The 51735-nt window shown below is 35.1% G+C and carries 42 protein-coding genes and 1 tRNA gene (1 of these 43 cut by a window edge); 16 read left to right on the top strand and 27 right to left on the bottom strand.

Annotated elements, in window-relative coordinates; translation table 11 throughout:
• Window positions 1–824 precede the first annotated feature (824 nt).
• The 4 genes from J3U57_RS10260 to J3U57_RS10245 all read right to left on the bottom strand — a co-directional run bounded on the left by J3U57_RS10260 (window position 825) and on the right by J3U57_RS10245 (window position 6612).
• Window positions 825–1319, bottom strand: coding sequence for a hypothetical protein (locus J3U57_RS10260; RefSeq protein WP_267344643.1), 495 nt, complete (start codon window positions 1317–1319; stop codon window positions 825–827).
• Between the two features lie 200 nt (window positions 1320–1519).
• Window positions 1520–3103, bottom strand: coding sequence for a glutamine-hydrolyzing GMP synthase (guaA, locus tag J3U57_RS10255; RefSeq protein ID WP_267332900.1), 1584 nt, complete (start codon window positions 3101–3103; stop codon window positions 1520–1522).
• An 89-nt stretch (window positions 3104–3192) separates the two neighbouring features.
• Window positions 3193–5340 (bottom strand): phosphate acetyltransferase, encoded by a 2148-nt coding sequence (gene pta, locus J3U57_RS10250; RefSeq protein WP_267332901.1) that lies wholly within the window; start codon window positions 5338–5340, stop codon window positions 3193–3195.
• 66 nt (window positions 5341–5406) lie between these two features.
• Window positions 5407–6612 carry an acetate kinase gene (locus tag J3U57_RS10245; RefSeq protein WP_267332902.1) on the bottom strand — a complete coding sequence of 402 codons (1206 nt, stop codon included), beginning with the start codon at window positions 6610–6612 and terminating at the stop codon, window positions 5407–5409.
• A gap of 194 nt (window positions 6613–6806) precedes the next feature.
• Between J3U57_RS10245 and yfbV the strand changes: the two genes are divergently transcribed.
• The 4 genes from yfbV (at window position 6807) to cysK (ending at window position 9957) form a co-directional block, all read left to right on the top strand.
• Window positions 6807–7265: a terminus macrodomain insulation protein YfbV gene (yfbV, locus tag J3U57_RS10240; protein ID WP_267344642.1), complete on the top strand. Its 459-nt coding sequence runs from the start codon at window positions 6807–6809 to the stop codon at window positions 7263–7265.
• A gap of 9 nt (window positions 7266–7274) precedes the next feature.
• A complete protein-coding gene (gene priC, locus J3U57_RS10235; RefSeq protein WP_267332904.1) occupies window positions 7275–7775 on the top strand; it encodes a primosomal replication protein PriC in 501 nt (166 codons plus the stop codon).
• 48 nt (window positions 7776–7823) lie between these two features.
• Window positions 7824–8477 (top strand): hypothetical protein, encoded by a 654-nt coding sequence (locus J3U57_RS10230; RefSeq protein WP_267332905.1) that lies wholly within the window; start codon window positions 7824–7826, stop codon window positions 8475–8477.
• 514 nt (window positions 8478–8991) lie between these two features.
• Complete coding sequence (cysK, locus tag J3U57_RS10225; protein ID WP_267332906.1) at window positions 8992–9957, top strand: cysteine synthase A; 966 nt, start codon at window positions 8992–8994, stop codon at window positions 9955–9957.
• Window positions 9958–10056: 99 nt separating this feature from the next.
• On the opposite strand, the gene ruvB is transcribed toward cysK, so the two are convergent.
• Together ruvB and ruvA are read right to left on the bottom strand one after the other, a co-directional pair.
• On the bottom strand, window positions 10057–11061 hold the full coding sequence (gene ruvB, locus J3U57_RS10220) for a Holliday junction branch migration DNA helicase RuvB (protein WP_065799120.1): 1005 nt from the start codon (window positions 11059–11061) through the stop codon (window positions 10057–10059).
• A gap of 14 nt (window positions 11062–11075) precedes the next feature.
• Window positions 11076–11684: a Holliday junction branch migration protein RuvA gene (gene ruvA, locus J3U57_RS10215; protein ID WP_267344640.1), complete on the bottom strand. Its 609-nt coding sequence runs from the start codon at window positions 11682–11684 to the stop codon at window positions 11076–11078.
• A gap of 637 nt (window positions 11685–12321) precedes the next feature.
• On the opposite strand from ruvA, the gene J3U57_RS10210 reads away from it, so the two are divergent.
• On the top strand, window positions 12322–12663 hold the full coding sequence (locus tag J3U57_RS10210) for a hypothetical protein (RefSeq protein WP_267344638.1): 342 nt from the start codon (window positions 12322–12324) through the stop codon (window positions 12661–12663).
• A gap of 284 nt (window positions 12664–12947) precedes the next feature.
• Here the strand turns inward: J3U57_RS10210 and J3U57_RS10205 are convergent, their stop codons facing one another.
• The 6 genes from J3U57_RS10205 to recQ all read right to left on the bottom strand — a co-directional run bounded on the left by J3U57_RS10205 (window position 12948) and on the right by recQ (window position 23404).
• A complete protein-coding gene (locus J3U57_RS10205) occupies window positions 12948–13286 on the bottom strand; it encodes a YbaB/EbfC family nucleoid-associated protein (RefSeq protein WP_065633450.1) in 339 nt (112 codons plus the stop codon).
• A gap of 33 nt (window positions 13287–13319) precedes the next feature.
• Window positions 13320–15446 carry a DNA polymerase III subunit gamma/tau gene (gene dnaX, locus J3U57_RS10200; RefSeq protein ID WP_267344636.1) on the bottom strand — a complete coding sequence of 709 codons (2127 nt, stop codon included), beginning with the start codon at window positions 15444–15446 and terminating at the stop codon, window positions 13320–13322.
• A gap of 935 nt (window positions 15447–16381) precedes the next feature.
• A complete protein-coding gene (locus tag J3U57_RS10195; RefSeq protein ID WP_267344634.1) occupies window positions 16382–17872 on the bottom strand; it encodes a hypothetical protein in 1491 nt (496 codons plus the stop codon).
• Between the two features lie 1063 nt (window positions 17873–18935).
• Entirely contained in the window at window positions 18936–20114 is a 1179-nt protein-coding gene (locus J3U57_RS10190) for a M20 family metallopeptidase (RefSeq protein ID WP_267344632.1), read from the bottom strand.
• A 132-nt stretch (window positions 20115–20246) separates the two neighbouring features.
• The gene (locus tag J3U57_RS10185) at window positions 20247–21479 is read right to left on the bottom strand and encodes a hypothetical protein (protein ID WP_416379677.1); all 1233 of its coding nucleotides are present in this window, start codon (window positions 21477–21479) and stop codon (window positions 20247–20249) included.
• Window positions 21480–21574: 95 nt separating this feature from the next.
• A complete protein-coding gene (gene recQ, locus J3U57_RS10180; RefSeq protein ID WP_267344628.1) occupies window positions 21575–23404 on the bottom strand; it encodes a DNA helicase RecQ in 1830 nt (609 codons plus the stop codon).
• Between the two features lie 296 nt (window positions 23405–23700).
• On the opposite strand from recQ, the gene J3U57_RS10175 reads away from it, so the two are divergent.
• Window positions 23701–23777 (top strand) — tRNA-Val (locus J3U57_RS10175).
• Window positions 23778–24566: 789 nt separating this feature from the next.
• Window positions 24567–25229 (top strand): DUF7424 family protein, encoded by a 663-nt coding sequence (locus J3U57_RS10170; RefSeq protein ID WP_267332914.1) that lies wholly within the window; start codon window positions 24567–24569, stop codon window positions 25227–25229.
• A 126-nt stretch (window positions 25230–25355) separates the two neighbouring features.
• On the opposite strand, the gene J3U57_RS10165 is transcribed toward J3U57_RS10170, so the two are convergent.
• Window positions 25356–27341, bottom strand: coding sequence for a TonB-dependent receptor domain-containing protein (locus J3U57_RS10165; protein WP_267344626.1), 1986 nt, complete (start codon window positions 27339–27341; stop codon window positions 25356–25358).
• A 172-nt stretch (window positions 27342–27513) separates the two neighbouring features.
• Between J3U57_RS10165 and J3U57_RS10160 the strand changes: the two genes are divergently transcribed.
• The 4 genes from J3U57_RS10160 to J3U57_RS10145 all read left to right on the top strand — a co-directional run bounded on the left by J3U57_RS10160 (window position 27514) and on the right by J3U57_RS10145 (window position 32003).
• Window positions 27514–28440, top strand: a complete 927-nt coding sequence (locus J3U57_RS10160; protein WP_267358463.1) for a siderophore ABC transporter substrate-binding protein — start codon at window positions 27514–27516, stop codon at window positions 28438–28440.
• A 400-nt stretch (window positions 28441–28840) separates the two neighbouring features.
• Complete coding sequence (rimO, locus tag J3U57_RS10155) at window positions 28841–30157, top strand: 30S ribosomal protein S12 methylthiotransferase RimO (protein WP_267344624.1); 1317 nt, start codon at window positions 28841–28843, stop codon at window positions 30155–30157.
• 8 nt (window positions 30158–30165) lie between these two features.
• A complete protein-coding gene (locus J3U57_RS10150; RefSeq protein WP_267332918.1) occupies window positions 30166–31554 on the top strand; it encodes an MATE family efflux transporter in 1389 nt (462 codons plus the stop codon).
• Between the two features lie 299 nt (window positions 31555–31853).
• Complete coding sequence (locus tag J3U57_RS10145) at window positions 31854–32003, top strand: hypothetical protein (RefSeq protein ID WP_267344623.1); 150 nt, start codon at window positions 31854–31856, stop codon at window positions 32001–32003.
• A 96-nt stretch (window positions 32004–32099) separates the two neighbouring features.
• Here J3U57_RS10145 and tkt read toward each other — a convergent pair whose 3' ends face one another.
• From tkt to J3U57_RS10115, 6 genes are all read right to left on the bottom strand, one after another.
• On the bottom strand, window positions 32100–34106 hold the full coding sequence (tkt, locus tag J3U57_RS10140; RefSeq protein WP_267344622.1) for a transketolase: 2007 nt from the start codon (window positions 34104–34106) through the stop codon (window positions 32100–32102).
• Window positions 34107–34243: 137 nt separating this feature from the next.
• Window positions 34244–35194, bottom strand: a complete 951-nt coding sequence (gene tal / locus J3U57_RS10135) for a transaldolase (protein WP_267332920.1) — start codon at window positions 35192–35194, stop codon at window positions 34244–34246.
• A 213-nt stretch (window positions 35195–35407) separates the two neighbouring features.
• On the bottom strand, window positions 35408–35863 hold the full coding sequence (gene rpiB, locus J3U57_RS10130; protein ID WP_267332921.1) for a ribose 5-phosphate isomerase B: 456 nt from the start codon (window positions 35861–35863) through the stop codon (window positions 35408–35410).
• Window positions 35864–36190: 327 nt separating this feature from the next.
• On the bottom strand, window positions 36191–36430 hold the full coding sequence (locus tag J3U57_RS10125; RefSeq protein WP_267332922.1) for a FeoC-like transcriptional regulator: 240 nt from the start codon (window positions 36428–36430) through the stop codon (window positions 36191–36193).
• Window positions 36431–36481: 51 nt separating this feature from the next.
• Window positions 36482–38809, bottom strand: a complete 2328-nt coding sequence (gene feoB / locus J3U57_RS10120; RefSeq protein ID WP_267344620.1) for a Fe(2+) transporter permease subunit FeoB — start codon at window positions 38807–38809, stop codon at window positions 36482–36484.
• Entirely contained in the window at window positions 38806–39048 is a 243-nt protein-coding gene (locus J3U57_RS10115; protein WP_267332924.1) for a FeoA family protein, read from the bottom strand. Before J3U57_RS10115 ends, feoB begins: the two co-directional genes overlap by 4 nt.
• A 604-nt stretch (window positions 39049–39652) precedes the next feature.
• On the opposite strand from J3U57_RS10115, the gene J3U57_RS10110 reads away from it, so the two are divergent.
• The 3 genes from J3U57_RS10110 to J3U57_RS10100 all read left to right on the top strand — a co-directional run bounded on the left by J3U57_RS10110 (window position 39653) and on the right by J3U57_RS10100 (window position 41424).
• Window positions 39653–40009, top strand: a complete 357-nt coding sequence (locus J3U57_RS10110) for an ArsC family reductase (protein ID WP_267344618.1) — start codon at window positions 39653–39655, stop codon at window positions 40007–40009.
• A 12-nt stretch (window positions 40010–40021) separates the two neighbouring features.
• On the top strand, window positions 40022–41161 hold the full coding sequence (gene dapE, locus J3U57_RS10105) for a succinyl-diaminopimelate desuccinylase (RefSeq protein ID WP_267332926.1): 1140 nt from the start codon (window positions 40022–40024) through the stop codon (window positions 41159–41161).
• 104 nt (window positions 41162–41265) lie between these two features.
• On the top strand, window positions 41266–41424 hold the full coding sequence (locus J3U57_RS10100) for a YpfN family protein (RefSeq protein WP_082209445.1): 159 nt from the start codon (window positions 41266–41268) through the stop codon (window positions 41422–41424).
• Between the two features lie 28 nt (window positions 41425–41452).
• Here the strand turns inward: J3U57_RS10100 and cysZ are convergent, their stop codons facing one another.
• From cysZ to J3U57_RS10065, 7 genes are all read right to left on the bottom strand, one after another.
• On the bottom strand, window positions 41453–42232 hold the full coding sequence (gene cysZ / locus J3U57_RS10095; protein ID WP_267344647.1) for a sulfate transporter CysZ: 780 nt from the start codon (window positions 42230–42232) through the stop codon (window positions 41453–41455).
• Window positions 42233–42323: 91 nt separating this feature from the next.
• Window positions 42324–44264 (bottom strand): GNAT family N-acetyltransferase, encoded by a 1941-nt coding sequence (locus J3U57_RS10090; protein ID WP_267344617.1) that lies wholly within the window; start codon window positions 44262–44264, stop codon window positions 42324–42326.
• Between the two features lie 3 nt (window positions 44265–44267).
• The gene (locus tag J3U57_RS10085) at window positions 44268–44723 is read right to left on the bottom strand and encodes a DUF441 domain-containing protein (protein WP_267332928.1); all 456 of its coding nucleotides are present in this window, start codon (window positions 44721–44723) and stop codon (window positions 44268–44270) included.
• Window positions 44723–45433 (bottom strand): phosphoribosylaminoimidazolesuccinocarboxamide synthase, encoded by a 711-nt coding sequence (gene purC, locus J3U57_RS10080; RefSeq protein ID WP_267344616.1) that lies wholly within the window; start codon window positions 45431–45433, stop codon window positions 44723–44725. Before purC ends, J3U57_RS10085 begins: the two co-directional genes overlap by 1 nt.
• 221 nt (window positions 45434–45654) lie before the next feature.
• Window positions 45655–46419, bottom strand: a complete 765-nt coding sequence (gene bamC / locus J3U57_RS10075) for an outer membrane protein assembly factor BamC (protein WP_267344615.1) — start codon at window positions 46417–46419, stop codon at window positions 45655–45657.
• A 39-nt stretch (window positions 46420–46458) separates the two neighbouring features.
• Window positions 46459–47337: a 4-hydroxy-tetrahydrodipicolinate synthase gene (dapA, locus tag J3U57_RS10070; RefSeq protein WP_267344614.1), complete on the bottom strand. Its 879-nt coding sequence runs from the start codon at window positions 47335–47337 to the stop codon at window positions 46459–46461.
• Window positions 47338–47434: 97 nt separating this feature from the next.
• Window positions 47435–48193 (bottom strand): Nif3-like dinuclear metal center hexameric protein, encoded by a 759-nt coding sequence (locus J3U57_RS10065; RefSeq protein WP_267344613.1) that lies wholly within the window; start codon window positions 48191–48193, stop codon window positions 47435–47437.
• An 889-nt stretch (window positions 48194–49082) separates the two neighbouring features.
• Here J3U57_RS10065 and rnt point away from each other — a divergent pair.
• On the top strand, window positions 49083–49736 hold the full coding sequence (gene rnt / locus J3U57_RS10060; RefSeq protein WP_416379553.1) for a ribonuclease T: 654 nt from the start codon (window positions 49083–49085) through the stop codon (window positions 49734–49736).
• 54 nt (window positions 49737–49790) lie between these two features.
• On the opposite strand, the gene J3U57_RS10055 is transcribed toward rnt, so the two are convergent.
• Window positions 49791–50117, bottom strand: a complete 327-nt coding sequence (locus tag J3U57_RS10055; RefSeq protein WP_323849467.1) for a Grx4 family monothiol glutaredoxin — start codon at window positions 50115–50117, stop codon at window positions 49791–49793.
• A gap of 377 nt (window positions 50118–50494) precedes the next feature.
• On the opposite strand from J3U57_RS10055, the gene yccS reads away from it, so the two are divergent.
• Window positions 50495–51735, top strand: partial view of a YccS family putative transporter gene (gene yccS / locus J3U57_RS10050; RefSeq protein WP_267332934.1) — the 5' portion only. 904 nt of this gene lie beyond the right edge of the window; the window shows 1241 of its 2145 coding nt (coding positions 1–1241); the start codon lies at window positions 50495–50497; the stop codon falls past the right edge of the window.

Raw genomic sequence — 51735 nt, 5'->3', positions numbered from 1 at the left:
GGGGCCTTTTTTAAGGAAATATCATGATTAATAGAGATTTTATTAATATTAAAACCAAAAACAGATTTGACAAAGATTATCAATTAACTAAACACGAAATCCGATTTATCTACTTTGCCAATCTAATATTAATCTTTATGGGATTGGTCGCCTTGTTAATTGCATATTCCTGATAACTATTGGCAAGTGGGGCGTAAGAAGGTCGTGAATATAAAAACATGATTTTTTAATCAACTCAATTAATGAAAAATACTTTTTTTCACCATAAATAAAAAATATTTTAATTAGGATAACTAAAATTCAAACATCCATACCAATTTAAAGTTAGTACTCAAAGAATCAATCAAATTAAAAATAAGCATCTAATCATACAAACAGCTGTATTTAAAATGAGATGTCTGTCTGGTTATACCCTTATTATTTATTAATGAGTGACTTAATAAAAACATCGAATTGATTTAAAACAATTTTAATAATTTTCCATGCAACAAAAAGAGAATATAACCATGAAATATTACTTATTAATTATTACTTTTGGAATGTGTAATTTAATTACTAGCTGCGCTTTTTATTATAGGTAATTGCAATGAAGTTTATCATGATATTAATTTCAACTTTATTACTTTCAGGCTGTATTACCGTTTATGAATGCGAAGGAGACCATAAAGAAACATATAATAATATATCCCCAACGACACAAGCACCTGAGGATAATACCAACAGTAAACAACAATAAAGTAGTTATCGATTTAAATTTTTACGCTAATTATTTAGCGTAAATGTATTGAGTTTAAAGTTGAAAATCCAATAGTAATATTTTTTAACTATTTATTCTTACAATGCGTTTCTATTGGCATGAACGCCTGTTTGAACCCATCTAAGCTAAATTTCATATTAACAGTTTTAGTTTTATTAAATGCTTTTACCAATAACATTTTTTTATCTTTTAAACTTTGATAGAACAGATGATCAAAATTTTTGAATAGAATTTTATCATCAAACTTTAATTTTTGTTGGCTTAACTCTTTACCATCTACCGTAAAAATAAATGTCCACTGCGTTTTTGGTGTTATTAATTCATTCATAATTATTATCGAAATAGTATTACTTTCACAACTAACACCTAATAAAACATCAGGAGTTGATGAAAAACGATCAAAATCAGCTGTGATTGCTAAATCTTTATTCTGCTTAGTTGTGACATCTAAAACTTCACCATAAACCCACTTACCACTCGTTTTAAGTTCATTTTTAGCTTGTACAGAAAAGATAAACAACATACCAATTATCACAACAATATAACTTATTCTTCCTTTCATTCACTATTCCTTATTTATCAATATGAAAAATTTTATTGTGTATCATGTTTATTTTAAACACGATTATTAATGATTAGAAAGTTTTACCTGAAAAAAGATATATATTTATAGATTGAGATAGTTAATTGACATACATTTGGGACAAAAACGAAAGCCCTGCTTAACAGGGCTTTTATTAATGTGATAAATGATAAATGAAATTATTCCCATTCGATGGTTGCTGGCGGTTTTCCACTAATATCATAAACCACACGGGAAATACCATTAACTTCGTTAATAATTCGATTTGATACTCGCCCTAAAAAGTCATATGGCAAATGTGCCCAGTGGGCGGTCATAAAGTCTACAGTTTCAACCGCTCGTAGTGAGACAACCCAATCATACCTACGTCCGTCGCCCATGACTCCAACTGAACGCACCGGTAAAAATACGGTAAATGCTTGACTGACTTTATGGTATAAGTCAGCTTTATAAAGTTCTTCGATAAAAATAGCATCGGCTTTGCGTAGTAAATCACAATACTCTTTTTTCACTTCACCAAGAACACGCACCCCTAAACCCGGTCCAGGGAATGGATGACGATAAAGCATTTCGTAAGGTAAGCCAAGTTCTAAACCAACTTTACGTACTTCATCTTTAAATAATTCTCTTAATGGCTCAACTAGCCCCATTTTCATATCTTCAGGTAAACCACCAACATTATGATGAGATTTAATCACATGAGCTTTACCGGTATCGGCCGCAGCTGATTCAATCACATCTGGATAGATGGTACCTTGAGCAAGCCATTTGACATCTTTTAATTTTGCCGCCTCTTCATCAAAAACAGCAACAAATTCACGGCCAATGATTTTACGTTTAGCTTCAGGATCAGCTTCTCCCTTTAACGCAGCCATGAATCGATCTTCGGCGTTAATAGCGATGATATTTAAGCCAAATTTATCACCAAACATGTCCATGACTTGTTTTGCTTCGTTTAAGCGTAATAAGCCATGATCAACAAACACGCAGGTCAATTGGTCGCCAATTGCTTGATGTAATAATAAAGCTGTAACCGAAGAATCTACACCACCAGATAAGCCAAGTAATACTTTATCTTTACCAACTTTTTCTTTTATACGGGCAATTGCATCAGTAATAATTGAAGATGGCGTCCATAATTTTTCACACTGACAAATATCAATGACAAAACGCGTTAATAACTCTAATCCTTTAATGGTATGAGTAACTTCAGGATGGAATTGTACGCCATAAAACTGTTTTTCATCGTTGGCCATAATGGCGAAAGGACAAGTTTCTGTTTGCCCAATTAAGGTAAATGTGTCAGGTAATGAAGTAACTTTATCACCATGACTCATCCAGACATCAAGTTGCTCTATACCAGCATCATTGGTGCTATCTAAAATACCGTCTGTTAATTTTGATTTTGCAACAATATCAACTTTAGCATAACCAAACTCTCGTTGATTAGATGCTGTAACTTGTCCGCCCTTACCCACTTGAATCGCCATAGTTTGCATACCATAGCAGATACCAAGCACTGGTACGCCAGCGCTAAAAACATATTCAGGTGCGCGTGGGCTATTTTGTTCGGTAGTACTTTCTGGACCACCTGATAATATAATACCTTTAGGATTAAACTGTTTGATTTTTTCTTCTGATACATCCCACGGCCAAAGTTCACAATAAACACCAATTTCACGGACTCGGCGAGCGATCAATTGGGTAACTTGAGAGCCAAAATCGAGGATTAATATGCGCTGTTGGTGGATGTCTTGCTTCATTAATTTTATTCCTAAGGTATGAAATAATATAAAAAATAAGAGGTGATATTGTATCACCTCTTATCTATGGTTAGAACTGCATGCTTCGCTTATTTTGCAGCATTTTCTTGTGCTGATTGAATTGCAGTTAATGCAATAGTGTAGACGATATCGTCAACTAATGCGCCACGTGACAAATCATTAACAGGTTTACGCATACCTTGTAACATTGGACCGATAGACACAAGATCCGCTGAACGTTGTACCGCTTTATAAGTAGTGTTACCTGTATTTAGGTCTGGGAAGATAAATACCGTTGCACGCCCAGCTACTTTTGAGTTTGGTGCTTTAGATTTAGCCACATCTGGCATTACCGCCGCATCATATTGTAACGGACCATCAATCATCAGATCAGGACGTTTTTCTTGCGCGATGCGAGTGGCTTCTTTCACTTTTTCAACATCGGCACCTTGACCAGAACTACCTGTTGAATAAGAGATCATCGCAACACGTGGTTCAATACCAAAGGCAATTGCAGTATCAGCAGATTGGATAGCAATTTCAGCAAGCTCTTGCGCATTTGGATCTGGATTAATCGCACAGTCGCCATAAATGTAGACTTGATCTGGCATTAACATAAAGAACACAGATGAAACAAGTGAACTACCCGGTGCTGTTTTAATTAATTGTAATGGTGGACGAATAGTATTTGCTGTTGTATGCACCGCACCTGATACTAAACCATCTACTTCATTCGCTTCAAGCATCATAGTACCAAGAACCACATTATCGGCTAATTGTTCACGTGCAATAACTTCGGTCATACCTTTGTTTTTTCGTAATTCAACTAAACGCGGCACATATTTTTCACGAATTGATTCAGGATCAACAATTTCAACACCTTGACCTAACGTCACGCCCTGTGATGCAGCAACTTTACGGACTTCATCAGGATTACCAAGTAACACACATTTAGCAATATTACGTTCCGCACAAATAGCAGCAGCTTTAACAGTTCTTGGTTCATCACCTTCAGGCAATACCACCACTTTTTTCGCATTGCGAGCAAGTTCAGTTAATTGATAACGGAACGCAGGTGGTGATAAGCGACGAGCAGAATTCACTACTTCATTTAATGATTTAATCCAACTAGAATCGATATGATCAGCCACAAAGTTTTGTGTGTTTTCCATACGCTCTTTATCATCAACCGGAATTTCTAAGTTAAATTGTTGTAAATTGATTGAAGTTTGGAAAGTATTTGTTTGTACTGTAAATACAGGTAAACCGGTATCAAAAGCTGGTTGACATAATTTATAGATTTTGTCATCAATTTCATAGCCGCCTGTTAATAACACACCGCCGATTGATACACCATTCATAGCCGCTAAGCAGATAGTAACAAGAACATCTGAGCGATCTGCTGAAGTTACTAATAAGGCATTAGGTTGCAAGTGGTTAATGATATTAGGAACGCTTCTTGAACAGAAAGAAATATGTTTAATACGACGGTTTTTAATGCCACCTTCATTGATAATTTTAGCATCAAAATGTTTAGCAATATCGATTGCACGGCAAGCGCTTAGATCCATATTCCAAGGAATACAACCAAGAACTGGAAGTGGGCTATATTCGTTTAAATCTTTAATGGTGATTTTTTTATCGTCAAATTTTGGTGTGTGGTAAATTTCTGCAACATCTGGACGGGCAAGTGATTGCTCTTCAACTGGTGCATTCACTTTATTGACAATTACACCTACAATTTTTTCATTTTTAATACCACCAAAATTAGAGCGCGCAATTTCAATACGATCTTTAAGCTGCTCTGGTGTGTCTTTACCCATGTTAACTACAAAAATAATTTCAGCGCCAAGAGTTTTAGCAATATTATTATTTAGTTCATTCGCAAACGGATAATCGGATGTTGGCACAATACCTTCAACTAACACAACATCTGCACCTTTGGTGTTTTCAGCATAAAGCGCAACAATCTCTTCCATTAATACATCTTGTTGATTTAAACCTAATAGATTTTCAACATGACTCATTTTGAGTGGTTTTAAAGCGGGAATAGACGTGTTATGACTAACTAAAGTTGTAGTATTGTCTGGCGCATCTCCACCTGCTCTTGGTTGTGCAACGGGTTTAAATACATTTAGGTTAATACCTTGACGCTCCATAGCTCGAATAACACCAAGACTCACACCTGTTAAACCGACATTGGTTCCGGTTGGAATTAGCATAATAGTACGAGACATAATTCATTTCCTCTTAATTCTTTATTAAATAAAAACAAACCGCCATTTGGCGGTTTTAATTGTTTTTTAAGCAGTTAGACGCGCAGCATCTTGAGCAATAACAAGCTCTTCATTAGTTGGAATAACCATTGCAATTGCTGACCCCTCTTTAGTGATTGTACCACCTTTACCAAAACGGGCTGCTAAATTGCGTTCTTGATCAAGTTCGAAACCTAATAAACTTAATTTATTTAAAGCCATACGACGAACTTCTTCAGAGTTTTCACCAATACCACCAGTAAAGATGATTGCATCTAAACGTCCATCTAATAACATAGCATAACCACCAATATATTTGACTAAACGATGTACAAATACATCTAACGCATTTTTGGCGTTTTCGTCTGTGTCATAATTATCGGTAACGTAACGGCAATCGCTGCTAACACCGGTTAAACCTAATAAACCAGATTTTTTATTTAATAGGTTGTTAATATCAGCAACAGACATTTTTAAATTGTCATGTAAAAAGAACATAATTGCAGGGTCGATATCACCACTACGGGTTCCCATCACCAAACCTTCAAGTGGCGTTAATCCCATAGAAGTTTCAACACATTTACCATTTTTAACAGCTGAAATAGATGCCCCATTACCTAAGTGACAAGTAATCACATTAGTTTGATCAACAGGTTTATTTAATAATTTAGCTGCTTGTTGGCTAACATAATAGTGACTTGTACCATGTGCACCATAACGACGAATACCATGTTTTTTATATAATTCGTTTGGAATAGCATATAAATAGGCTTCTTTTGGCATAGTGGTATGGAATGCTGTATCAAAAACTGCTACATTTTTGTTTTTTAAGTGAGGAAATGCAGCAAATGCTTCACGAATACCAATTAAATGAGCTGGATTGTGAAGAGGTGCGAATGCCGCTGCTTCTTCAATACCTTTTAGTACTGAATCATCAATAACAACAGATTGAGTATATTTTTCACCACCGTGAACAATTCGGTGCCCAATAGATTTAATACTATCTAATAATTCTGGTTTTTGTGGGAAGATACTATTAACAATAAATTTAATTGCTTCACTATGTGCAGCGCCTGCACCTAAAGATGCTTCGCCTTTAACACCATCGAGTTTCCACTTAATACGAGCATCGGGAAGGTTGAAACATTCAGCTAATCCAGAAAGAAATTCATCACCATTTTCAGGGTTGATAATAGCAAATTTTAAAGATGAACTTCCGCAGTTAAGAACAAGAGCGTTATTACTTGATGACATAGTAATTCCTATATTTTGAATAAAAAGATATATACCAATCAAAATTGGTAACTCAACACATGATTCAACAACCAATGTGATTACACTAAGGTGACTTCTGATATCGCACTTTTTGATATAAAATAGAGAGCCGCCAATTTGAATGGTGACTATTTTAAGACAATAAAATGTGAATGTCGAGGAATCCAAAAGATATGAGTATTATTAAAACCTTTAAGTCAGGTCAGTTATACATGCAGCTTTGCCCTAATGATAAAGAACTCGCTTATTCATTTCCTGAATTAAAAATCATTAATTACATAAAAACCGCGGCTAAATATCTTCCACCTATCATTATTGCGCTATTGGTCTGGCAATATTATATGCCAATACAACTGGCGGTAACCGTCATTACGATACTTTTTGCACTCAGTTTGCCATTACAAGGTATTTTTTGGTTAGGTAAACGCGCTAAGTCACCTTTGCCACTGAACTTAATAGACTGTTATAATCACATCAAATCACAATTGATTGCTAAAAAAATAATCATTGAAGATAAAAAAAACAATGATAAATTAACTTTTGAATCTTTTATGAGATTAATTACGCTTGCCAAATTACATTTGGGTAACTATTTTGGTGAAGATAACAATTCAACTCATGATCAGAGATAAGTATTAGTCATGCCTAATTTATTAACTACTTTAAAACAACAAATCGACGCACTTGAACAACGGGTTAATTTTTCGGATTTTCCTGAATATCAAGAGTGTTATTTTGATGAGCAGCTATTTAATAACAATAAAGTCATTGCTGATCGCTCTTTTTATCTTGAAAAAATAAAGCAAACTTACACAGCATTAACTCAATGCGTACTTTCGCAAAAATTGACTCAAATGACATTTTTATCTGAATCATTAGTTAATCAAATAGAAGCCCTAACACGTGAATTAGCTACTCATCAATTACGTCAAAAACAGCCAGAAACTTGCATTGAAGAAACGCTATCTGAAAAGCATGCACGCCATTTAGATTATTTACGTCGATTACAAGAGATGAAATACGAACTTGAGCTTAGCACAGATTCGCTTGATTACAAGAAAATTGCAACTATTGATAACCGTATTTATCGTTGCGAACAAGCAATCCAAAAGATTGAGTTAGAGATGGAAAGTGATGTTTAATCAAATAAGCGTATTTGAGTTAGCGATGTAAGCTTAATGTAGAGAAATATGGCGCCAAATTTTAAAAACTTTAGTATAGATGTGGTTGGAAAAAAAACTAAAAATCGCTTTAATCAAACACGTGATAAAAATAATATTATGGCGGGATATAGCGCTGTAAAAAAGCTTATTAGAATCAGTTTTTATACTGTTATCATTCTGAATTTTTTACTATTTTATTTTAAATCGATTAATGTCACCCTTCTTTCCAATATTTTCGACAGCAAAGTTTACATATGTTGGTCGTTAATTAACGTTATAATTAGCATAATCCTTTATAAACTAACTAAGCCCAATCTAATTGGTTTTTTAGATCCAATTTCACGCTCTAAAAGAGTTAAATATTTTGTAGGATACTTTTTTGAGTATTTTTGCGCTCTAATGGTTACGATGTATGTTGTTCCTCATAATTTAGTTTATATTGTTCCTAGCGAAATACAGACTTATACAACAGTATATAAAATGACTTCACCAGGCCCTTCGCGTGGAAAACATGGCCATTATAAAAATGGTATCAAGATCTATGAAAAATATACCGGTGATAGATTTTTTTTACCTTTTGATAAGTCCGACAATAAACAGTATCCACCCAAATTATCAGTCCAAATAAAAAATAATATATTTGGTTCTTATTTAGTGAGTTACCGTTTTTATAATAAGTGAAAACAGTTATGCATTTAAAAAGGGGTAAGATTTAACATAACAAAAGCAAATTAACGTAATAAAGCTACCATCGTTTTATTATTTTAATGATAAAAAGTAAAAATCAATCATTTATAAATAGAAAATCTTACTACATTGAATATATTAAAATATCAATCAAATTTGGCTGATAAATGTTAGGACAATGCACGCGATAAAACATTAATCATCAATCATGCATCTGTTAATAATACTTATTAATGCCATATCATTAGACAATTTTGATCAATTTAACCTATATCAATGTAACCACTAAATTTGTTATGCATTATGATCTTAGTAGCAATATACTCTCATTGAAATCAATGGATATTTTCAAAAATTCAACAACAAGTCGATGCCATATAGCCAAAATGCATATTGTTATAATTATTAATTAGTATCTTCTTTTTACGTTATATTTATAATAATCACTATAGTTAATAATTGATAATGTAATGCTATTTCCTTTAAAGCGACAAATAAGGATTTTAATATGAGTAAAATATTTGATGATAATTCACAAACCATTGGTTATACCCCATTGGTACGATTAAAACACTTTGGTAAGGGCAATATTTTAGCTAAAGTTGAATCACGTAATCCAAGCTTTAGCGTTAAATGTCGTATCGCTTCTAATATGATTTGGGATGCAGAAAAGCGTGGTTTACTCACCTCTGATGTCGAGCTAATTGAGCCAACAAGTGGTAATACGGGTATAGCACTTGCAGCCGTTGCAGCGGCGCGTGGTTATAAACTGACTTTAACCATGCCTGAAAGCATGAGTATCGAGCGACGTAAGTTATTAAAAGCGTTAGGCGCAAATTTAGTGCTAACCGAAGCGGCTAAAGGAATGAAAGGTGCTATAGAAAAAGCGGAAGAGATTGTAGCAAGCAATCCACAAAAAAATATTATGTTACAACAATTTAGTAACCCCGCTAATCCAGAAATACATGAAAAAACAACTGGACCCGAAATCTGGTTAGATACAGACGGCCAAGTTGATATTTTTATTGCAGGTGTTGGTACAGGGGGAACATTTACTGGGGTTACGCGTTATATAAAAAAAACGCAAGGTAAAAAAATAACTGCCGTTGCGGTTGAACCAACTAACTCACCGGTTATCACACAAGCACTAGCGGGCGAACTTATCAAACCTGGTCCACATAAAATTCAAGGTATAGGTGCAGGCTTTATTCCGGCAAATTTGGATCTCAATTTAATCGATCTTGTCGAAAAAGTATCTAACGAAGAAGCAATTGACACAGCGCGTATTTTAATGGAAAAAGAGGGAATTTTAGCAGGAATATCATCGGGCGCAGCAGTTTTTGCCGCTGATAAGTTAGCTAATTTACCTGAAAATGCCAATAAAACCATTGTCGTTATTTTACCATCTTCCGGTGAACGTTACTTAAGTACGGATCTCTTTAGTGGCATATTTACTGAAAAAGAATTAGGCTGATTTAAAAGAAAACCACCACACAAGGTGGTGGTTTACATACTGAATAATCAACGAATCATTTACCAAACGTGCAATCCATCTAGACTTAGATGTTCCACTTTATACATCTTGAATAATTCCAAAATGACGGTAAGCATGAGGCGTTGCAATTCGACCGCGAGGTGTACGCTGAATATAACCTTGTTGGATCAAAAACGGTTCGAGTACATCTTCAATGGTTTCGCGCTCTTCGCCTATTGCCGCAGCAATGTTATCCAAACCAACAGGACCGCCCATAAACTTTTCAATGATCGCCAATAATAACTTGCGATCCATAAAATCAAAACCTTCATTATCTACATCAAGCATATCGAGCGCTTGAGTTGCTATTGTTTCATCTACAATGCCTTTCGATTTTACATCCGCATAGTCTCTTACTCGTCGCAATAAACGATTGGCAATTCGAGGCGTACCACGAGAACGCTTAGCAATTAAATGCGCACCTTCTTGAGATAAATCCATACCTAAAAATTTGGCACTACGACTAACAATATATTCCAAATCTTCAACCCGATAAAACTCTAGGCGCTGCACAATGCCAAAGCGGTCACGTAGTGGTGAAGTTAATGAACCGGCGCGAGTGGTTGCCCCAATCAAAGTAAACGGGGGTAAATCGATTTTAATCGAACGTGCGGCAGGCCCTTCTCCAATCATAATATCTAATTGATAATCTTCCATTGCTGGATACAAAATTTCTTCAACCATAGGTGAAAGTCGATGAATTTCGTCAATGAAGAGCACATCGTTGGGTTCTAAATTAGTTAACATAGCAGCCAGATCACCCGCTTTTTCTAATACCGGGCCCGAAGTTGTACGCAAATTAACGTTCATTTCATTAGCAACAATATTGGCTAAAGTCGTTTTTCCAAGACCAGGCGGACCAAAGATAAGTAAATGATCTAATGCATCATGCCGCTGCTTAGCGGCTTGAATAAAAATTTTCATCTGCTCACGAACATGCGGTTGACCAATATATTCATCCAAAAATTTAGGACGAATTGCTCGATCTAATGATTCTTCTTCTTTTTGAGCCTGAGGAGCTATCAAACGATCCGCTTCAATCATATCCTTGACCTATTTTATAATGCTGATTTTAATGCTTCACGAATAAGCGTTTCACTATCCATTTCTGGCTTAATGACTTTACTAATAATACGACTAGCTTCTTGCGGTTTATAACCCAGTGCAATGAGTGCAGAAACCGCTTCGCTTTCAATTTGATTAGACGATTTTTTAAGGTCGCTTGATGAAATTACGCTACTAGTTGTGGACGAATCTTCGCCAAATCGTTTCAGGCGATCTTTCATTTCAACAATCAAGCGCTCAGCGGTTTTCGTCCCCACACCTGGTAATTTAACAAGTGTTTTGATTTCACCTTGTTCAACAGCACTAATAAATTGTTGGGCTGACATACCCGATAAGATCGCCAATGCCAATTTAGGTCCTACCCCATTCACTTTAATCAGTTCTCGAAATAGCTCTCGTTCTTGCTCATGATTAAAGCCATACAATACTTGTGCATCTTCACGAACTGCAAAATGTGTTAATACAATCACTTCTTTACCATTGTCCGGTAACTCATAAAAACAGGTCATTGGCAAAAATACTTCATAGCCAACACCGCCGACCTCGATTAACACTTTGGGTGGTTGCTTTTCTATAATGAGTCCTCGTAAACGCCCTATCACATTTAATCCTTAATAAAGAGTATTATTTAACTTTATTTTAACTATCAATAACCGAGGTTTTAAACATCGCTTAAATAAAATAATAGAAATTATTTGATAGTCAGTATTAACAACATTTATAAAATAACTAGTTTGTAGTTTACCTGATAGATAATAATTAATAAAGAAAAACTGTATAAATAGACAGGCAAAATCATATACCAATTTTGGTCATTACTTATTATTGAAAGTAAGGCCTAATAATCATTTATATACATGACACGGGTAAATAGTGCTAAATCTATTTATAGTAATGCTTATAAATTATAATCAGTAACATCAGTTTTCTAGGAATAACTTGAATGATTAAGGAGTATTATGCGTGATTAGTCAAATTAAACATTTGTGTCCGAATAAGAATAATAAAGATAACTATTAGGGCTTTATAAAAGCACTAGACGAAAAAAACGATTACTATTTTGCTAAAAAAGATATCAATAACCTACCCATCGAAGAACTAAAAATTGGCAAAAAAGTTAATCTTACTGCAAATGAAAAAGACTCAGGCAAAAGATATGCAACCGATATCAAACTTATCGATGAGCGAAAAATAAAAGAGAATATTGATGTATCGGATGCCAATTTCTTTCCTGATAAAATGGATGCTAAGACTTATCAAGCATTATTAATACACTCGGTACGACAAATCGAAAACATCACCGATCCAATCGCTTTTGAAGATTCTGTTTTTAACTTATTAAAAATAATTCGATTGAATAAAATTTTTCAATTTGATAGAGAAAATCAAGCCGGAAAAGCAGATGGCTTTTTTATTATTGAAAATTTAGCGGTAATGTATGATTGCACTCTCAAATCAAATTATGAAGCATTTAAAGAAGAACAAATAGAAAATTATATTAATCAACTTAATCATAAAGCACATTTAACGTTCAATACAAAAAAATGGATGGACCAACGACGCCAAAAAAAATTCCGCTGACAGGCAAAAGCAAACAAGTTTGGATTATCACTAAAGGTGAAAGCAAAAAAATCAGCAATTATGATAATGTTAAAGTCAAAGAAATATCAATTCATGATTTGTGCAAAATATTCCAAAAAAGATTACATAATATTACCTATGATAATGAAAAATTAATGAATGATTTTATTTTTATTGCTAAATAATTTCTATAAATAAATGGGAAGACTAGAAAACTAGCCTTCCCACTAAATTAGATAAAGTTAATTTTTATACCGACAATAATCAATATTCAACGGCAATCATTAAAATGGCATTTTAAAGCCTGGTGGTAATTGCATGCCACCGGTAACTTGTGCCATTCGCTCTTTTTGCGCCTCGTCTAAACGACGAGTAGCATCGTTATAAGCTGCAGCAATAAGATCTTCTAACATCTCTTTATCATCTTCTGTTAACATTGATGGGTCGATTTCAACGCGTTTGCAGCTATGTGCTCCATTGACTGTGATTTTAACCATTCCAGCACCTGATTCACCGGTCACTTCCAATTTAGCGATCTCTTCCTGAGCTTGCTGCATTTTTGCTTGCATTTGTTGGGCTTGTTTCATCAAATTACCCAAACCACCTTTTCCACCTGAAAACATATTTATTCCTCTTTTAAAACATTTAGCTGTCAATTATACAGGACGAATACTCGCTTCATCAATCTTCGCTTCAAAATATTGGCAAATCATCTCAATTTTAGTATCTCGTTTGATGATCTGCTTAGCCTGTTCTAACTTTTGTTGATATAAATCTTCGCGCATTTCTAAAGGCGTTTTATTTTCTTGATTATCATCAATCATTACCTTGAGTTTTACTAATTGTTGTCGATGGTTAGATAATGCTTTTTCTAATTTGTTAGTATTAACAGATGAATTGATCAGATGTTTAACTGACGAGCGCATATGTAAGACAACATTATTTTCATCAACTTGTTCTAAAAATGAATTTATTGCTATTTGTTTAATTAACGGAGCCAATTCTAGTTGTTCGATCTCTGCACACCATTTATCTTTTTGAGCCATTTCACCAATAAGTTTTTGAGTCATTTCTGGTGTTTTATCACCATTTAATGATTCTCGAAAAGCCTTTGTATCGATAACCATATCATCTTTAGTTTCAACCAGACCATAGGATTGCCATTGATAATTTTCAGCAGTAATCTCTTCTTCGTCATTATCATTAATTGTATGGCTATCTAGTTCAGTATTTTTCTCTTTCTCGTTAGTTAATGGCAAAATGTTTTTTATACGCGCTAATGAGGAGTGCTCCTCGCCATTTTGTGACTGCTCTTTTCCAGCCACTGATTCAGACTTTTTTGTATTTTGCTCCTCTTTGATTAATTGCATTCTCATTTCTAAAATATTTTTAGTAATCGAGGATGCTTCATCAGGGATAACTAAGTCTGATTGTGCAACATTATCCTTTACATCTTCTGTTATCGTTTGTTCAGCTTCAATCTTTTCTGTTGTCGTTGACCTTATTGGTTCCAACTTTGGTTGTTCTTTAGCATTAGACAAATTAACTGAAGGTCTTGATAAGTTTGACTTCGGTTCAATACGTTGCTCATTTTGCTGACTTGATACCATTGGCGGGACTGGTGGTTTGCTATCCGCCATTTTTGGTGATTGCTCAGCGACTTTAGCTTGCTGTTTAGGCGGTTTAACTGCCTCATTTGTTTTAGGGATAAAGGCTAACGCGCGTAGAAAGCTCATTTCAACACCAACTTTTTTATCAGGTGCATAAGCAAGTTCTTTTCTACCCATCAACAAAATTTGATAAAACAACTGGATATCATTTGGCGCCATATATTGTGCTAAAAAGCGTATGCGATCTTCATTGTCACTGTAATCCCCCAGTGCAGTAGGAACGACTTGTAGTAATGCTATTTGATGTAAAAGTGCAATGCTATCAGCAAGTAGATTATCCCAATCAACACCTTGCGTCGCAGCAACATTAATTTGCTGCATTAAAGCATTACCATCCCCGTGATAAAGCGACTCTACTAGTGAAAATGGTATTGATTTATCTAACGTGCCTAGCATCATGGCAACTGACTCAGCTTCGACTTTACCATTGCCTAAAGCAATCGCTTGGTCAGTAAGACTTAACCCATCACGCATACTACCGTTAGCTGCTTTGGCCAATAACTGTATCGCTTTACTATCACTTTCGATCTGTTCGAGTTGTAAAATGTGTGATAACTGTTCGGCAATTAACGAGGTATCAAGTACATTTAAATGCAAATGCAAACAACGAGATAAAATCGTAATCGGTAATTTTTGTGGATCGGTTGTAGCTAATAAAAATTTTACATGTTCTGGTGGTTCTTCTAATGTTTTTAACAAAGCATTAAAACTACTACGTGAAAGCATATGGACTTCATCAATTAGGTAAACTTTGAATCGTCCTTTAGTTGGCAAATATTGAATATTATCTAAAATTTCACGCGTATCTTCGACCTTAGTCCTTGATGCAGCATCGATCTCAAGCAAATCAACAAAGCGACCTTGTTCAATATCGCGACAATTATCACAAACACCGCAAGGCGTTGCAGTTATACCTGTTTCGCAATTTAAACCTTTAGCGAGTAAACGTGCGATAGACGTTTTCCCAACGCCGCGAGTACCCGAAAACAAATAAGCATGGTGCACGCGCCCAAGTGAAAGCGCATTCGACAAAATTTTTAAAACATGCTGCTGTCCAACCACTTCAGAAAATGATTTTGGTCGCCACTTACGTGCCAGAACTTGATAACTCATAATCACCATTACTAATTGCTAATGAAATTGCCAATTATCATATCATAATGTGTCAAATTAGTCTTTACTATGCCGATAACCGATTTAATATTCAACAATGTTTTATACTAAAATGCATACCTTTCCTTAAACTTCATGTCAGGAATTTTTGGATGTAAAGTTTATTTAACAACCTATACGGCTGTGGGCATATAGTTACAGGTGCTCTTGGTGCTGGTAAATTTCTAAGCAACCTTTACGGCTGTGAGCCAAGTGGCTGTTTGAAAAATATTTAGAGGGCGTTTCTAAGCAACCTATACGGCTGGGAGCGATATTTACACGCCAGGCGGAAGGATCGCCTATTTCTAAGCAACCTATACGGCTGGGAGCTAGATCGTGAGATACTATAATCGTTGTTAGTGTAAAGGTAAATGGTATTTTTGGGGGTTTAAACCCTTTTTTTGATGATTTTTTAATGTTTTGATTTTATTAAATTTTAAATTAACTTGAAAAAAAGGGGTAGCAATTGGGTTACTTGAATTCAAGTTTTTTTGTAAAATGAAACTGTATAGACTCCTCAATAATTTTTAAAAAATATTTTAACCAATTAAATATTGATTGTTTTTTATGTTTAAACGCATAGGGTTCCTTAAACTTTTTGGCAGTCATTATTTTCATTTATTAATCAAATTTGTTTCTTAAATTTCTTAATAGAATTTTTGGATTTTAGATTGGTTAAGACTTTGGACGTTGGTCGTTTTGTGATGTTTTCTTTTTTGTAAAAACGCCCGAGTAAAGAGGGGTTTATGTGCCCTCCCCCAAATTACTCGTATCGTTCATTTTTGCTTGCCGATGCTATCGGCTCGGGTTGCCCTGCCGCTAAAACCGTCCTGTTGTTGCTTAACCTTTATTACTCCTTATTAAACGCCCGCGACTTAAGGATTAAGAACTAAGGACTAAGGATAGGCGCAAACCCCGTTTTCGCTGAGGCTGGAGCCGAAGCTGCGAACGGCACCGTTGTCCGAATTGACATAGAACAACTGGAAACGGTCGCTATCACTCGTCCAGTAAGGGGTGTTAACGAAGCCGGCAGCGGTATAAATACCCACGTAGCCCCATTCGGTGAAAAAACCTGCACCGATATTACGCTGGTAATGATTATCATTAGATGACGGCGTGGCGCCCACTGCTCCTTGGCAAAAAAAGTCTGAACTACGTCCCGAACACACCGCGTTAGTTAAGTCTTTGACCTGTGACAAGCGGTAACCGCCGCCTAAATTTTGACACCAGGATGAGTGGTTAGCAGCAGTATCCCCTTTTTTTCCGCGGTTGACGAACCACTGCTTTAACACAAAGCCATAGCTTAATACCGTTTTATTACGACTATCTTTACCCTCTATCACAAAAGTCTGTGGCAAGATGGGAGTAGCGACGCTACCAGGTGTGGCTGAACTTTGTTGCGATGATGTTGCCGCCGGACCAGTTAGGGTGACGCGAATGTTATTAGCATTATCGGGCGATGGCGTCATGGTGGCGGTAATACCGCCTTGGCTGACTGTTGGCCATGTCAACGCTGAACCGTTAACACCAACTATGTCTAAATCAAAATACAGATTATTAGCACCGGTAGTCGGGAAGTTACGACTGTAACTTGATGGCTCAGTGGACTGCACCAGGAAGCCTTTATTCAGAGTCCAGATATCAGCGGGGCCGGCGTAGATGTCGCCACTATATATCAGAGTCGGTTTGGCATAACAGATTTTTGGTGTGGCTTTAGGACTGATATAATAAGTGGCTGTACCACTGTTAAAACGACTACTATTAGGCAGCCCATACTGAGTAGCTATACTTCCATTAGTACTGGTTAATTCCACTTTATAAGGCGCATTACAGATATCTAAAGTAGCACTACGACTTATTGTTTGATTGTTTTTATCGGTAATACGCACGCTTAAATTACCGGTAGCGGTAATACCATTAGTACCCTGACCATCACCATCTTCATCACCCCAATAATTATAGGGTGCACCAATTAAAGCACTTAAGGCAATGGAATTGGTATTGGTAGGTATTGACATAACAATATCAGCGAAACTCTGATTGGCTACCGGCAGCTGTATTGGGTTGACTGCGGTTGAAGTATTGGTTGCTGGTGTAATGTGAGTACCGTCGGATAGGGTAATCCATAACAAACCATCTGCAGTGGTAACCTTAGTTACCCCATTATCAAAGGTTAAATAAGGTGGATTACCATGAATATATTCAGTTGTACTTGCCGATAATGCTTGAGTATTAGAGCAATAAAACAACAATAACATCGGCATCCAAGCTAAACCAAGTTTAGATAACCTACCTGATGCTTGAGTTTGAGTATAAACCCCTAGTGAAGTTAAGATTAACCTTAAATTTATATCTTTAATTAAGCTTAAGGATAACGCTGAGCTCAAAGCGTATCTTTTGTTTACACTTATTGCTAAAAAACAATGATTATTTACGCTGTTTCGATGAAATAAGTTAAAAGTAGAAGTAAGAATTGAATTAAATTTCAGCCTAAAGAGAGATTGCTGAGTTTTTAAAACATTATTTTGCCAGCGCTGGTGTCTGGTGTCTGGTGTCTATAATTATACTGCATGGCGTTCCATCCGTCAACTAATCTTTTATTTTATTTAGGTTTTTTTATGCTAAACGGCTATAAATTAAGCCTTAATCGTTTTAATTATAAGGGGATAATAAAAAAAAGCCACTCATTCAGCCGAATTATTTGTAAGGAAATGTAAAATAAATAGCAAGATATATTTGAAATATATCGTATTATTTTTTATTCGAAAATATATCCCCCCTTTTATTTCTTAAATTTCTTAATAGAATTTTTGGATTTTAGATTGGTTAAGATTTTGGACACTGGTCGTTTTGTGATGTTTTCTTTTCGGTGAAAACGACCGAGAAAAAAGGAGGTTTATGAGCCTTCCCCAAATTACTCGTATCGCCCATTTTTGCACGCTTCTTCGAGGCTATTATCGCTATGTACTAATCTTCAAATTTGTTCCATAAAAAATTTGTCCCCACAACCGCTCGAATACTGGTCACAGCTTTACTGCTTTCGTTTCACATTAACAAACCAGCGAGAATCGTAGCTCGTGTATGCCCTCGCCTTATTCAGTATTCTGAATGTTCTAGGCCAATTCCCTCACTCGGCAAAATTTATATTGGAAATGAACATCTCGATTGGAATTAAGTAATCGCCCAAGAAAAAAACTTAAGTATAAAACACCCTGTGAAGCCTTTTTTAGGCTGAATTCATACTTAGTAGTTGAATTCAAGCAAAGTTTTTATGCTAAAACGTACATATTTCCTTAAGCTTTTTATCAAAATTTAATTTGTTAAATGATCTATTTGTCAGCAGTTGTGAAATAGTTTAGGTTAATTGATATGTTGAATTATCACGCTGCCAAGCCATTTGGCTCGGCAGAGTATCCGCCTAAATCAACTTTTTATTCAAGTTTTTGGCGTTTAGTTTTGATTTAAATAAGCCCAAGCATATTGTGCATAAAATTCTGCACCTAAGGTCATACCATCTTCGTCAACATTAAAGCAACCATGATGATGTGGCCATTGCGTGTCTTTTTCAGAATTACCGGAACCCACCAAGGCAAAAGCGCCTGGAATGTTTTCTGTATAGTAACTAAAATCTTCACCACCAGTTGTCGGCGGTTCAAAATAAAGGGTTTGTTCACCAAACGATTCGACAATAACTTTTTGTGCTAATAAGGCACTCTCTTTATCATTAATCACGGGAAGTGTACCGTAAATATATTCAACTTCGGCCGTAGCTCGGTACATAGCAGCAACTTGGTTAGCATATCGACGAATTGCTGCTTCAATTTTGTCACGTACAGCAACATTAAAACAGCGTACAGTGCCCTCTAATACCGCATTTTCGGCAATCACATTAAAACGAGTACCAACATCCATTTTGCCAATGGTGACTACAGCTGGATCAAGGGGAGATACCTCACGCGAGACAATAGATTGTATATTCATTACAAATGAAGATGCGACCATAACGGCATCAACAGTGTCATGTGGCATAGATCCATGTCCACCTTTACCTTTAAAACGAACAGTTAATAAATCTGCCGAAGCAAAACTAGAACCGACCACACAAGATACTTTCCCTACAGGTGTTTGTGACCAAATATGCATGCCAAAAGCGCTATCGACATCTTCAAGCACACCCTGTTTAATCATGCCTTTTGCACCTTGGGCGATTTCTTCCGCCGGTTGAAACACTAATCTCACATTACCTTTTAGCTGATCGCGAATAGCATAAAGTGCTTTAGCCGCAGTCAGTAGCATAGAAGCATGGGTATCATGACCACAAGCATGCATTTTGCCATCAATTGTTGATTTATAATCGATGTTGGTACTTAATTCTTGCACCGGTAATGCATCGATATCTGCTCTCAGTAAGATTCTTTTACCGGGTTTACCACCTTGGATATCAGCAATAATGCCTGTTGGTTTAGTCCGGCGGTAAGGAATACCGATTTTATCAAGTTGTTCAGCTATTTTGTCGGTGGTTCTAAACTCTTCCCATGGTAATTCAGGATGTCGATGTAGGTCTCGACGAAAAGCAATCATTTCATCAATATTTTGTTGAACGAGTTTTTTGATATCTGGATTTATCATGATACTACCTTTAATATTTCAATGTATTCTATTTTTTAGGATTAGATATGCAATCATCTAATCCTTATTTATGTCATTACTTTTTTTAATTGTGTCGGTTACTTTAGCCAATCAACACCATTTTATCTGTCACTAGGGCGTAACCGCTGATGGTGCAACAATCATGTTAACCATGATACCTGCAAGCACCACAGATACGATTGTGACTGAAATAAATCCACCAATCAGCATCGGGGGTAGCATATGGCTAGTCAGCACCTCTTTTTCTTTCTGATCTTTAGTTAAATTGTTGATCACTTCATTGGTAATAATATAATCGGCAGGAAAACCATATAAGGCGGTCAGTGCGATAGAAAACGCCATCTCTTTACTCACTTTTAAAACTTTACCCACAATCACCGAAAAGATAAACATGCCAACCACCGCAGATAAAATAAAGATGATAAGTGGTGTAATTAATCGAACTAGCATTTCAGGCGTTGCTTTACTTAAGGTATCAAAAATAAAGAGCATTAATCCCATCACCGCTAAACCAAATCCACCTGCTTTTTTGAGTGGATGACGTTCTAAGAAGCCACACGATGCCGCAATAACACCAAATAGTAAACATAAGACAAATGGGCTAACACTGACAATTGGCTTTAAAATTTCAGAGACAGAGTAAGCTAAAAGCCCAATAATTGCGATACGTAAAAAAATGAAATAAGATGAATTATAGCTGGAAGGAATTTTAGCAAACATGCGTGGCATCGGATTTTCATCATCTGCGACCACTGATTGTTTGTCAATCGATGACTTTGGATCGTTATTGGCATTCCAAGTACCTGCATGATACTGGCTTAGCACTCGTCGCCCTTCTCGTTTAAGCATGATTGAGGTAAGCGGATAACCAATAAAGCCTTGCATCACATAGATAATAATGGCAAATACAGCGAGATCAGGTAATCCAGCATCGGTTGCACCTTTCGCCATAATAATGGCCGATACAATGCCGCCAACTAGAGGCGGAATCGCCACAACAACGGTATTAAAGTCAAAGAATAGATAGCCCACTATTATTGCAATAATAATGATCCCCACAATTCCTGCCAGCGAAATTAAAATAGTTTTCCACTGTAGTAATAGTTCCTTAACCGATAATAGTGTGCCCATATTAACGATCAGTAAATACATAAACATTACAGCAACGACAGTTGGGATACCCGCACGAGCGACGATATCTTTTGGGAAAAACGTCCAATAACCAAGTAAGAAAAGTACAGCACAAATAAATACAGAGGGGATCCAAGCTTTGGTTCGGGTTGAAACAATATCGCCAAGATATAAAATAATTAACAATAATACGAGCGCTAACATTTGTGGCATGTCATTCATCGGTGACATAAAAAGCTCCATTTTTTATCTTTTTTTAATAAATTTGTTTTCTTAAGAGACGCTATTATAGTTAATTATTTATGATGTTATATATTTTTTATCATGAAATCGTTAATTTCATCTAAAAATAAATTGCCATATTTCTCTAATTTAATTTTACCTACACCTGTAACGTTAAGTAGTTGTTTTTTGCTTTCTGGCATAGTTTGCACCATTTCTAATAAGGTCGCATCGCTAAATATGACATATGGTGCAATATCTTCAACATCTGCAATATCTTTACGTAATCGTTTTAGATTATTAAATAAAATACGCTCTTCATAAGACAAAATGGTAGTTAAGTTAATTGCTCTAGCATATCGATTTAAGCGACTCTTCTTCACAATCTCTAGTCGAGGTTTAGCTAATGATAAGCTAATCTCACCTCTTAAAATTTTTCGTGCCTCTTGAGTCAGTTGTAACGTTGTAAAAGTTGAAATATTTTGACTTAAGTAACCTAAATAAATTAATTGTCTAATGACACTTAACCAATAATCTGTTGAATGCTGTTTCCCAATTCCATAAACAGACAATTTGTCATGTCCGTTTTCTTTTATTTGCGAGCGAGCTGATCCTCGTAATACATCAGAAATATATTGCGCGCCATAACGTTGCTCAACTCGATAAACACACGATAAAACTTTTTGCGCATCAATTAAACCATCGTACATTTCTGGTGGATACAGACAGATGTCACAGTTATTACAAGGCTCACTGTGATTTTCACCAAAATAATTAAGCAATACGATTCGCCGACAAGTTAAGCTTTGAGCGAATGATTCCATAGCATTAACTTTATGTTGCTCGACCTCTTTATGCTTACCATCCATTTTGTCAGCAATTTGTCGATGATACCAATTTAAATCTTTGCCATTAAAAAGTAATATTGCTTCGGCAGGTACGCCATCTCGCCCTGCTCGTCCCGTTTCTTGATAATAAGCTTCAATTGTTCTTGGGCAATCTGCATGGATAACAAATCGAATATTCGGTTTATTAATTCCCATACCAAATGCAACTGTTGCAACAATAATTTGTACATTATCTTTTAAAAAAGATTCTTGTGCCTGTAAACGTTCGCTGTTGGTTAAACCAGCATGATAAGCTATAACAGAAAAACCACGTGCAGCAAGCCTTGTCGCCATATCTTCAACTTTAGAACGACTTGAACAATAAATTATGCCACTATTGCCTTTTTGTGTTTCAATAAAAGAGACCACTTGCTCGGTTAAATTAAATTTATCCACTACGGTATAACGGATATTGGGACGATCAAAACTACGCACGACAACTAAAGGATCCACTAGTTTTAATTGATGAATAATATCCGTCTGAGTCATCTTATCCGCTGTTGCAGTCAGTGCAACCAAAGGAATATCAGGAAAACGCGCAGAAAGCTGCCCTAATTGGCGATAATCAGGGCGAAAATCATGGCCCCATTGTGAAATACAGTGTGCTTCATCTATGGCAATTAATGAAGGGGGATGTTTTTCAATCATGGTAGAAAATGATGATACAGCAAGTCTTTCCGGTGAAATATAAAGCAATTTTATCGAGTGTGATAAATATTGTTCAATAACGGCTTGCTGTTCATCTGATGATTGAGTTGCATTTAGATATGCTGCCGAAATACCGTTGGCAATAAGTTGATCAACCTGATCTTTCATTAAAGAAATTAACGGTGAAATGACCAAAGCGGTACTTGGCAATAATACGGCGGGTATTTGGTAACATAACGATTTACCACCACCGGTAGGAATAATTGTTAAGGTATCTCGACCATCGATAATTGATTCAATAATTTCTTTTTGTTGATTTCTGAATGATTTATATCCAAAAATATTATGTAAAACATCCTCTATCTGATCTTTTATCGACATGTTAACCAAAACAAATAGCTCCTTAATTATTCCATGGAGTATAGCTAAATAAGACTAAACAAACCACAGAAAATTTACATTTATTTACAATTCGAGAAAAAAAACTAAAACTGTTTTTTAAATTGTAATAATGATAAAAATAAATCTATTTTACAACCCTTATCTTGATCATAAAAACAACGGATTCGGTTATTCTATAACCACAATCGTTCAACAGATTAAAAAACAGGCTATTTTTAATTTTTTTACTTGATACAAATCGATTTCACAGCTAATATTTGCGTGTTTCAACATATACGCCCGTAGCTCAGTTGGTTAGAGCATCACCTTGACATGGTGGGGGTCAGTGGTTCGAGTCCACCCGGGCGTACCAATTCAAGTCCTTATCCGAAAAGACTCCGCAAGAATTAATGTTCATCTCAATTCTATTAAAGGGGTTAAATCGGGGTAAAGCTGGGGTAAAACCCATACCATTTTTTAGCAAATCTATTATTATACACTTTCCACCGCCGCACTTCAAATTTCACCATTGCAAAATTCGTTTATTGTTAATAAAAGACCGTTTGCTTGTAACATGATAACAATTAACAACACAATACCATTTACAAACGTGGGCTATAGCTTATTTTGAATATATACAATTATTCAATTGATTATTATACTTAAAAATCAAGATAATTATTGCATATAGAATAACTTCTAAACACGAGAATAAAAAAAAAGCGATCAAAATCGCAATTGTTACAACAAATTATCTTAACTTACTTTATTGTTGGATGATATTCACTTTTTCACACGTACAAAATACGAGAAAGGCTATGCTCTTAATAACACCATATTGTGCCTGTTATTTCCCATCATCATTTTTTGATTTAATATTTATTATTATTAAATTCATATCTGATAAGTTAGTTAACTAATGATTGTCTTAGTTGATGTCAAATTTCGATTAATTATAGGAACGGTATGACATATTCTTTATTTTAAACGTTCGATTGGCTAGCCTATCAGGATAAAACAGAGTTAACAGCATCATTCAAGTCATAAAAAATTTTGATAAATAATAAATTAAATTTTTTTGACTGTATTTTGAATTAACCATGGTTAAATAAATTTTTACTGATATGATCTAAGTAATTAAACACTTTAATAGGAAAATACAATGAAAAAAATTTTATTAATATCATTTATTTCTGCAATGCTATTAGGTTGTGATGCTAATGTTGAAACAACCGTGACAATTTCACAGCTTGATGCTAAACCATCTTTTGTTAAGGGAAACTTAACATTAGAAGTCCCTGCCTGCTCAGATTATAAAGACTCCAGAAGTGAATCATCGTCACTCATTACAGCTAAAAAAGAGATAGCCCAACTATTCAAATCAGTTGAATATAAAGAGTGTTATACTCAAAAAATGAAATCATATGCATCATTTGAAATTCCTATTTTAGTTGGTCAAGACATATCAGACACTGAACTTTTAAAACAAGCAGATATCCTAACGGTTAAACATGATAAAGGAATATATGCTATAACTAACCCCGAGTTCACAAAAAAATTAATTCAATATAAGAAAAAAGCCATGTCAAATATTGATTTTAAAATTTCAATTTCACTTATCAATGACACCGATAAGTCTATCGATAAAATTTCTGTAACAAAAGCTTTTATCAATAATAGCCCATACGATGCGGCAGAGTTCTCTTTAACACCAAATGCTAAGGTAACAATAACACTGAGTGATGTTTCTACCCAAATACTGTTAAACCCGACTACAGATTCAAATAATAAACAAGGCATAACTGAAATCGCTAAATTTCAGTAAAATAATATTGTTAAATGCATATTATATGTCTTTATGATACTTACATAATTAAAAAAGGGCGCTTTAACCCGCCCTTTTTATATAAAAATCATCTTAGAAAAATAATCGAGAGATTGTTTGTTTCATTTAGAAATTAATCTCAGTACCAACAAAATAACGTCGACCTTCTAACGTTTTACCAAAATCATCGTTGCTTACGTCTTTATCAAACAAGTTATAAATACCAGCATATAATTTTGCTTGTTTATGGATTTTATAAGATGCACCAACATCCCAGAAAGTATAGCCTGCATAAGTGACATATTCAGTTTTGTTACTATTTCTTTTTGTTCCACTCTCTTGACCATAATAAGCCATTTTAGCCCATAAATCCCAATCATGGGCCACATACCAATCAAGTTGTGTATTAAACTTCTGTTTAGGTGTACGATTTAGAGCCTTACCCTTATCGATCCCACTTTTTTGCTCAGTCTTAGTCCAAGAATAATTAGAACTCAATAAAAAATTAGTGAATAAAGGAGTTTTAAATGAAAGTTCAAGACCTTTCAAGTCCGCTTTATCGACATTATCTTGCGCTTTTACTAGATCAAATTTTTTACTATAACCGGGAACTGTACATACGCCACTGTCACTTTTTCCTTCACAAATTGTATAAGATACTATTTTATCCTTATACCTAGTGTAGAAGGCGGTTGCGGTTGCATCCATTCCATAATCATTTGTATAGCCAATACTTATTTCGTAATTATCAGATTTTTCAGGTTTTAGATCTGGATTACCCAAAATAACACCATTTAATTGATTTCCTCCCGTTGGCTGCCCCCAATCTGAAACAACTTGACGTAATTGTGGAGTCGCAAAGCCAGTTGAATAACCACCTTTTAATGTAAAGTTATCATCAATATTCCAAACGCTATATAATCTTGGATTCCAGTTACTACCATAATTTTCATCTTTGTTATAACGTAAACCAGCGGTTAAACTCCAATTGTCTAATAAATGGATCTCATCTTCTGCAAATAAAGCATAATTCCAACGATCAATTTTAGATACATCACTATCAATTTTATTTTCTTTATCATGTAACTCTTGATAATTATATTTACCACCTATTGTTAAAATATTAACACTAAATGGAATGGTAACACGGCTGTCGATATCGGTATTTCGTATCTTCATGTTGCGTTTTTTGTTATTATTTTCTTCATGAGAAACATAAGAAGTAGTTGTGACATCGCCAAATATTCCATTATGTGTCAACCCAAACGAATTATGATGATCATCTCGAAGAAAATCTGTTTTTTGTCTAGGTACTCTTGTTTTACCAATTGTTGCTTTACTATTTTGTAACGCATGTCCAAAATCTAAATCAAATTTTTGAGTATCGGTTGCATTTAATGACAATTTACCATTTATACTGCGCAATTTTTGTTCGGCATGCCCATTAACAATCTCATCCTCATGGCGATTAGAGTATTGACCATAAAGTTGAATACCTAATATATCATCAATAATAGGACCCATTGTTGAAAAGCTGCCAATATAAGTATCTTTTTCTTTGGAACGATAAGGGATAACCGACTCTAAACGTAAACCTGTATGCCATTTATCTGACACTTTTTTAGTAATAATATTAATGACCCCACCCATCGCATCAGAACCATACAGTGATGACATAGGCCCACGCACCACCTCAATACGTTCAATAGCAGTCAATGGCGGCAGCCAACCTTGCTCAAATCCAGAATTATCACCATTAGGCCGCGTTTCACGAGTGCTGACTTTTTTACCATCAACCAAAATCATTGTATATTTTGCATCCATACCACGAATACTGATATCTGTAGCATCACCGCCACCTGAAATAGTTACACCTGGAATATCTTTTAAAGCGTCAGTGACATCACGGTAAGGTTTATTATCAATTTCTTCGGGCGTGATAACCGAAATTGTTGCTGGCGCTTCTTTAACTTGTTGAGAAAACCCCGAAGCGGTTACAACCATAGTATCAGTATCAGAATTAGTTGCTGCCAAAGCCGAGGTTGATAATGATATTAAAATACCTGAATTGATTGCATGTTTTGCAAGTTTAAGTTTCTTTTTGAAAGCCATGATGTATAACCCTATTATTAATAATGATATTTTTATTTCAAGTGGAATGTGAACACTACAGTATATGAGAACAATTATCAATATCTTTTCGAAAAATTATTTAATACTAGACAATTTTAACTTATTAAATAATAATAGTTCTCATTTACACATAAACATAATGCGAGAAATTATGATGAAGAGAAATAAAAAATGGTTACTAATTAGCCTTATTGCCGCGACATTAGGACTAACCGGTTGCCAATCATCAAATACGATGATAGTAACAGCCGATAATCAAACAGTAACGGTTCCCAAATTACCACATAAAGTTGTCGTGATGAATTATGGAGCCTTAGACACCTTAGATGCATTAGGCAAAGGTTCTATCGTTGTTGGCGCACCACAATCAGTAATTCCAACCTACTTAAATCAGTATAAAAAAACCAATATTAAAGATACAGGTAATATGAAAGAACCTGATTTAGAGGCGATTAAACAAGTTAAACCTGATTTAATTATTATTGATGGTCGTCAAGCTAGTCGTGCGTCTGAGTTAACTAAAATTGCGCCTGTTATTAATCTAAGTGTTGATGCTAAAAACTATATTCAATCAACAAAAGATCATATTAATGTGTTGGCAAGTATTACCGGAACAGAAACTAAAGCTACTAATTTGATTCAATCGCTTGAAAAAAAGGTAAATGATGCACAATCAATTGCTTTAGCAAGCCATAAAAAAGCGATTGTAGCAATTCATAATGATGGAAAAATGATCCTTATAAATACTAGCTTAAGTGCAGCTTTAATACATGATGTACTAAAAGTTAAACGGGCAGTACCCGTCGATGTTAAATCTAGCAATAATAACGACAAACCTAAACCGGTATTTATTGATAATCATTACATAAGCACAGTAAAACCTGATGTTATCTATATCGTTGATCGCAGTAAAGCGATTGGTAAAGAAGGCATGAGTGAAAGTTACTTTGACTCAAAAGTATTGAAAAAGGCTAAAACACAGGTGATATATTTAACGCCTGATCTTTGGTACTTATCTGGCGGCGGTGCAGAAAGTTTGGATCGTCAAATTGATGAAGTGGTAAATTCACTAAAATAAATTATTATTAAATTTTTAACTTCCTATTTATGAGCTGTTATTGTCAAATAACGGCTCTTTTTTTAATTAGATAAATCAACCATAATAAATTAAAATACGAGGAATAATTAGCTACTTTTTAGCTATTCTAATTTTAATAACTCAATTCAAAAAACAGTTTACTTAAAATTCAAATTAACCCCATTAAAGCATAAGAAACTTATTTTAACGTAGAATAACCATCTATTAATACATTGATGCTAAGAATGTTTATACGCAATGAGAAATTCTTTATATCAACTAAGATGAAATATGGTAAAATGCACCCGTTTTTTTATTATTAGCTACAAAATTAAACTAATTGACTGATAAAATTCTCAAATATACCTCTAATTAATAAACACACTATAAAAATATGAATATGTCATCCCCTACTATTGGATTTGTGAGCCTTGGTTGTCCTAAAAACCTTGTTGACTCAGAGCGAATTTTAACTGAGTTACGTACTCAAGGTTATCAGGTTGTACCAAGTTATGATAATGCTGATTTAGTTATTGTTAATACCTGTGGTTTTATTGATAGTGCTGTACAAGAATCGCTTGAAGCTATCGGTGAAGCATTAAACGAAAATGGAAAAGTCATTGTCACTGGCTGCCTTGGCGCCAAAGAAGATCAGATTCGTTCTGTTCATCCTAAAGTGCTTGAAATATCAGGTCCACATAGCTACGAATCTGTGCTGACTCATGTAAACAAATACGCGCCTAAACCAGCTTATAATCCCTTTACAAGTTTAGTGCCACAACAAGGTGTTAAATTAACACCAAAGCATTATGCTTATTTAAAAATTTCTGAAGGTTGTAATCATAACTGTACATTTTGTATTATTCCATCACTTCGAGGCGAGATGGTCAGTCGCCCGATTGGTAATGTGCTTGATGAAGCTAAACGCTTAGCCGACAGTGGTGTTAAAGAATTATTAGTGATTGCACAAGATACATCAGCCTATGGTATTGATATTAAAAATCGTACCGATTTCTGGAATGGTATGCCACTAAAAACCGATATCAAAACGCTTTGTGAACAATTAGCGAGTCTCGGTATTTGGGTAAGGTTACACTATATGTATCCCTACCCGAGTGTTGATGAATTGATTCCATTAATGGCTGAAGGTAAAATTCTTCCTTATTTAGATGTACCTTTACAGCATGCCAGCCCATCAGTGCTGAAATCAATGAAACGACCGGGCACCATTGAACGTACTCTTGAACGAATTGAAAAATGGCGAAATATTTGTCCTGAAATCACCCTACGTTCAACCTTTATTGTCGGCTATCCTGGCGAAACCGAACAAGATTTTGAACTATTACTCGACTTTTTATCGCAAGCACAATTAGATCGTGTTGGCTGTTTTACTTACAGTCCTGTTGAAGGTGCAGCAGCGAATGCGCTACCAAATCAAATTCCTGACGAAATCAAACAACAACGTTATGATCGTTTTATGCAACTACAACAAATGATTTCTACCCAAAAATTACAAGATAAAATTGGGAAAACATTATCGGTCATCATAGACGAAGTAGATGAAGAAGGCGCAATTGGCCGTAGTATGGCAGATGCACCAGAAATTGATGGTGTTGTTTACCTAAATGAAGAAAACAGTGTTAAAGTTGGCGATATAGTTCAAGTTAATATTGAACATTCAGACGAATATGATTTATGGGGAACTGTTAAACAGTAATAATAACAATGAAACTACATTATCGGTTAGAGATTAAAAATATTATAAAATTAGCAGTTCCGGTATTGATTGCCCAAATATCGCAAACAGCTATCACCTTTGTTGATACCATTATGGCCGGCAATTATAGTGCTACTGCACTTTCTGGTGTAGCGATTGCGGTTTCCATTTGGCTACCAACAATTTTATTTGGTCAAGGATTACTGACAGTTTTAACACCGATTATCGCTAATTTAAATGGCGCGGCTAAACGCGATCAAATTGCAATTCATACCCGTCAAGGTGTAATTATTGCGTTATTTTTGTCGATAATCATGATGCTTTTTCTCTATCATTCCGATAAATTAATTACATTGAGAAGTTCAACTGATCATCCTATCGATCCAGAAATGGTTAATGTAGCGGTATCGTTTTTACGTGCAATTATGTGGGGAGTACCGGCTTTTTTACTCTTTTTTGTTTACCGTAATCAATGTGAAGGGTTATCAAATACTAAACCAGCAATGGTAATTATATTTATTGCATTACTTGCCAATATTCCCATTAATTACATATTAATATATGGTAAATTAGGGTTACCAGCTTTTGGCGGTGTAGGTTGCGGTATCACTGCCGCAATTATTTTTTGGTTAATGTTCGCATTAATTAGACTATACACATTAACCACCTCAAGTCAGCAAGATGTACGCAAAACACCAATGGTTAAACTATTTGATTTTTCAATCATCAAAAATATTATTGTTCTTGGTACACCTTTAGCATTAGCCTACTTTTTCGAAGTCAGTTTGTTTGCAGTTGTTGCATTATTGATAGCGCCATTAGGTCAAACAACCGTTGCTGCCCACCAAATTATTTTTACCATCAGTAGTTTAACATTTGCTATTCCCCTATCATTAGGTGTCGCAACAAGTATTCGTGTCGGTTTTTTATTGGGTAAAAGCAAGCCAATTTTAGCTAAGCAAAGCGCTTATATCAGTTTAACAATATCATTAATGTTAGCAATTATTGTGGCACTGATATTAGTAATATTTAAATCACCAATAATTGAAGTTTTCACCACCGAAAGCACTGTTATTTCTATCTGCATGCAATTAATTATTTTATTGGCTATCTATCAAGTCTCTGATTATTTACAGGTGGTTGCAAGTAACGTACTGCGCGGTTATAAAGATACACAAAGTATTTTCTTTATTACACTTATTTCTTATTGGGTAGTCGGCTTACCCGTTGGTTATATTTTGGGATTAACAAATATTATTATCGAACCAATAGGAGCTGCTGGTTTTTGGATAGGATTTATATCAGGCCTGAGTGTTGCAGCAATTTTATTGCTTGCAAGAATGGTTTATATTCAAAGACAACCTATCGATACCATTCTAGAACGAGCTGCTAGATAACTAGTTAAACTCTTTTATAAATAATAACAGAGTATTATTAGCATTCATTTGTATAAAATAGTGTTAGATATAGATTTTGAAATATCTGGCACTATAGCAATATCATTAATTATATGACCATATATAAATTAAAAATCAACGTATAAAAATGCTATTTATTTTATTGACATTAATTATTATTTTAAATATCCCTTAAAACCTCCAAATTTGCAGCCTTTTAATTAAAATAACAAATAAAAACAATATAATAAATTATTTAAATTGGATTTTTGATCTTAATTTAAAAATAAAGCAAATGGATGGGTGTTCAATTAGATGTCAAACATGATTATATGCAACATCAAATTACAGAAATACCCGAACAACAAAATATCAAAGTCAAAGATTGGAACATGAATAATTTATACGAGTTTGATAAATTGAAAAAAGATCCAAATCCTTTCAATTAGTATTTTAAATAATATTTTATAAAAATAGCTTATCAAAATAAAAACGCCATTAGCAATCTACTGCTTATGGCGTTGTGAGTTCGTTTTTTAATGTTGTTATTTTAACAAACTATTGGCTTGGGCAATTACATTTTCAACAGTAAAACCAAATGCTTTAAATAATTGCTCTGCTGGTCCTGATTCACCAAACGTTGTCATGCCGATAACTTTGCCATTTAGACCTACATATTTATACCAATAATCACTAATACCAGCTTCAATAGCAATTCTTGCTATTACTGATGAAGGTAAAACTGATTCTTTATAAGATGGATCTTGTTTGTCAAAGGCATCTGTTGAAGGCATTGAAACGACTCTAACCTTTTTACCTGCTTGGGTAAGTTGATGATAAGCTTCTACCGCAAGTTCAACTTCAGAGCCAGTCGCAATAATGATAAGATCTGGCGTGCCTGTACAATCATTTAGAACATAACCACCACGATAAACATTAGCTAATTGCTGTGCTGTACGATCTTGTTGTTTAAGATTTTGTCTTGAGAAGATCAATGCTGTTGGACCATCTTTACGTTCAATTGCATATTGCCATGCAATGGCTGATTCAACTTGGTCACACGGTCGCCAAGTACTAACGTTTGGAGTAACGCGCAAACTAGCCATTTGTTCAACAGGTTGATGCGTTGGTCCATCTTCACCTAGACCTATTGAATCATGGGTATAGATAAATAATGAACGAATCTTCATTAACGCAGCCATTCTTACTGCATTACGGGCATATTCCATAAACATTAAGAAAGTTGCACCGTAAGGAATAAATCCGCCATGTAGAGCAATACCATTCATAATCGCTGACATACCAAATTCACGCACGCCATAATGAATATAATTGCCATCAGGATTAGACAATATCTCTTTAGAGCCTGACCACATGGTTAAGTTACTTGGTGCTAAGTCCGCTGAACCACCAAGAAATTCTGGTAGTGCTGGTGCAAAAGCTTCGATCGCATTTTGTGAGGCTTTACGCGTTGCAATAGTTGCTGGATTTGCTTGTAATTTATTAATAAAATCTTTAGCTGTTTGTTGCCAATTAGTTGGCAATTGACCTTCAACACGGCGTTTGAATTCTTTCGCTAATTCAGGATAGGCTATAGCATAAGCATCAAAACGCACATTCCACTCTTGCTCACTTTGCTGACCTTTTGCTTTTGCATCCCAAGCTTCATAATATTCTTTCGGAATTTCAAACGGCGGATATGTCCATCCTAATGCTTTACGAGTGGCTTCGATTTCAGCATCACCAAGTGGTGCCCCATGGCTTTCATGGCTACCAGCTTTATTTGGTGAACCAAAACCAATAATTGTTTTACACATTAATAATGATGGTTTATCTGTTACAGCTTGTGCATGCTCGATAGCTTCAGCTAACGCTTTCGCATCATGGCCATCAATACCACGAATCACATGCCAGCCGTAAGCTTCAAAACGTTTTGCAGTATCATCAGTGAACCATCCTTCCACTTCACCATCAATTGAAATACCATTATCATCATAAAACGCGATAAGTTTACCTAATTTAAGGGTGCCAGCTAATGAACAGACTTCATGAGAAATACCTTCCATCATACAGCCATCACCCATAAATACATAAGTATGATGGTCAACAATATTATGACCGGCTTTATTGAATTGGGCTGCTAATGTTTTTTCTGCAATTGCCATACCAACCGCATTAGCGATACCTTGACCTAATGGGCCTGTTGTGGTTTCAATGCCTGGTAGATGACCATATTCAGGATGCCCTGCCGTTTTTGAATGCAATTGACGAAAATTCTTTAAATCATCTATCGTGACATTATAGCCAGTTAAATGTAATAAGCTATAAATCAACATTGACGCATGGCCATTTGATAATACAAATCGGTCACGGTCTGCCCAATGAGGATTAGTTGGATTATGTTTTAAAAAACCTCGCCAAAGAACTTCGGCCATATCAGCCATTCCCATAGGAGCCCCTGGATGACCTGATTTTGCTTTTTGTACGCCATCCATACTTAATGCTCTTATCGCATTCGCGAGTTCGCGGTGAGATAAAGTTGTTGCATTCATTTTGTTATCTCCAAAATATTTAATTTAAATATCATTACTATTTGCAAGTTAAATCACACTTACAAAAATCGTTAAGAAATTAACGATAAAAAATAAAAAAGAGGGGGAAACACGCTCCCCCTGACGATTGTACATAATTAGAGAAGTGCACCAATCATGTCTTCTAATTTACCTTGATCAACAGCAAAAGCACGAATACCTTCAGCTAATTTTTCAACCGCCATTGCATCACTATTATGTTGCCATCTAAATTCAGCTTCAGTCATTAATGTAGGGCGCGCAACAATGGTTTGATTAGGATCTAATTTACGTACTACTGGCGCGTTAGATTGTTGCATTTCTGATAGTAAATTAGGCGAAATAGTTAATCTATCACAACCAGCTAAAGCTAAAATTTGGTCGACTTTACGGAAACTTGCGCCCATAACAATGGTTTTATAACCATGTTGTTTGTAATAATTATAAATATTACGAACCGAAACAACCCCTGGATCTTGATCGGCCACATAAGGTTCAATAGGTTTTTTAGCTTGATACCAATCATAAATACGACCAACAAAAGGGGAAATTAAAAAGGCATTCACTTCTGCACAGGCTCGTGCTTGGGCAAACGAAAAGAGTAATGTTAAATTACAATTAATACCCTCTTTTTCTAAAACTTCTGCGGCTTTAATACCTTCCCACGTTGAAGCAATTTTGATTAAGATTCTTGATTTATCGATCCCTTTTTGCTTATAAAGTTCGATAATTCGGCGTGCTTTTTCGATACAACCCTGTTTATCAAATGACAGGCGAGCGTCAACTTCTGTTGAGATGCGTCCTGGAATGATTTTTAAAATTTCAGCGCCTATATTTACAGCAACTTGATCACAAGCATTGACCAATTGTTGCTCTTTACTGCCACCTAATTTTTTAGCAGTTTCAACAGCAGAATCGATTAAATGACGATATTGAGGAAGTTGAGCGGCTTTAAGTACTAAAGAAGGATTAGTTGTTGCATCTTCAGGCGAAAATTGTTTAATTGAATCGATATCACCAGTATCAGCAACTACAACGGTTAATTTTTTGAATTCATCTAATTGACTCATACATCTATGTCCTCTACAACATTGCTATTTCAAATTGAGTTATCATATCATTTATTCAGTAATAAAACGACACTATCAAATCGCTATTTATATTGTTATTTTGAACTAAGAAAGTTAAAAATGTCGATAAAAACACGCGAGTTCTACTACAATATTTTATATTTTTTTATGAATTTAACTTCACTTTAACTAAAAAATTTCTTACTAACCTAATTACTTTGAATATAACTCATCGTAATAACAGATTCGTTCAACCTTAGCCGTTGATCCACCACCTTCAAATTCCGATTCTAGCCATGCTTGTACGAGCTTTTTCGCTAATTCTACCCCGATGACTCTAGCCCCCATAGTCATAATCTGTGCATTATTACTTTTTCTGGCTCGTTCGGCTGAATAGACATCATGGCACTGAGCGGCACGAATACCGGGAACTTTATTGGCAGCTATCGCTACGCCAATTCCAGTTCCACAAATTAAAATACCTCGCTCATGTTTTCCGGCTTTAATAGCAGATGCAACAGCATTAGCAACATCAGGATATAAACCATTTTCTGACTGCTTATCACTACTATAATCAACGAGTTCAATACCTTGCTTAGTTAAATATTCAACAATACTATTTCTAAATTCAAAAGCAGCATCATCTGCGCCAATTGCAATAGATTTCATGTTTTCTCCTTACTAACTTTTACTAAAATGAACATAAGTTCATATTAATATCATTTGTTATTATTTAAATATAAATTATTTCAGTTATGTGATAAAGGTCTCGAAAATAAAATATTTATTAAGCTATTGATGAGTAGAAGACGAAAATTATTGATTATTTTTTACTTAAAAGCCCTAATAACCTTAATTTCTTTCACAGAAACAATCAAAGGTTAAACATAAAAACATTTGATATAGCCTAAAGAAACATGAGAAAAATGAGATGGCGGCAAATTTATTTTATCTGTTGATACATCTCATTGAAAAGGATGAATTAACTGACGTTATTTAAGATGATGCCCAAGTATAAATGCGTTGACCAGTTAGGTCACAACCGACACAACTGACACATTTTTTTGTTCCACAGGCATTTGAATCCTCCATAATATAGAGCTTTATCTTGCCTTTTTTAATCCAAAACAACATCATTTGTTCAACTACACTTTCAGGCAAATGAAAATAGCGAGCAATATCTTGTAGATTTGCTCGCCCTTTTAATTGAATATAATCTCGAATCGAAATTAACATATGAGTAAAAAGACAAACGCTAGGTTTGCTCTTCTCCAATAAGTTTTATGATCACTTTGATGATGGATCACAGCAGCGAGATCCATTGCTAGTATCATGATACAATTTAGGCGGCATATTTAGAGACGAATATTGCCCCAACCAACGCATTAACAAAATCATTGCACCAATAAAGGCAGCGCATCCCATCAACCAATAAATTGCCGAGACTGATTGCCCTAATAAAGTTATTTGATAATATATCGTCGCAACCAGCCAACCTACTATAAATGTCCACAGGGCAACAAATACCATCCATCTAATTCCCGCTTCACGATAAATCGCTCCCAATGCTGCTGCACAAGGTGTATAAAGTAGAATAAAAATCAAATAGGCAATGGCAACATTGTACGTCATAAATGAAGTTTTAATCTTAGCCACTGTAGTAGAATCAACCGCTAAATCATTTTCAATATCTTCTTTTAAAGATGAGAATCCTAATGGATCTAAAATAGTATCAGTAAAATCGAGTAAATTTTTAGGAATCGATAATATTGAAGCTTTAATACTGTTATTAAAATCGAAGTTATCGCGTTGCTGTTGTTGGTTATCCATAGAATAAAGTGAGTTCAATGTCGCAATAACAGCTTCTTTGGCAAAAATACCCGTAAAAAGTCCAACGGTTGCTGGCCAGTTTTGTTTATCCAGCCCCATCGGTGCAAGTGCAGGTGTAATGGTTTGACTAAATGCAGCAAGTAATGAATCATTAGATTGTTCATGTCCAAATCGACCATCAGTACCCAATGAATTTAGCAAACTCAATACCGTTACCATAATGACAATGGCTTTACCGGCTTTAGTAATAAAACTTTTTAACCTTTGCCAAGTTAGTTTAAACATACTTTGTAATGTCGGAATTCGATAAACAGGCATTTCCATAATAAAAGGTGTTGGCTGACCTTTTAATAAGGTTAGTTTTAAAATATAACCGGTAGCAAGTGCAACGAATATACCAAGCAAATATAAAGAAAAAACGACCATTGATGCATGACGTGGAAAAAAGATAACGGCAAATAAGGCATAAACAGGTAATCTTGCACCACAAGACATAAAAGGAATCATACAAATGGACATAATACGATCACGTGTACTTTCTAGTGTTCGGGTTCCCATAATCGCAGGTACGCCACAGCCAAAACCGACCAGCATTGGCACAAAAGCTTTACCAGGCAACCCAATACAGCGCATGGCTCTATCAACCATCATTGCCGCACGGGCTAAATAACCAGAATCTTCTAAAAAAGATAAGACAAAAAACATAGCAGCAATAACCGGAATAAAGGTTGATACCGTCTTAATCCCCGTTCCAATACCGTCAGCTAAAATAATATTCATCCAAATAGGCGCATCGAGTTGATGCAATAGATAAGATAGACCTTCAACAAAAATAGTATTAAAAAAACCATCAAAAAAGTCGATAAAAATTGAGCCAAAATTGATGGCGATCGTAAACATAACATACATCGCTAACAAAAAGAGAGGTATACCTGTTATTCGTCCTAGCGCAATTTTATCGAGCTTTTCAGAAAAAGTAGAACTTAGCTCCCGGGGTTTATTAATAACGTTTTTGCACACATTATCAATCACGTCATAACGAGCACTGGCTAAAGCAACATCAATTTCATAATCACACCATGCAGAAAGTAATAATCGACAAGCGTTAAGTTTTTCTGATTCACATGGGGTTAATTGATAACGTGAGCCGTCTAATAAAGCATCAATCAATTGCCAACGATTAAATTGATGAACCTGACTGTTTGCCGGCAATTCGTCCATATAACGAGTAATTACTGTTTGCTGATCATGACTTAAGGTATTCATTGCAGGTTGAGTCACTTGCTTAGTTGAGCTAATTTTCTCAATTTGTTGATATAATAAATCAATGCCCGTTTTTCTTTTGGATGATATGGCAATTACCGGACAACCGAGTATATGTGACAACTCTTCAGTATCAATTTGTTCACCAGTCATTTTTAACGCATCAGTCATATTTAAGACAACCACCATTGGCAGCTGTAAATCAATTAATTGTAAAGTTAAATATAAGCTACGTTGTAAATTCGTGGCATCAATAATGTTGATCATTACACTCTCTTTTTCACTCAAGACAAATTGACGCGTGATTAACTCATCTTGTGACACCGACAATGCATCAGATTCAATAGCATAGGTACCGGGCAAATCAATAATAGTATAGTGATTATTTTGATAATTAAGCACACCGGTTTTACGCTCAACAGTCACACCAGGCCAATTACCGACTCGTTGTTTTGCACCAGTAAGTAAATTAAACAGCGTCGTTTTACCACAATTTGGGTTACCAATGAGTGCAACATTCATGACTCAACCTCCATAACTTCGATAGTTGCCGCTTCACTACGCCGCAAACATAATAAAAAACCGCGTATTTTAATTTCAAGTGGATCGCCTAATGGTGCGGCTCGTATCACTAAAACTTTACAACCTGGCGTGACACCCATAGCTAACAGCCGACGACGAAATGGTAACGATTCAGGCAATAGGCGCGATATAACCGCCTCCTGACCTAAGGCAAGCTGATTTAAAGTTAGGACTGACATTGTGCTCCTAGATATTACTGAACCATTCGTTTTAATCTGTATAGTTCAAGTCATGATTATCAGAATAATTTAGCTTAAAAATGCGAACAGCCCGCAATAATAATGATTTTTTCAATATAAAAAAACAAATAAACATTAAAAAAATAGAAATAATTGTGGAATTATGGTGTCAAAATGAGATTTTTAATTGAGTTTGTAACGCAATTTTATATATCTTTTTATAAAACGGTATTATATAACAACAAGTTATACTAAACCGTATGATTACCCTAAAACTTGTTGGTAAATTCTATATATTAAAATAATAGCAATAGGTTTTTATAGTTATCGTCCAACGATCAAATTAACAACGAAAATTAACGCTATAAGCCTTAAGATCTAGCTTTCTTATCAACCGCTATCTTATTTTTATGAACATTAGGAAAAAGATCATCTTCATCTATCTAAAAAATACCTCCACCACAAATACAATTAAACTAAAACTATAGTTAATTAAATACTATATCTTTATCCAAAATACTAGCTCACATTAATCGCAAATTGCCGAACTTAGCACATAACTGTTATAATCTTTTTATAACAATTCAGATTAGGAAAGATCTTAATGTATATCATTTATGGTATTAAAAATTGTAATACAATGAAAAAAGCTTTCACTTGGCTTGATGAACATAATATTAGCTATCAATTTCATAATTATAAAACTGAGGGGTTATCACCAGAACTTTTAGATTCATTTTTACAGTTAGTTAACTGGCAAAGTTTACTCAATACTCGCGGTACAACTTGGCGTAAACTTGATGAAACCATTCGAGCCAACGTTGATAATGAACAAGCGGCAAAAGATATTATGTTAGCCAATCCCTCAATATTAAAACGTCCTTTACTCATTGATGGAAAACGCGCTTTATTAGGCTTTTCTGACGAAAGCTATTCACAATTTTTTGCTACACAAAAATAAACCGAGATAATTATGACAGACCCTGTTATTACTTTAACTAAAGCATTGATCGCTGAAAAATCAATAAGCCCTGATGATAAAAACTGTCAACAAATGATTATTGAACGATTAAAACCTTTAGGCTTTACTATAGAAGAAGTAAATTTAGGTCACACCAAAAATCTTTGGGCATATCATGGCGAGCCGTCACAAAAGACATTAATGTTTGCAGGGCATACCGATGTCGTGCCAGCAGGTGATGAAAGCCAATGGCTATATCCGCCTTTTCAACCTACAGTCGATAAAAACGGCATCCTATATGGGCGTGGCGCGGCAGATATGAAAAGTGGCGTTGCGGCAATGGTATGTGCAGCTGAACAATTTGTTAAAAACAATCCCAATCATTCTGGTCGTGTTGCTTTTTTAATTACCTCGGATGAAGAAGCCGATGCTTCTGATGGTACAGTCAAAGTTGTTGATCTACTTAAAAAACGTCAAGAGCGCATTGATTATTGTATTGTTGGTGAACCGTCTAGTGATCAAAAACTTGGTGATCAAATTAAAAATGGACGCCGAGGTTCGCTAACAGCGAATTTAATAGTCCACGGTATCCAAGGGCATGTCGCTTATCCTCACCTTGCTGATAACCCTGTGCATCGCTTTGCTCCAGCTCTAAATGAATTAGTTACAACAATTTGGGACAATGGCAATGAGTATTTTCCACAAACTACGATGCAAGTAGCAAATATTAATGGTGGAACAGGTGCCGAAAATGTCATACCAGGTGATTTAAAAGTCCAATTCAATTTTCGCTATAGTAGCGAATTGACTGACGAGATCATTAAATCTCGGGTTGAGCAAATTTTACAAAAGCACAAATTAAGCTATAGTCTAACTTGGCGATTATCAGGTAAACCTTTTTTAACGCCGCAAGGAGAACTTACCGATGCAGCTACACATGCTATCAAACAATTAACACAATTAGAGACCAAACTTTCGACAAGTGGTGGGACCTCCGATGGTCGCTTTATCGCCCAATTAGGGTGCCAAGTGATAGAATTAGGCGTAGTGAATAAGACTATTCATAAAATTAATGAGAATGTAAATTGTCAGGATATCATCACGTTAACAGCAATATATCATAACATTCTAGAAAAATTATTATCGATTTAGTGAATAAAGATTATCGTTACTGATACCAAGAATAAGTTGCTAGTTTTATTTTTAGCAGTAAACGATAATTGCTTTTATTTTCGACCATAACCAAAGGTGATTAGATGGAGTGGCTCAAAGACTATTGGTGGATAATTGTAGTTATTTTGATTGGTATTTTTATTAATACAATTAAATCGCTAAGTAAACTTAATTACAAATCTTATCTGGAAAAAAAGAAAGGGATAAAACCTATCCCCTATAATGATGATGACGATGATTAACCAATTCAACCAACCTCAAAGTTAATCATCAACGATTATTATGACCGTCATTGAATATGACTTGATGGCGGTAGCGATCGACCCACATAGCGGTTGAACCACAAACCGCAATAGGCATAATAACAAGGTTTAAAATCGGCATCATCGTAAATAAGCTGACTAAAATACCATAAATTAAATTATCCGTTTTATCCTGCTTTAGTAGCTCACGCATTCGAGGAAAGGTAATTTTATGATTATCAAACGCATAATCGGCATATTGAATGTTAATTTGCCAAGCAGTAAATAAAAACCATATAACAGGCGTGACCGATTGCCCAATAACCGGAATAAAATACGTTAGAAAAATTAGACTTGCCCATAATAGATAATGAATCAGTTTTTGTAATTCTCGCCCCAATATTCTGGGTATATCCATAATCAAACTTATCCAAGAAGTATCAGGTGCCGGCATACCGGTTAATTGAGATTCAACATGCTCGGCTAATAGCCCATTAAATGGCGCAGCAATAATATTAGCAACTGTACTAAAAAAATAGCAAAATACGATAGCGAGTGTCACAACAACAATAAAGCTAATGATGTATCCTAACCATTGAAGCCAACTAGGAACAAAAGATAATCCCCAGTCCACCATACCGGTTATGGATACCAAAAAACAATAAAACAATAAAGACATAATCACAATATTAGCAAGTAAAGGTAAAAAGACATAGTGGCGAATGCTTGGGCTGAAAGCTAATGACCAGCCTTTAATAAAATATTCTAGACCAGTTTTTGGCTGGTAACCTGTTTTGTTACTGTGCATGTTGGTATCTGTTTTTTCAAAATTATTTAATTTCATATTTTGTCCCTTCTAATAAAATATGATCTTATGTTGAGTTTGTGATTAAATTATTTTAAGCCTTGTTATCAACATTGTTTAACCACTGCTTAACTTCATACTTTATTGCCTGCATTAAAGCTGCTTTGCCGGTTAATTGATACTGTTTTATCACATGTGTTAATTTATTATCATCTTGCAATAATGATTTTAAGATAGGTAAATTGAAAGCGTTTTGTTGATGATGACTAAATTGATTCAATCGACAAAGTGCAGCATAAGTTGCTTCATAAGGGCGGTGATAGTAACAAAATCCACGAAGTTCATCAAGATCCTGATGGTTTAGTTGCTGATCGCTATTTAGTTGAAAACGATCAGCTAATGGTAGATCGATAATATTTTTTAACCAGTACCAGTTACGCTGCAATTTTTTGTTTAACTGCATGGTTAAAGATAATCCCTGCTTGGTGATAGGTTTTAATGCCATTACGGAATAACTACCACTGCTTGTTTCTTTACGACTACCAACGTGAACCAGTACAAATCCACATGCAGACCAAAACTGATCGTTTGCTTGATTAAAAGCATAACTGACCGAGATAAAATCTTTACCTTGTATAGTCCCATGCTGATAAATGCGTTCAACTAATTGCTGAGCAATATGCTGGCGACGATGAGACTCCGTAACGGCAATACGATTAATTCTAACTGATGCAAGCTTAGCTGCTAATTTTTCACCGGCATGCGCCACCAACGATTGAGCAACTAAATTACCTTTAGGTCGGCGCGTACCTTGCCACACGGCTTCGATTAAACTGTCAGATAACTGACCTTCATCTATAGTGATGGCTCCAGCAATAAGATAATTTTCTTGCTTTGCTTGCCAAACAGTTTGATTATTTGCATCAAAAATACGTCTTAAATCAATTAAAGTTGTTTGATAATGCGCAGTTTTTAATAAATAAAAAATCTGTTTTAATGCAGTAATATTATTACGGCTAACCCTGTTATATTCAATCGATTGGTTTATCTGATGCCTATCTTGTTTTTGACAAAATAAACCATTTAGCAGTAAACAATCAGTAATAGCTTCTAGCTGATCGCCAGCTTGCCAACGTATTGGGTTTGTTAAGTAGAAAAACTCACACGATTTATTTTTAAATAATTGTAATAAAAATCCCTGTCCTGTCCCTTCATAACCTTCCATCGTTGTAGTTAATAAGACTGGGCAATTATTCTCAGATGCAAATTGCAATAAGTTTTCCAGCATCGGAAGTGGAATCATGGCAGCTTCGTCAATAATTAAATAATCAACAGCACTACCAAATCCAACCTCTATTAATTCATCGGGCGCAACAAATTTAACCGATGATTTGGCAAAACGAAAAAACGTAGTTAAAGCACTTTTGTTAGGTGCGGTAATAATCATTGATTGGTGATAATGGCTAAATAGACCGGCTAAGGCTGATTTTCCTCGTCCGCGTTTAGCCATTAACACTTTAATTGGCGCATCACTTATTAGTAGACGTTCAAGAATAGTTTGTTGCTCTGTTAAACTAAGCGGTGCTGTTTGAATATTTGGAAAGTCAAATTGATCAGATTCAATGTTAAAATCCTTTAAGATTTGCTCAAGATGTTTGACAAAATTGGGAACTTCAATAGCTTGGCTGTTCTCATTCCAGCGTATGCTATCTTGATCAAGCCAATGGTTAAAATCTTCTGGTAAAAGTAATATAAGTATACTTCCTTTAACCAAAGTCCCAACCAGCATGGCAAAAGCATCTAAATTAAAACCTTGCGTTGCATCAAAAATCGCATGCAAAAATTCTCGACCTAATAACGATTTGGTTTGATTGGGTAAAAAAGTTTTAGTCAAAAAAGGGGGTAAATTATTCTGTGTAGTAATGGTGATCCAATCAGCTTGATGCTGATTTATTGTATCACTCAACTGATTCAACAATTGTGTTGCTTCGCCTTTTAATACCCAGAGCTTTCTTGTGCTATCTGGACCTGACATAAGCTAACTTTTTCCAATCACGAGCGATAAAATACCTGCCGCTATCAATGGTCCAACCGGGATACCTTTGAAAAAAGCAACACCAATTAATGTACCAATAATTAAACCATTAATTATGGTCGGATGAGCACCAATTAATGATACTCCCCGAGTACCTAACCACGAAACAGCAATCCCTACCAGGATAGCCAACATTGATTGCCACGTCGTAAAGGATTTTAAAATATCTTGAATTTTTAAAGTGCCATCAGCCAAAGGAACCATCATTGCAGCAGTTAAAATCACAATGCCAATAGTTAACCCATATTGATTTAATAGCGGGAAGTAAGTTGATAGTGGCGTTAATTTGAATAGTAATAATAACAAAACAGCAAAGGTCACTGTGTTATTATGCGTCACATAACACAGTGCAGCTAAAGCTAATAGAAGAAAAAAAGAGATATCGAACTGAGCAAACATTACAAAGGTACACCAATGCGCTTAGCGACTTCTTCATAAGCTTCAATCACGCCGCCTAAGCTTTGACGGAAACGATCTTTATCCATTTTTTTCAACGTCTCTTTTTCCCATAAACGACAACCATCAGGAGAAAACTCGTCACCTAAGGTTACTTCACCTTTGTATAAACCAAATTCAAGTTTATAATCAACTAAAATCAAACCAGCTTTATCAAATAATTCAGTCAATATTGTATTGATTTTAAAGCTTAGTGCTTTCATTGTGGCTAATTGCTCATCTGTCGCCCAGCCAAAAGCTTTACAGTGCGATTCATTAACCATTGGGTCATGCAATGCATCATTTTTCAAAAATAATTCAAAAGTTGGAGGATTAAGGACTGTGCCTTCTTCAACGCCTAAACGTTTGACTAAAGAGCCTGCTGCGCGATTACGCACGACACATTCAACAGGAATCATTTCTAATTTTTTAACTAAAACTTCATTATCTGATATTAAGGCTGCAACTTGTGTAGGAATGCCTTCATCACGTAATAATGTCATAATAAAATAGTTGAATTTATTATTAACCATTCCTTTACGATCTAACTGCTCAATACGTAAACCATCAAAAGCAGAGGTATCGTTACGAAATTCCAATATTAGTAGTTCCGGGTTGTCTGTTGTGTAAACAGTTTTTGCTTTACCACGATAAAGCTCATCCAACTTTTTCATGCTTATAACCTTATATCATCATAGCCAATAAATAATTAAGGAGCTTTTCGCTCCTTAAATTCGAACTCATTGTTGTTATCTTTACTTCGGATTTATTGAAAGCGTAAATATCAACATACTACTTATTATTAAAGTCATCAATTACGATAAACCAATAACACACCTGACGACTTTTTAATTAAAAACTCGATTTATCACAACAACCAACTCGATAACGACAACTATCGACGGTTGTTGTCTTTAAGATCTTCTTTTAAAGCCTTCATGGACTCAGAATCTTTATCAGACTTAGCGTCCTTTTTGGCATCATCATCTTTAGGATCTTTCACTGGTGGTTGTCGAACTGATTCGGGTGCAACCTCATCCATTATGATATTAAATAAACCAACTACGTAACGTTGTACTTCTGCTGGTTGGGTAGAAATATCTTCAGCACCACGAGTTAGCGAGTTCAACCCAAGTGTAATGGTTTCAGTGTTACCCATAATTTTTCGCTTAAAAACGTATGAAGCTTCAGTTTGTTGCGATTCATCAGCACGTACTATATACGCCTTAGCCGTTTTAATAGTTTGATTATCACGACCATCAATAGGAATATTTTTGTTAGTTAAAATATTAGGAATTCGATCCCATAGATTATAACTTAATGGTACATTGAACGTTACCATACCATTGTTGTAGATCACAAAAGCTTCAGAAATCGTTGAAAGCGGCAACACTGGTGGGCGAATATCAACTTGTTTTCCTAACGGCCCATCGATTTTGCCATTATTCACAAAATAGTCAGCAACTTCTGCTGGTACTGTAATACCTTGTGGAACAATTAATGGTTTTAAACTTGGTGAATTTAAATAGTCATCATTACCATCAACTTCACGTTTATAGTTTTGATCGCTTCCACATCCTACAAGAAAGAAAGAAGCAACAGCGGTCAAAATAGCGACTTTTTTTATGACATTATTTTGCAATACGGTTTTATTAAACATAGATGTCTGCTTATAAATTAAAAGTTATACGAAAATAAATTACAGTAAATTAGCATCTTTTAATGCTTGTTCCACCGCTGGAATTGAAGCATCAGTCAGCGATATCATCGGTAAACGAATTGTACCATCAGCGATCAAGCCCAATCTTAGGCAAGCCCATTTTGCTGGCGTGGGGTTGGGTTCAATGAACAAATTATTATGTAATGCTAATAAACTTTCATTTAACGCTCTAGCCTCTTTGATTTGGTTGTTTGCAGCTAATTGACAAACTGTAGCAACTTGTTTTGCTGCAACATTAGCAGTAACAGAAATCACTCCATCACCACCTAAAATCATAAAATCTAAAAATGTAGCATCATCACCACTTAACAGTTTAAAATCATCTCCCACTAATTTTCGCGTTTTATATACGCGAGAAAGATCACCTGTTGCGTCTTTCAATGCAACAATATTTTTGATTTTTGATAAACGACCAACGGTCTCAGGTTTGATATCGCTACTTGTGCGACCTGGTACATTATAAAGAATTTGAGGTAATGCAGTACACTCAGCAATAGCTTTAAAATGCTGATACATACCTTCTTGAGTCGGTTTGTTATAATAGGGAGCAACAGTTAAACACCCCACTACCCCAATATTTTCAACTTGACGAGTTAATTCAATTGCTTCTTTAGTGGCATTAGAGCCTGTTCCAGCAATAATATTGATTCGTCCTTGCGCATAATCAACAGTACGCTTTATAACATCGATATGTTCGTGATGATCAAGTGTCGCTGATTCACCCGTTGTTCCAACAGACACGATAGCAGATGTGCCATTAGCAATATGATATTCGACCAATTTTTTTAAGCTTACGTGGTCCACATTTCCTTTAGAATCCATTGGTGTGATAAGGGCGACCAGACTTCCTGTAAACATAAAATGACCTCTCATATTATCTGTTTAAACAACAACTTTAAAGAATAAAAAATCTGCGAATAAGTATGCGATATTTCTTAGTTAAATTCAACTTTTGTTATGCAGGATTATCAATATCAATAAAAATAACCTCAAGGCTATATTCCTTAGCTAACCATTCGCCAAGCTTTTTAATACCATAACGTTCCGTTGCGTGGTGACCTGCTGCATAAAAATTTATACCATATTCACGTGCAATGTGGATAGTGCGTTCAGAAACCTCGCCGGTAAAAAATGCATCATAACCTTGCTGAGCCGCTGCTTCGATAAAATCTTGCCCGCCACCGCTACACCAAGCGACGCGTTTTATCACTTTAGGCGCATTATCTCCACAAAATAAAATAGAACGCTGACTGTTATGCAAGACTTTTTCCAATTTATGCTTAAATTCAAAAGCGGTTAACGGTTCGGTTAGTGTTCCTTTAAAAAGTAAATCGGTGATATCAGTGCGCGGTTCAACCGAAATATTAAGCATGTTAGCTAATAAGATATTATTTCCAAGTGTGGGGTGGCCATCTAGCGGTAAGTGATAACCATACAGATTAATATCATGCGATAATAATGTCTTAAGCCTCTTATACTTAATGCCAGTAATTGTTTGTGGCTCACTTTTCCAAAAATAGCCATGATGAACTAACACCGCATCGGCTTGCAATTCAACAGCTTTATCTAACAAGTCTTGACAAGCTGTGACACCTGTCACAATTTTTTTTATCTCACTTCGCCCTTGCACTTGCAATCCATTAGGGGCATAGTCACGATAGCGCAAAACTTGCAGTTCTGTATTAATGATTTGTTGCAGTTCGTAATTATGCACAATGCTCCTCGCTACTTTTACTCAATCATAGAGTTGTTCTAAAACAACATTAACAAAAAGCTGAAAATTAGCAGATAAATGTTAAGCCCTTTTGTTTAGCGCCAATTATAGACACTTTCTTGAAATATCTCACCTGATATTATGACTAATTGATTTTTACCACCCTAGTTGACCAAGGCTTTCATTATTCAATTAGTATCTATCATATTCATTTTAATGTTTATTCAGTTAAATAAAATAGATTAAAAATGTTGTTAGGTTTCAATTATAAGTAGTAGGAAAATGATAAGTGAAGCTTAAAAAAGCTATCTAAGTTAACTATCGTGCCAACGAGGCTTTCCACTTTTATAAAAAGCATTAACTCGTCTTTATCAAACCGCTTCTGAAATAGTATTGCAATAGGTTAACGCACTTTATGAAGATTAACAATTTGCTAAAGCAAACACTCGATTGATTAGAAAGAGAAGGATCGGGATTATTCTTCTAATGAAGGTCATTGACTTTACACAAAAATTTTGATTTCGTTGGATGGTAAAGAGCAAACTAACCAAGAGTTTGGTACACTAATTAGTGACTTTGCAAGCTTAGAAGAAACTTCTTATTTTTTATGTACATCAATCATTTGCAATCAAATTAGTCAAGCTTAAGATGTATTACAAACTGTTGTAACAACGTTTAAAACATCTGCCTAAACATTATAAACGTCTTAATTCACAATGGATTAGAAAGATTGAACTATTAAAACAAGAATTATCCCATTTAGATTGATTCATAAGATTTAAACGATGATTAAATTATCGCTTAAATGCTAAGATGACTTAGGTAAAACTAGGCGAAAACAACAAAAACTGGCATAATAACCTTCATTTTTGACAAACTAAGATAAACAATTGTGCCAAACACAAAATTATGTGAACGCTTTCGGGGTTTTTACCCAGTCGTGATTGATATAGAAACTTCAGGATTTGATCCTAAACTCAATGCCATTTTAGAAATTGCCGCCATTACCCTTAAAATGAATGATGACGGTTGGCTTGAGCCTGATGAAACGTTACAATTTAACGTTAATCCTTTTGAAAATTCTATTTTAGAACCGAGTGCTTTAGCTTTTAATGGCATTGATCCTGATAATCCATTAAGGGCAGCTGTTGACGAAAAACTAGCACTGGAATCCATATTCAAAATGGTGCGTACTGGCATTAAAGCCGCTGATTGTACCCGTGCAGTCATTGTTGCCCACAATGCACACTTCGATCATAGTTTTTTAATGGCAGCGGCAGAACGTGCCGGAATTAAACGTAATCCTTTTCATCCCTTTGCGACATTTGATACGGCATCACTATGTGGTTTAGTATTTGGACAAACCGTATTAGCAAAAGCGTGTGAAGCTGCAAATATTGCCTTTGATCATAAACAAGCTCATTCGGCACTTTATGATACCGAAAAAACCGCTATTTTATTTTGTGAAATTGTCAATCGATTTAAACGATTAGGCGGCTGGCCACTGCCACAAACTAATGAACAACCTGATCAATCAGCATAAAAAAGAGAGATATAATATCTCTCTTTTCTTTTTAAATATGCACTTACAATTTAATTAAGATTTATGTTTTTCAGCAGTCTCTTTAATTAAGGTTTGTAATTCACCAGCTTGAAACATTTCTAACATAATATCACAACCACCAACTAACTCACCTTCAACCCAAAGTTGTGGAAAAGTCGGCCAATTAGCAAATTTTGGTAGTTCGGCACGAATATCAGGATTTTGTAAAATATCAACATAAGCAAACGGTTCACCGCATTGTGATAAAACTTGCACTGCTTGGGCTGAAAAACCACAACTTGGCAACTTAGGCGACCCTTTCATGTACAAAATAATGGGGTTATCAGCAATCTGTTTTTTAATTTTTTCAAGTGTTGTCATTTCAGTTGTCATACTAGTTAATCCTTCTTTTATTTCTAGCAAATTGTGACTATTCTAACGTAGAATTATGACTTGTCATACTGCTATATTAATTTAGTTTTATTATAACGACAATTTATGAACATCTTGCCATTAGTTGACAAATAAACATCGATAAAAAATTAAGATTAAATGAACAAGGGGTTAATTAACGATATTATAAATTTTGATTTATCGACGATCCTCTATTCATTTTTTGTAAAGATTAAAACTTAACAGTTAAACTTAGCTGACTAAATGTAAATTCTTGATAAGTCATTTTGGCGATCTCTTTTCCTTGCCATCACAATATAGTATGCTTATTGCTATTAAAACGACTTTAATAATATAAATATATCGTGCATCCTTTAATCCTGACTTTACGTAAAGTTTTTTACAGCAGTAATCTCCTTTTTAGCGTTCGTATGCTAATTAGTCTTACCGGTTCTACCCTAGTGCCATGGTATTTTGGTCATGTCAATTTAGTCATCCCGTTAACTTTAGGCGTTGTGGCTGCTGGACTGACCGAGATTGACACCCGTTTACTTAGCCGTTGTATTAATATAGTTTTAACGCTATTTTGTTTTGCTATAGCAACTTTTTCGGTTGAATTGCTATTTGACTTTCCTTTGATTTTTATCGTGGGATTAGTTTTTTCAACCTTTGCATTTATTATGCTTGGCTCACTAGGACAACGCTACGGCGTCATTGCGTTTGGATCATTACTGATTGCTGCATACACAATGCTCGGGCATAATTTATATGCTGACAATTATACTTTACCTTGCTTTTTATTATTAGGCGCACTTTGGTACAACATTGTGTCGTTAATTGAATCTATCATTCAACCTATCCGCACAACCCAACAAAGTTTATCAAACTGTTTTATTAGATTAGCCCAGTATCTTGATGCTAAAGCGGCAATGTTTGATCCTGACGAGACCGATGGATTTACTAAACAAACCTTACAATTAACCGAAAGTAATACTCAATTAATCAATGCATTTAATCAAACTAAACGCTCTTTGTTCAATCGATTAAAAGGCTATCGCGGACAATCTTATGTCAAAAAAATGCTAAGTTATTATTTTGTGGCGCAAGATATTCATGAACGAGCCAGTTCAGCGCATGGACAATATCAAGCGTTAAGTGATAATTTTAAACACAGTGATATTTTGTTTCGATTTGCGCGAATTTTAAATTTACAAGCAAAAGCCTGTGCCAAACTTGCAATTTCGATCAAACTGAATCAAACCTATCATCATGATCCTTTATTTGCGCGCTATTTTTCTTATCTTGAAGAAGCGATATCTCAATATCAAAGTCACAATAAAAATTCGTCACTTTTAATAAAATCATTACAAAATTTATATCAAAACCTATTATCTATTGATCTGTTACTTGCCAACATTGATACAGAGCAGCATCTTGCTAAACAGCAAGAAGAGAATCAATTGGTTGATGATGAGTTAACGAGTTTTTACGATATTTTCGCCAAAATAAAACAAAATTTGACTATCAAATCTGCCCTATTTCGCCATGCTATCAGAATGAGTATTGTGCTCTTTGTTGGTTATGGTGTCATTTATTGCACCGATCT

The sequence above is a fragment of the Gilliamella sp. B3464 genome, assembly GCF_026536145.1.
Taxonomy (GTDB): Bacteria; Pseudomonadota; Gammaproteobacteria; order Enterobacterales; family Orbaceae; genus Gilliamella.
This window is presented reverse-complemented; position numbering and strand designations above follow the sequence as displayed.

Excerpts from the sequence above, each read along its gene's own strand:
- J3U57_RS10260 (WP_267344643.1), bottom strand. The coding sequence starts at position 1,319 with ATGAAAGGAAGAATAAGTTATATTGTTGTGATAATTGGTATGTTGTTT.
- guaA (WP_267332900.1), bottom strand. The coding sequence starts at position 3,103 with ATGAAGCAAGACATCCACCAACAGCGCATATTAATCCTCGATTTTGGC.
- pta (WP_267332901.1), bottom strand. The coding sequence starts at position 5,340 with ATGTCTCGTACTATTATGCTAATTCCAACCGGAACCAATGTCGGTTTA.
- J3U57_RS10245 (WP_267332902.1), bottom strand. The coding sequence starts at position 6,612 with ATGTCATCAAGTAATAACGCTCTTGTTCTTAACTGCGGAAGTTCATCT.
- yfbV (WP_267344642.1), top strand. The coding sequence starts at position 6,807 with ATGAGTATTATTAAAACCTTTAAGTCAGGTCAGTTATACATGCAGCTT.
- priC (WP_267332904.1), top strand. The coding sequence starts at position 7,275 with ATGCCTAATTTATTAACTACTTTAAAACAACAAATCGACGCACTTGAA.
- J3U57_RS10230 (WP_267332905.1), top strand. The coding sequence starts at position 7,824 with ATGGCGCCAAATTTTAAAAACTTTAGTATAGATGTGGTTGGAAAAAAA.
- cysK (WP_267332906.1), top strand. The coding sequence starts at position 8,992 with ATGAGTAAAATATTTGATGATAATTCACAAACCATTGGTTATACCCCA.
- ruvB (WP_065799120.1), bottom strand. The coding sequence starts at position 11,061 with ATGATTGAAGCGGATCGTTTGATAGCTCCTCAGGCTCAAAAAGAAGAA.
- J3U57_RS10210 (WP_267344638.1), top strand. The coding sequence starts at position 12,322 with ATGGATGCTAAGACTTATCAAGCATTATTAATACACTCGGTACGACAA.
- J3U57_RS10205 (WP_065633450.1), bottom strand. The coding sequence starts at position 13,286 with ATGTTTTCAGGTGGAAAAGGTGGTTTGGGTAATTTGATGAAACAAGCC.
- dnaX (WP_267344636.1), bottom strand. The coding sequence starts at position 15,446 with ATGAGTTATCAAGTTCTGGCACGTAAGTGGCGACCAAAATCATTTTCT.
- J3U57_RS10190 (WP_267344632.1), bottom strand. The coding sequence starts at position 20,114 with ATGATAAATCCAGATATCAAAAAACTCGTTCAACAAAATATTGATGAA.
- J3U57_RS10185 (WP_416379677.1), bottom strand. The coding sequence starts at position 21,479 with ATGCCACAAATGTTAGCGCTCGTATTATTGTTAATTATTTTATATCTT.
- recQ (WP_267344628.1), bottom strand. The coding sequence starts at position 23,404 with ATGTCGATAAAAGATCAGATAGAGGATGTTTTACATAATATTTTTGGA.
- J3U57_RS10170 (WP_267332914.1), top strand. The coding sequence starts at position 24,567 with ATGAAAAAAATTTTATTAATATCATTTATTTCTGCAATGCTATTAGGT.
- J3U57_RS10165 (WP_267344626.1), bottom strand. The coding sequence starts at position 27,341 with ATGGCTTTCAAAAAGAAACTTAAACTTGCAAAACATGCAATCAATTCA.
- J3U57_RS10160 (WP_267358463.1), top strand. The coding sequence starts at position 27,514 with ATGATGAAGAGAAATAAAAAATGGTTACTAATTAGCCTTATTGCCGCG.
- rimO (WP_267344624.1), top strand. The coding sequence starts at position 28,841 with ATGTCATCCCCTACTATTGGATTTGTGAGCCTTGGTTGTCCTAAAAAC.
- J3U57_RS10150 (WP_267332918.1), top strand. The coding sequence starts at position 30,166 with ATGAAACTACATTATCGGTTAGAGATTAAAAATATTATAAAATTAGCA.
- J3U57_RS10145 (WP_267344623.1), top strand. The coding sequence starts at position 31,854 with ATGGGTGTTCAATTAGATGTCAAACATGATTATATGCAACATCAAATT.
- tkt (WP_267344622.1), bottom strand. The coding sequence starts at position 34,106 with ATGAATGCAACAACTTTATCTCACCGCGAACTCGCGAATGCGATAAGA.
- tal (WP_267332920.1), bottom strand. The coding sequence starts at position 35,194 with ATGAGTCAATTAGATGAATTCAAAAAATTAACCGTTGTAGTTGCTGAT.
- rpiB (WP_267332921.1), bottom strand. The coding sequence starts at position 35,863 with ATGAAATCTATTGCAATTGGCGCAGATGATGCTGCTTTTGAATTTAGA.
- J3U57_RS10125 (WP_267332922.1), bottom strand. The coding sequence starts at position 36,430 with ATGTTAATTTCGATTCGAGATTATATTCAATTAAAAGGGCGAGCAAAT.
- feoB (WP_267344620.1), bottom strand. The coding sequence starts at position 38,809 with ATGAATGTTGCACTCATTGGTAACCCAAATTGTGGTAAAACGACGCTG.
- J3U57_RS10115 (WP_267332924.1), bottom strand. The coding sequence starts at position 39,048 with ATGTCAGTCCTAACTTTAAATCAGCTTGCCTTAGGTCAGGAGGCGGTT.
- J3U57_RS10110 (WP_267344618.1), top strand. The coding sequence starts at position 39,653 with ATGTATATCATTTATGGTATTAAAAATTGTAATACAATGAAAAAAGCT.
- dapE (WP_267332926.1), top strand. The coding sequence starts at position 40,022 with ATGACAGACCCTGTTATTACTTTAACTAAAGCATTGATCGCTGAAAAA.
- J3U57_RS10100 (WP_082209445.1), top strand. The coding sequence starts at position 41,266 with ATGGAGTGGCTCAAAGACTATTGGTGGATAATTGTAGTTATTTTGATT.
- cysZ (WP_267344647.1), bottom strand. The coding sequence starts at position 42,232 with ATGCACAGTAACAAAACAGGTTACCAGCCAAAAACTGGTCTAGAATAT.
- J3U57_RS10090 (WP_267344617.1), bottom strand. The coding sequence starts at position 44,264 with ATGTCAGGTCCAGATAGCACAAGAAAGCTCTGGGTATTAAAAGGCGAA.
- J3U57_RS10085 (WP_267332928.1), bottom strand. The coding sequence starts at position 44,723 with ATGTTTGCTCAGTTCGATATCTCTTTTTTTCTTCTATTAGCTTTAGCT.
- purC (WP_267344616.1), bottom strand. The coding sequence starts at position 45,433 with ATGAAAAAGTTGGATGAGCTTTATCGTGGTAAAGCAAAAACTGTTTAC.
- bamC (WP_267344615.1), bottom strand. The coding sequence starts at position 46,419 with ATGTTTAATAAAACCGTATTGCAAAATAATGTCATAAAAAAAGTCGCT.
- dapA (WP_267344614.1), bottom strand. The coding sequence starts at position 47,337 with ATGTTTACAGGAAGTCTGGTCGCCCTTATCACACCAATGGATTCTAAA.
- J3U57_RS10055 (WP_323849467.1), bottom strand. The coding sequence starts at position 50,117 with ATGACAACACTTGAAAAAATTAAAAAACAGATTGCTGATAACCCCATT.